We start from the raw sequence: 54,088 nt of genomic DNA, 5'->3' as shown, positions 1-54,088 counted from the left end.
GCTGCGCCTCATTCGCCTCGTAGAGGCCGGCATTCCGGTGGAAGTGGAAATGGAAACCAAAACCCGCTTCCAGTCCCAGGACGTGAAGGGCTACAACGTGGTGGCCGAAATCCCCGGCACTGACCGCAAGCTGAAAAGCGAAGTGGTGATGCTCGGCGGCCACATCGACTCCTGGCACGCCGCCACCGGTGCCACCGACAACGCCGCCGGCGTGGCCGTGATGATGGAGGCCGTGCGCATTCTCAAAGCCACTGGCATGAAGCCGCGTCGCACCATTCGCATTGCCCTGTGGGGCGAGGAGGAGCAGGGTCTGCACGGCTCGCGCAACTACGTGAAAAATAACTTTGGCGACCCTGCCACCATGAAGCTGCTGCCCGCCCACGAGAAGCTGAGCGCCTACTTCAACCTGGACAACGGCGGCGGCAAAATCCGCGGCATCTACGCCCAGGGCAACGAGGCCATCGCCCCCATCTTCGCCGAGTGGCTCAAGCCCCTGGTCGACCTGGGTGCCACCACCGTCACGCTGCGCAACACCGGCAGCACCGACCACATCGCCTTCGACGCCGTGGGCCTGCCCGGCTTCCAGTTCATTCAGGACGGCCTCGACTACTTCCCCCAGACCCACCACACCAACCAGGACACCTACGACCGCCTCATTGCCGACGACCTCAAGCAGGCCTCGGTAGTAGTAGCCTCGTTCGTGTACAACGCCGCCATGCGCGACCAGAAGTTGCCCCGCAAGCCACTGCCAACACCCGTTAAGCCGGCTCAATAAGCAAAAAGGACCAGCTCCAAAAAGGCCCGGCTGAGCATTGCTCGGCCGGGCCTTTTTGAGTTTTTCAGAACACAGAAATCATTGTGGATAGGGCCAGGAAAGTAATGGCCGAGGATTAACGTGTTATGAACGACCGTTCACAATACGTAAAGGAATACATGTTTCATAAGCTGTGGCCTGCGTACCTAGATGGGGGCTTACTCAACCATCAGGCGGGCCGTCCGTGCTGGCTGGCCGGGCACGGTGGCTTGCAGGAGGTACAGGCCGAGCGGCAGGCTTACCAGCGGCAAGCGAGCGCCAGCGCCGGTGCGCACCAGCCGGCCCTGGGCATCGAGCAGGCGCAGGAGGGTATTCGTACCCAGCCCGGGGAGGGTGACCATGTCGCGGGCCGGATTGGGCACCAGCACCAAAGGTCCGGCAGTTCCGCGGCCCCCGCGCACCGACAATGGGCCGGAACCACTCGTGACCAGCAGGGGCACGGAGCTACGGTAAGGCTGGCCATTGCCGAGTTGGCCCTCATCGTTCCTGCCCCAGACCCAGAGCGTGCCGTCGGTGCGTATTCCCACTGTGTGGGCCGAGCTGCCGGTGACCACCTGTTGCCAGTTCGTGGCCGTGCCGATTTGCACGGGGGCATAGCGGATGTTGGAGGTGCCGTCGCCGAGCTGATTCCCGGAGTTGGAACCCCAGCCCCAGAGTGTGCCGTCGGTGCGCAGGGCCAGGGTGTGGCGATCGGCGGCGGTCACGCTGCGCCACCCGGCAGCTGGACCTACCTGTATCGGCGTCGGGTGGGAGTTGGTGTTGCCATCGCCCACCTGGCCAAAAAAGCCGTCGCCCCAGCCCCAAAGCGTGCCGTCGGTGCGCACGGCAGAAGCGTGGCGCTCGCCAAAAACCGCTTCCCGCCAGGTCGTGGCCGTACCAATTTGCACCGGCGCAAGCTGGTCGATTTCAGTGCCGTCGCCGAGCCAACCTCGGAAGTGGAGCCCCAAACCCAGAGCGTGCCGTCGGTACGCACGGCCGCTGCGCGTCCGCCGTTTATGTCTATCCATTGCCAGTTCGTGTCCGTACCGATTTGAGTCGGTTCGGGGCGGTACGAGCCGAACAAGATACCTAAGCCTAAGCCACGAGAGCTCGAACCCCAAACCCAGAGTGTGCCATCGGTACGCACCGCGAGCGCCCAGGTGGCCGCCGTAACCACGCGCTGCCAGTTCGTGGCCGTGCCGATTTGCACCGGGGCCAGGCGGTTGGTGGTGGTGCCGTCGCCGAGCTGGCTGCTGGCGTTGTCGCCCCAGGCCCACAGGGTGCCGTCGGCACGCACCGCGAGGGTATGGTTGTGACCGGCAGCCGCGCTGCGCCAGTCCGTGGCCATGCCAATCTGGGTCGGCACGTTACGCGCGGTGGTGGTGCCGTCGCTGAGCTGACCGAACGCATTTTCGCCCCAGGCCCACAGCGTGCCGTTGGTGCGCACCGCCACCGTGTGGCGGTTGCCCACGGCTGCCTGCTGCCAGTTCGTGTCCGTACCGAGCTGTTCGGGCTGCCGCACCCGGGCCGTAGCCAGCGCCGGGCTGCCCATTTGGCCGCTGCCGTTGCTGCCCCAGGCCCACAGCGACTCGTCGGTGCGGGTGGCGACGGTGTGGGAATTCCCCCCGGCAATCTCCCGCCAGGTGGCTAGGGAGCCCACCTGCACTGGCGCCAACTGGTTGGTGGTGGTGCCGTCGCCGAGCTGGCCGTTTAAGTTGTCGCCCCAGGCCCACAGGGTACCATGGTGCGCACCGCGAGCGTGTGGTTGGCACCGGCGGCCACGCGTTGCCAGTTCATGGCCGTACCAATTTGCACAGGAGTGTTCCGGAAGGTGGTGGTACCGGTACCGAGCTGGCCCCGTAAATTATTTCCCCAGGCCCAGAGCGTGCCGTCGGTGCGCACGGCCACGGTATGAAAGGCTCCCACCGCGACGCTTTGCCAGTTCGTGGCCGTGCCAATTTGGACCGGGGTATTCCGGGGGGTCTGGGTGCCATCGCCGAGCTGGCCGTCAAAATTGTCACCCCAGGCCCACAGCGTGCCGTCGGTGCGCAGGCCCACCGAGAAAAAGGCACCTGCGGCCACGTTGCTCCACGTAGTGGCCGTTCCAATTTGCTGAGGCAACGCCCGGTCAGTGGTCGTGCCATCGCCAAGCTGGCCCCGGGAATTTTCTCCCCAGGCCCAGAGCGTACCGTCGGTGCGCACCGCCACGGTATGCCTGACACCAACGGCCACCCGCCGCCAGGTATCTGTGCCGACTTGGGTCGGCGTAAGGCGGTTGTTTCCGGGGCCATGGCCGAGCTGGCCGGCTGAGTTATTACCCCAGGTCCAGAGGGTGCCGTCCGTCCGGATGGCCGCCGTGTGGTTGGTGGGGCTGGCCGCCACGCGCTCCCAGGTGTTGGCCGTGCCGATTTGCACCGGAATCGGTTGGTCCACGCGGGTGCCATCACCGAGCTGGCCCACGAAGTTATTGCCAGAGGCCCACAGCGTGCCGTCGGGGCGAATGGAAACGGAGTAATCACCCCCGGCCGCCAAACGCTGGCCGTGGGCCGTGCCCAGGCTTGCCCCCAGCAGGCACAGCCACATCAGGAGTTGGGAAAAAGGGCCGGGGGTACCGGCTTGGCAGAAGGAGGAAACGTGTGTCATCGGCAGGATAGAAAAGAATGCAGGCGGAGTGCCAAAGGGCAATGTAATATTGAAACTGTTCAGGAAGTAGTCAGGGCGAGGCAGAAAGGAAAAGACTCCCACAAAAGCGGGAAATTTGAGGTGCGACCCATCTCCTTTCCCTCCCTCGTGGAAGTCCTGACCAAAGATATCATTACCCGCTGGATACTGCCCCACCTGCCGACCCGTTCCGGTGGCCGCCGCTGCGCCGCCGCCCCGGCCGAGGTGGTAGGCGCCAGCTGCTACAAGCTCAAAACCGGTTGCCAGTGGCGCTGGCTGCCCGTGCAGGCCCTGTTCACCGGCCCGCCCCTGAGCTGGCAGGGGGTGTACTATCATTTTCAGGCGTGGGGCAAGCAAGGCGCGTGGAAGCAGTTGTGGGTCATGTGTTTGCGTCTGCATCGGCGAACCCTCGACCTGTCCAGTGTCCAACTCGACGGCAGCCACACGCTGGCCAAGAACGGCGGGGCGGCCGTCGGCTACCAGGGCCGCAAAGCCGCCCGCACCACCAACGCCCTGTTCCTGGCCGACAACGCGGGCCTGCCGCTGGCCGTGGCCACGCCCCAGGCCGGCAACCAGCACGACACCTTTGACCTGGAACGGGTCTTTGCCGAGCTATGCGAACTGCTCGAGGCGGCTGACCTGCGGCTGGAAGGGCTGTTTCTCAATGCCGACAAAGCCTTTGATGTCACCAGCTTGCGGCAAGCCTGCGCCCGGCGCGACATCGAAGCCAACATCCCCCGCAACCGGCGTTCGGCCGACTGGCAGACCGACGACGACACGCCGCTGGACCCCGAACTCTACCGCCGGCGCCTCGTCATTGAGCGCCTCAATGCCTGGCTCGACGGGTTCAAGACCCTGCTCGTGCGCTACGAAACCAGCGTGCAAAATTGGCTGGCCTTCCACTGGCTGGCCTTTACCGTGCTCTTATTGCGTAAAATTGCCCCAATGCCCACTTCCTAAACAGCTTCTTTAGTTAGGCCCGTGCATTCACGTGGGCCCAGCTGGCCATAACGAGTTGCGTCACGAGATTTTTTTTTACGGAGCAGTAACAGTCCGGCAAAATACCACCATCCAAGGAGAGAGGCGTTAGGAGCAAAACCGTACTTATTCCAAGGTGTCGCTTATAACTCCTTTTATGTTAAGCGTATAGCATTCATGCTAATAAATACTTGAACAGCGTCCGAAACACAACATTTTACCCGTTGACTGCTATGCTGACGACTGAGCCTTTTAGTCAACCAGCCCCAGCGTGCGCGTGAAAGCGTTGCGGGGTATGGTGATGGTCAGGCTTTGCTCGCGTTTTTCGGAGCGGGCGCGCCGCTTATCTATCAGGGTCTGCACTTTGTCCTGCCTGTCATCGCGCGAGAGCATCACCTTGGCCACGTCCGTAATCAGCGTCACGGCCCGGGGCACGGGCACGCTCACTTCCTGGTAACCAGGGTCGGGACGGGGCGGAACGGCCGGCGGCGGACTTTGCTGGGCCAAGCTACTTGTGACTTTGAGCAACAACGCAGCAAGTAAAACGGGTAGTTTCTTACCTGACATGGATTCCGGGTGGATACTGCAAAGATGCCACTCCGCGCCGCTTCGTTGCCCGGCTACCCCAGTTTTTCCTTAAATAGGCGTAATGTGCGGTCCCAGGCTACTTTCGCTACCTCCGCATTGTAGCGGGCCGGCGAAGTGTCGTTGTTGAACGCGTGGTTGGCGCCCTCGTACACATACAGCTCGTACTTGGTACCGGCCGCTTTCAGGGCCGCTTCGTAGGCTGGGATGCTGGCGTTCACCCGCTCGTCGAGGCCGCCGTAGTGCATCATCATGGCCGCTTTGATGTTGGGCACGTCTTCGGCTTTGGGCTGCGAGCCGTAGTAGGCCACGGCGGCGTCCAGCTTGGGGTCGTGCACACCCAGCTGGTTGGCCATGGCGCCGCCCCAGCAGAAGCCCACGGCGCCGGTGCGGCCGTTGCAGTCGGGCCGGGAGCGCAGATATTCCAGCGCCTTGAGGTAGTTGTTCAGGTTTTTGGCCTTGTCGAGTTGGCCAATCAGCTCGCGGCCCTTGTCCTCGTCGGTGGGCGTGCCGCCGAAGGGCGACAGCGCATCCACGCCCAGGGCCAGGTAGCCGGCCTGGGCCACGCGCCGCGTCACGTCCTTAATGTGGGGCGTGAGGCCGCGGTTTTCATGAATAACTACCACAGCGCCGCGCTTCTTGCGGCCCTTGGGACGCACCAGGTAGCCGCGCATGGCCGCGCCATCGCCAATCCAATTTACTTCTTCGGCCACCAGGTCATCGGCTTCGGGCGTGATGGTGGCCGCCTGCGAATAGCCCGGTTCCAGCACCGCCAGGGCCGCAATGGCCAGGGCCGTGCCGCCGGCCAGCTTGCCCAGCCGGTCCAGAAACTCCTTGCGGGTGAGCGGAGCGTGGGTGTATTCGTCGAAGAGGTTGATGATGCGTTGGTCCATGCGGCTAAATGTACTGATTAGGCGGTGAATACAATTAATTCGACCAAGGCTATTCGGCCTCGCGGTGCACGGTGTCCGGGCTGAATGCGGGCACGCAAATTGACCAGTATTCGCATTCGGCATCAAACGGATTGGAGTAGCGCACCCGCGCCCCGCCCTTTATCAGAAGTGCCTGCCCGGCCTGCAGCTCCACCACGTCGCCATCAATCTCAAACTGCTTGCGGCCCCGCACCACAATGGTAAACTCGTCGAAGGTCGGCGTCTGGTGCGGCTCGCTCCAGTGCGGCGGCGCCACCATGTGCGCCAGACTATACGCCGAGGTGCCGGTGCTGGCTCCGCCCACGTGCTCTTCAATGAGCTTGCCGTCAGTGGTGGGCACGATGAAAGGGGAGGGGTTGAGAACGTAGCGTTTTTCGGACATGATGAATCAGGAAAAATGGGATTAACTGAACAAACTCCCCTCCTTACCAAGGAGGGGATGTTCGAGCCAACGGCTCGAACGGGGGTGGTTGTAGGCGTTGAACGAGGCTGTAACGACTGGCGCAGGGATTGTGCTGGCGCCGTTCAACGCCCCAACCACCCCAACTGCCGCTGCGCGCCAGCGTCCCATCCTTAGGTAAGGAGGGGATTTGGTCGTTCACGCATCACCTTCTACGGCTTCAACTTTTCCAACAACTCAAAAGCGCGCGAATTGTATTTCCACACAAAGAAATACGGCGTCTGCACCGCCCCAAACTGTACCCGGATGCGCTCCACGGCCGGCAGCATGCTGCCTTCAAAGTCAAAGCACGGCAGCCCCAGCACCTCGCTGGCGTAGCGAATGGCCTCCCAGATGAGCAGGATGCCGGCGCCACTCTCGCGAAGGGCCGGGTCGTCGCCCGACAGGTGGTAGTACGCAGCCTGCTGGTCCCAGATGAGGTACGCGGCCGAATGAATCCGGTCCTGCGCGTCCACGGCGAAAAACAGTTGGCGGGCTCCATTGGCGGCCAGCGCCGCGTCGTGCCGCGCAAACTGCGCCCACGAGTAGGGCATGGGCAGGCCCTGGCGGTCAAAGCTCATTTTATTGAGCCGATAAAAGTGCTCCGCAGAAAGGTCATGCACCACGCGCACTTGCTGCTGCGCCTTTTGAATATTGCGCCGGATGTTGCGGTTCAGCCCGGCCTCCACCTGAGCCAGCTGGTGCAGGCCATGGAGGCGGTAGGTGTAGTAGGTAGTCTGCTGGTAGTGGTGCCAGTAAAAGGGCAGCCAGTTGATGGCCGTGGGGTAGAAATTCTGCTTGAAAGCCGCAAACCGGGGCAGTTGCGCTATCAGCTCTTCCAGCAGCGCGTGCTCCTGCTTCAGCACCCCGCGGAACTCGGGCAGCAGGTAGGGGCCCAGCATTTTCACAAACGGCGGCATGGTTGCGTACCGAAACGGCCCCTTTTGCTTGTAGAAATAGGGCAGCGCGGCCACCACCCGGTCCTGCTGCTGGGCCAGCACCACGTCCCAGTCGCCGCCGGTGGCGCAGGCGTCCAGGTACCACGCCTGGGCAAACACGGGCACATCGGGCGCGGTGCGGCAGAACTCGCGGTAGCGGGCTTTGGCGGGCATGGGCGCGGGCCTTACTTGGCGGGGGCCTCCGCACAGGGGCCTTTGGTGGAGGTGCGCACGCCCGCGTTGCCGGCCACGCAGGCGTTGGCGTAGGTCTTGCCATCGCAGCCGCACACGGGGTCGTACTGCATGGTGCAAATGCCGTCCGGCTTTATTTTGCTGGGGTCAATGCAATCGGCGGCAGCCGTGGCGCGAGGGGACTGGGGCTGGCAGGCGGCTCCCAGCAGGAGCACGGCAAAAAGGAGGCGGGGCGTTTTCATAGGCGGCATGGGCATGGGCGAAGCTACGGAGCCCAATTGGAACGTGGGCGCAAGCGAAACACAGTAAATGCCTTATGCTGGCCCGCGCCCGAAAATTTACGGGTTAGCTCAACCCCCGGCGGCGCTCTCCGTATAGTTGGCCAGACACACGCCTTCAAATTCGCGCTCACTGCTGTAGAATTTGATGCTGCGCTTCCTCTAGCACATCTCTTACCCCTCATTCACCTTTCATTACCCATTCACCATGTCGTACCAAGAAGAAGACAACAACGCCGGTAAAATTCTGTTAGCCGCCCTCGCCGGTGCCGGCGCTGGCATCATCGCCGGTATGCTCCTGGCCCCCGATAAAGGCACTGCCACCCGCGAAAACTGGAAAGGTGTAGCCTCCAAGTACAGCGGCCAGCTGGGCGAGCAAGCCAACAAGCTCGGTGTTGACCTCGAAGCTAAATTCAAAGAATACGCAGGCAAGCTCGAAGACCTTGGCGTCACCCTGCCCGGCAGCAGCCTCAAAATGAAAGGCAACTGGGACGATGCCAAAGGCAAGCTCAAAGAGCAGTACGGCCAGCTCACCGACGACGACCTGACCTACGCCGAAGGCCAGGGCGACCAGCTAGTAGGCCGCCTCCAGGAAAAACTGGGCAAAGGCAAAGCCGAAATCACGAAAATGCTGAACGACTTGTAAGTCGGCGCAAGCCCCTTGCAGCTGAGCCCCGCTCCGAAAGGCGCGGGGCTTTTTTGTGCGCCTCCAGCCCGTTGCGGGGCGGCGCGGAAGCTTTTTTGGGGTGGTATCAACAACTCGCGGAGTTTTCCGTTAGCTACTTATTAGTCGCAAACAACCACATTTCTCTATTTTCATGAAAGACGACAAAGGCAAAGTCATTCTCTCGCTGCTGGCCGGTGCCACCGCGGGCATTGTAGCCGGCCTGCTGCTGGCCCCCGAAACCGGCGACGAAACCCGGTCCGGCCTGCGCCGCTCGGCTTCCAAGTGGGGCGGCGACCTCAGCAAGCTGCTCAAAGACACGCTAGCCAAGGCTCAGACTAGCCCCGCTGGCGACGCCACTCCCAGTGCTGCCGTAAACGAAAACAAAGCCGCTGCCGACCGCCTGCTCGAAGGCCTCGGAAGCACGGTGTCTACCGCCCACACGCACAACAGCGATAACCCCGACTACGACGGCTTCGGCGACGATGTTCGCCACCGCGGCCCCCAGTAAGGAAGCTGACGCGCGCGAAAATAAATTCTCAGTATTTCGCAACCCGCCCCGCCGATGCCACGTAAAACCAGGCATAATCGCCTTGAAAGAAGGCCGAAACGTGTTACGAGTAAAATTGCCGACCGTAGGAGTTTCTATTGAAATTGGTTAAACAACTCAGTAGTAAAATCAGACGTGTCCATCGCAAGCTTCTGGTAAAAACAGCGGTTTGAAGGGTAAGACGATTATAAAAAGAAAAGCCCCGCACGATATTTCGTGTGGGGCTTTTCGATTTTAGGGACTGCTGCTAGCTGTTATTCTGAGCGTGCGTCTGTCATCCTGAGTGCAGCGAAGGACCTTATCACTGTTGAACGACTTGTTCTTTCTTGATAAGGTCCTTTGCTGCGCTCAAGCTGACAGACAGCTTGCGTGTTGACAGAGAATTACGCTTTGTCCTGCTTTTCCTTCTGCACATTTTCCGGCTTCATTTGCGGGAAAAACAGCACGTCCTGAATGGAGTGGGAGTTGGTCATAATCATGCTCAGGCGGTCGATGCCGATGCCCAGGCCGGCCGTGGGCGGCATGCCATACTCCAGGGCGCGCAGGAAGTCCTCGTCGAGCACCATGGCTTCGGTGTCGCCGCGCTTGCCCAGCTCGAGCTGGTCCTCGAAGCGCTTGCGCTGGTCGATGGGGTCGTTGAGTTCCGAGAAAGCGTTGCAGATTTCCTTGCCGTTGCAAATGGCTTCGAACCGCTCCACCATGCCGGGACGGTCGCGGTGCTTCTTGGCCAGCGGCGACATCTCCACCGGGTAATCGGTGATGAACGTGGGCTGGATGAGCTTGGGCTCCACGTGCTCGCCAAATATTTCGTCGATGATTTTGGCCTTGCCCATGCTGGGGTCCAGATGCACGTGCAGCTCGTGGGCGGTTTCGCGCAGTTGCTCCTCGTCCATCTCGCCAATGGCCTTGCCCGTGTACTTCTCAATGGCCTCGAACATGGTGTAGCGCTGCCACGGCCGCTGGAAGTTGATGAGGTTGTCGCCCACCTGCACCTCGGTTTTGCCGTGCAGGGTTTGGGCCACGCGCTCTACCATTTCTTCCACCAGTTCCATCATCCAGGCGTAGTCCTTGTAGGCCACGTAGAGCTCCATCTGGGTGAATTCCGGATTGTGGAACCGCGACATTCCCTCGTTGCGGAAGTCCTTGCTGAACTCATACACGCCATCGAAGCCGCCCACGATGAGGCGCTTCAGGTACAGCTCGTTGGCAATGCGCAGGTAGAGCGTCATGTCCAGCGTGTTGTGGTGCGTGGTGAAGGGGCGGGCCGCCGCGCCGCCGTACAGCGGCTGCAGAATGGGCGTTTCCACCTCCAGGTAGCCCTTGTCGTTGAGGAAATTCCGCATCGACTGCACCAGCTGGGTGCGCTTGATGAAGGTGTCGCGCACGCTGGGGTTCACCACCAAGTCCACGTAGCGTTGGCGGTAGCGCTGCTCGGGGTCGGTGAAGGCGTCGTAGGTCACCACTTCGCCGGTGGCTTCGTCCTTCTGGGTTTTCACCACCGGCAACGGGCGCAGGGCCTTGGCCAGCAGCTTCAACTCCGTGACGTGAATGGAGGTTTCGCCCACCTGCGTCTTAAACACGCGGCCTTTCACGCCAATGAAGTCGCCCAGGTCGAGCAGCTTCTTGAACACCACATTATACAGCGTCTTGTCCTCGCCGGGGCAGATTTCGTCGCGGTTCACATACAGCTGAATGCGGCCCGAGGTGTCCATCAGCTCGGCAAACGAGGCCTTGCCCATCACCCGCGACGACATTAGCCGCCCAGCCAGGCACACCTCCTGGAAATTATTGAGCTCAACGTGGTAGTTGTCCTGAATTTCCTTGGCGTAAAACGTCACGTCGTACAATTCCGACGGATAGGCCTCAATGCCCAGCTTTTCCAGTTCTTCGAGCTTGTTGCGGCGGAGTATTTCCTGTTCGCTTAAATGGACCACGGATTTTTCGGATTTTTTTCGGATTTCACGGATTTTATAGACGGTGCTTTCCCCCTAGGGCCGCAAAGCGAAGTGAGTTAAACTAATGAATCAGCAAAAGTAACCAACGAAAAACGCCGCTCTAAATAAGAGCGCGTTTCGGGTCGAAGGCGGCGTTCACAAAATCCGTGAAATCCGCTAAAATCCGCGCTAATCCGTGGTCTAGGCGGCCATGCGGTACTGCGGGGCCTCGGTGGCAATGGCCGGGGCGCTGGGTGGCGTAGGGGCCAGCACCGGCTCCACGCGGGTACGCAGGCGGTCTTCCACAAAGCCGGCCTGCAGGTGCGCGGGCAGCTCGGCCACCAGCTGGCGGTAGCGCTCCAGGCCCAGGGCCTTGGCCACGTAGGTCTCGTGCACCCCGTTGAGGTAGCTCACAATGTTGAGCAGGGAGGTGTGGAACAGGCGGAAGTCGATGTCGGCCTCCACGTAGCGCTCAATCTCGCGGCTGGTCTGCGAGATGCGCAGGCGGCCCAGCAGGTCGAAGATGGTGGTGTAGCCCAGGCGCCAGGTAATCTGCTGCCAGTGCGAGGCCGTCCACTTATCCAGCGGGCGCCCCGTTTTCTGGCTGCGAATGGCCGTGTTGGGGTTGGCCTGCACCTGCGCGCGGGTCCACTGCGCCTTCATCTTGCGCGTGGTGCGCAGGAATTGCCCCACTTGGGCTTGGGCGTCTATCTCCTTGCTGGCAATGTGCAGCCCGGCCTTATAGCCCGCCAGCGGCAGGCGGTGAATGCTGAAGTCGCCGTAGGCACCGGCGGCGTAGAACGACACCGGGCGCGGGTAGGCATTCTTTACCACCAGCCGCCCCACCTCGCGGCGAATAAGCTGGTTGTTGTTGCTACGCACACCCGTGGTGTACAGGAACGCCTGCAGGCCCGAATGAATGGCGTGGTAGGCCTGCGGGAACGTCCAGTGCAGGGCGTTGCGGAGGAAGTTATCGTCGCCCAGCTCAGCCGTGGCCCGTAGTGCGTATTCCGTGCTCCAACTGGTGTGCAGCAGCTTGGTGAGCGCCGCCACGTCGGTGTCGTTCAACTCCGCGCTGTGGCTGCGGAAAAATGGCAGGTTCTGAAGCCCGCCGAGCACGTCGTCGTTCTCCTGAATGTGGTAATTGATAGCGAAGAAATAGTTGAGGAAAACCTGCGCCGGAATGGATTTGCGCCAGGTTTCGTCAGCTAGCTTTTGCTGTTGCTCCTCCCCGGTGGCTTCCACCAGCGGGATGAGCGGGATGATGCGGGTTTCGGCTGTAGTCGTCATACTAGTTAAACAGCTTTTGGCAGTGATTTAGTTGCCTGTTTACTAACTTTATTGTCAATTAATACTAATGATATTATGCTTGATAACCAGTTGGTTATGGTATTAACAGCGGGATTCGTCTTGTGTTGTTGACAAAAGCCGTTTGCTAACTAGATTGACATGCGAAAAAAGTGCCAAAAAAAGCCCCCACTCCACGGGAGCAGGGGCTTTCGACAAATGGTATTCGGCAGGCGATGAACAGGCTGACAAGGGCCCGTTTCGCGGTGTCTGGCTATTGCTTCAACTCATCCTGAATCACGGCCACGGCTTCGCCAATGGTGATATCCTTCTTCAGGCTCTTGGTCACGCGCGAGGCCCGGTTAATCTTCACCGTGTCGCCACCCAGGGCCCGCAGGTCCACGGGAAGCAGGGCGAAATCGAGGCCGGTGGCCGTTTTCTGAGCCGCTTCGTAGCGGTCCGAAATGGCCTTGGCCTGCTGCTGCTCGGCGCGGTAGGCACTCAGCTTGAGCGACACCACGGTTTCGTCCTTGCGCTTGCGCATGCTCTTTACCATTTCATCCATCACCTTGAAGCTGGGGTTGCTGGCAATGCGGGCCTTGCTGTTGGTGCGTAGCTTCTCCAGGGCAGGAGGGGAATCCCAGGGGCGGTAGCGCGCGGGCTGAATTTCGTCCCACTTCAGCGGGTAGTCCATCTCTTTTTCGCCCTGGTCGAGGTAGGAGTACAAGTCGGGCACCACAATATCAGACACCACGCCCTTAAACTGTGTGGAGCCACCATTCACCCGGTAAAATTTCTGGGTGGTGAGTTTCAGCGAGCCGATGGGCTTCACGCTGTTCAGTTCAGCGGGCAGGGCTTCGTCTAGGTCGAAGATGCGCTGCACCGTGCCCTTGCCGTAGGTGCTGGTAGAGCCCAGCACCACACCACGCTTGTAGTCCTGCACGGCGGCGGCCAGAATCTCCGACGCCGAGGCGCTGTATTTGTTCACCAGCACCACCAGCGGGCCACTGTACTGCACGCGGGGGTCATTGTCGGTCAGCACCTGCGTGCGGCCCCGGCTGTCGCGCACCTGCACCATGGGGCCACTTTCCATAAACAAGCCGGCCATGGACACAGCATCGCCCAGCGAGCCGCCGCCGTTGAAGCGCAGGTCCAGAATCATGCCCTTCACGCCCTCGGCGTTCAGCTTGGCAATCTCCTTCTTCACGTCGTCCGACGAGCTGCGGCCGCCGTTGTCGCTGAAGTCGGCGTAGAAGCCGGGCAGGCGCAGGTAGCCGATTTTCTGGCCGTTATCGTTGATAACCGACGACTGCGCGTACTTCTCGCTCACCTCCACCACGTCGCGGATAATGGGAATTACCTTGGTGCTGCCATCCGGCTTTTTCACGGTCAGGCGTACTTCCGAGCCTTTTTTGCCCCGGATGAGCGTTACCGCCTTCGCCGTGCGCCAGCCCTCAATGCTCACCGGCTCGGCCGCGCCCTGCGCCACCCGCAGCAGGGCATCGCCCTTTTTTAGGTCGCCCTGGCGGGCCGAAGCCGAGCCGGGCATGATTTCGTCCACGTAAATCAGGCCGTCCTTTTCCCGCAGCGTAGCGCCGATGCCCTCGAAGCGGCCCGTCATCTCGTAGTCGAAATCCTCTTTGGCTTTGGGCGCAAAGTACTCCGTGTGCGGGTCGTAGGTATTGGCAATGGTATTGGCGTAGGCCGCCAGCCGGTCGTTAGCGTCGTTCTCGTTGAAGTCTGCAAACTGGTTGTCGTAGTATTTCAGCACGCGCTTGCGGGCTTCGGCTTCCATTTGGGGTAGGGTGCGCACGGGCTCGGTGGCGGTGGGCGCTTCGGCATTGGCGGCGCTGGGGGCGGCAGTGGCGGCGCTGGGCTTGGCCTCTTTGGCCTTCTCCTGCGCCTCCATCATCTCCGATACCCGGCTGAGGGTTTCGTACTTCAGCAGCTTGCGCCACAGTTCCTTCTGGGCGCCCTTATCGGCCGGGAAGGCTGCTTTCTCAAAATCAGTCTCAAAGGTTTCGCTGGTCGTGAAGTCAAACGGCTTGGCCAGAATCTCGTGGTAGAGGTTCTGCATTTCCTTGGTTCGCTCGGACAGGAGCTTGGTGCTCAGGTCGAGGAATTCGCGCGAGCCCCGCTTCACCTGGTCGTCAATCTGGGTTTGGTAGCGGCGTAGTTCTTCCACGTCGGAAGCCAGCAGAAACTGCTTGCGGTAGTCCAGGTTTTTCAAATACAAGTCAAATACCCGCTTCGAAAAGGCATCGTCAATTTTCTCGGGCTGGTAATGCTGCGAGCTGAGCACCTGCAGCATGAGGCCATTGAGCACCTGGTCTTTGCTCGGCACGGTCGAGTCGGCCCGGCGAAACAGCCGGTAGGAGGCCAGAACAAACACGGCTGCTACCAAAAAGGCATAAAGGCCGACTTTCAAGCGGGGAAAAGACATTAGCAGGAAATAAAACTTAAGATGAAAATCAAATATACGGTGCGCGGTAAGCTAGGCAGCACCCATTATTCTACGGTGAAAACGCCCCGGTGGGTGAAATAAGTGCCCGATGGCGTATGTCGCTGCCACACCTATTATACAGACTAGTTGGGCCCGGCATAAGTTGTAATAAAAAAAGCCTTTCCCGAATGGGAAAGGCTTTTTGGAAGCTAGTGGCCGAAGCCAGATACCAGCTTAGTACTTGTAAATCTTGTCGCCGTTGTGGCGACGGAACTCTTCTTCGAAGTATTTAGCATCTTCTGCGTTACGGGGTTTGACGCCCATCACGATGCCGCCACCTTTGATGCCTTCTTCGTACTCAGCAGCGTGCTCCTCGGGAATGCCCGAACCCACCAGGGCACCTACAAGGCCACCCGTGAGGCCACCTGCACCGGCACCAGCCAGCGCTGCGGCCAGCGGACCGGCGATAATCAGGCCCAAGCCGGGCAGGGCTACCGAAGTACCAATGGCTGCGATAGCGCCAATGATAGCACCGGCGGTGCCGCCAATGGCCGAGCCTACGCCAGCGCCTTCCATAGCTTTGTCGCCGAGGTCGGTATCAGGAGTGTTGTCACCAAAGTGAGTTTTGCGCGTTTCGTCTGACATGAGCAGGTTCACATCGTCTTTGCCATAGCCACGCGACGAGAGCGACTGATAAGCCTTCTCTGCGCTGCTACGGTCGCGGAACATGCCGCTCATGTTTGTGCTGGGGGTCGAGTCGTACGACTCGCCGGTCACGGCGTGGGCTGCATGGTCGGCGGTGTTCTGCACGCCATCCACGGCGCGGCCTACTACAGCACCAGCGGTGCCTGCCATAGCGGCGCCTTTAGCGGTTGCGCTGAAATCATCGCCGTCGGTTGAAGTACCCGCGCTGTTGGTAACGCCGGTGCCAGCGTTGTAGCTGGTGCCTTCGTTGCTCATGCCGGTGCTGTTGCCCATGCCGGTACCCGTGCTCTGGGTGCCATAGTTAGAGCCTGCGCCGGTACCAGTGTTTTGCGGGTTGTTTGGATCGTTGGTATTCATGGTGGAAGGGGGGAAAGATGTGGAAAAGTAAGCCAACCTACCGGCTGGTTAATGTCCTTAACGGAGCCACCGCAGCAGAGGTTACACCGTGCTCATTTTCCGCCTGTCCCCAACGTCGACCTTCCAACGGAAGGAGAGCGGGCAATATCCGCGCCCTTTAGGCGAATTTCTGGAACGAAGGTTCGTCGCGCCAGAACTCGCGGCACTCCTGAATGAGCTTCTTTAGAAAGTCTTCGTCCTGCTTTAGGCTGCGCCATTCGCCCATGCCCATCTTTTCGCAGAGCTTATAGAAATTATCCCCTTGGCCCTTGGAGCCCTGCACTTTCACGAGGCAGCTTAGCGGCGGCCGGCCGGCTTCGTGCTCGGCCACGGAAATTTCAGCCAGCATATCGTTGAGGCGCGACTTTTCATGCGAAATTTCCAGATTCAGCCCAAGCTCCGCTTCCTGCACCAGCGTCAGGTAGCTCACGGTGCCCGATTGTTGCCGAGAGTAGCGAATCAAATACGTGCGAACGCGACCAATCATAGCAGAGTATTAAGTAAACAAAATCGATTTGAGGGCCTGAAAATTAGTGAAATTAAATGGGAAGCGCCTACTGCCGGCGAATCCCAGAATCCACTATTTTCGCCCCGTTGGGCTTTATCATTACCATAATCGTTCCTAAAATTGCAATAGTTGACCCTGGGATGAACCAAAAAGCCTCAAAAGCCGGCCCACGATGTCGCGAACCGGCCTTTGAAGCTTTACTATGCTGAAAAACTAACGGCCCTGGCGCCGGCGAATTTCTTTTTGAATGAGCAGGAATTCGCGGCTGCTCTGGCCGGCGATGGCCGTGTTTTCATCGGCCCGGCGTAGCAAGTAGGGCATCACGGCGGCAACGGGGCCGTAGGGCAGGTACTTGGCGGTGTTGTAGCCCGCGTTGGCCAGGTTGTAGGTGAGGTTGTCGCTCATGCCGTAGAGCTGCGCAAACCACACACGGGGGTCGCCGGGGGCCAGGCCGGCTTGCTGCATGAGCTGCGTGAGGTACAGGGAACTGGCTTCGTTGTGAGTGCCGGCGCAGGTGCTGATGCGGTCTACGTGCTCCAGGCAGTAGCGCAGCGACTCGTCGTAGAGGTCGTCGGTGGCCTGTTTGGTAGGGTTGATGGGGTTTTCGTAACCGCGCTGCTTGGCCACGCGGGCTTCTTTTTCCATGTAAGCACCGCGCACCAGCTTCACTCCAATGTAGTAGCCAGTTTCGGCGGCGGTGTCGTGGGCGGCTTTTAGGGCGTCCAGCCGGTCGTGGCGGTAGAGCTGGTAGGTGTTCCAGACAATGGCTTTTTCGCGGTTATACTTAGCCATCATGTCGTAGGCCAGCTGGTCGATGGTGTGTTGGAACCAGCTTTCCTCGGCATCCACAAACAGGCGCACGCCGTGCTGGTGGGCGCGGGCGCACAGGGCCTCCACACGGGCCACGGCGCGGGCGTGGGAGGCTTCCTCGGTGGGGGTGAGGAGCTTGCCGGCCTGAATTTTTTCGAGAATAGCCACGTTGGCCACGCCTGTTACTTTGAACACCGAAAACGGGATGTGCCTGGAACGGTGTGCTTCCTCAATAGTGGCCAGGATTTCGTCGCGGGTGTGGTCGTAGCTGCGGTCGCTGCCTTCGCCTTCCACCGAGTAGTCGAGGATGGTGCCGATGTTGTACTTGCCCAGCTCAGCGGTTACGAGGCGGCACTCGGCAATGGTTTCTCCGCCGCAAAACTGCTCGAAAATAGAGTGCTTGATGAGGAATTTGGTGCCGGGCAGGTTCCATTTCAGGGCGGCCTTCATCAGGCCGCTGCCGGTTTTCACGAGACTGCCGTTGTTCATGGCCGCAAACAGCGCATACACTTTGCGCAGTTGGGCGTCGGACTTAGAGGCGAAGGCCACGCGGGTATCCTCAAAGGAAATCGGCGGGGCTTGGGTAGCTGAAACGGGCGACATACGGGGCGGCTGAGAGGTGGGAATCGGGCCTGGAGCGGATAGGCGAGCGAAGATAATCGGTAAACAACGTTTCGGGGAAACGAGTTACGTTTGCCTAACTTTTCGGTGTGGCCGAGAAGGTATTTTCACCTGTCCGTTATCGTAATGGCCCCTGCTACTGATACGTTTTTCACTCAGCTATTGGCTAAGAAAGGCCAACCTCTGCTCATTGCCGGCCCGTGCTCGGCCGAAACCGAGGAGCAGGTAATGGCTACGGCGCACGGCCTGAAGGCGTTAGGCAAAATTGACTTGTTCCGGGCGGGCATCTGGAAGCCCCGCACCCGGCCGGGCTCTTTTGAGGGCATGGGCGCCATTGCGCTACCCTGGCTGCAGCGCGTGAAAGCCGAAACCGGACTGCCCACCGCCATTGAAGTGGCCACGCCGCGCCACGTAGAAGAAGCCCTGCGCCACGGCATCGACGTGCTGTGGGTGGGGGCCCGCACCACCGTAAACCCCTTTGCGGTGCAGGAGCTGGCCGATGCCCTGGCCGGCACCGGCGTGCCCGTGATGGTAAAAAACCCCGTGAACCCCGACGTGGCTCTGTGGGCCGGCGCGCTGGAGCGCATGGAGCGGGCCGGCATCACCGATTTGGCGGCCATTCACCGCGGGTTCAGCACGTTTGCGCCCAGCCGCTACCGCAACGCGCCCACGTGGATTTTGCCCATTGAGCTAAAAACCCGTTTCCCGTACATCCCGCTCATCTGCGACCCCAGCCACATTGGCGGCCGGCGCGACCTGCTGCTGCCCATTGCCCAGAAAGCCCTTGACCTGGACTATGACGGTCTGATTATTGAAGCCCACCCCGACCCGGACCGCGCCCTGAGCGATGCCGAGCAGCAAGTGACGCCCGCGCGCCTGGGCGAAATCCTCAACGAACTGCAGTACCGCTACCGCTCCTCCAGCAATGCCGAGTACCTCAACAAAGCTGAGGAGCTGCGCCAGAAAATGGACGAGGCCGACCGCGAGATTGTGGAAGCCCTGGCCCGCCGCATGTCCCTGGTAGAGGAGCTAGCCGAATACAAGAAGGAGAACAACGTGAAAATCCTGCAAATCGACCGCTGGCAGGAGATTTTCAATACCCGCACCGAGTGGGCGGCCAAGCTCAACGTGAACCAGAAATTCGTGGCCGAGCTCTACAAGCTCATTCACCTGGAAAGCATCCGCAAGCAGACCGAAGTGCTGAACGGCCGCCCGCAAGTGGACGGCGTGACGCACATGGGGCCGGGCCTATAGCCGCTCGTAGGTGTCGAGGGGAGAGTCCGAGATGCAACGGTTGCGGTAATCCAGCACCAGCGTTTGTCCGTCCAGTATGAAGGGGACCTTGTAGGTGGGTTGATTGCCGTCTTCGGTCAGGGCTAACACTGCCAGTAGCGCCGTGGTGCCGCACTTGGCGCCGGTGCCTTGCTTGTAGCTGCCTTCGCTAACAACTTGGCCGTCTCTGGTGAACGAAAAACGTGTGTTGGTGAGGGTGAGGGTTTCGTTCAGTACCTGGCCAGCCGGACAGTAGCAGTCCGTGCGACTGGTAAGTTTCCAAGCGCCGGCCAAGCCGGAGGGGTCAGAGTCTTTTTTGCAACCGGCCAACAAGCCGGCGGAAATGATAAATGGAAGCAGAAAAAGGCGGAATAAGTGTCTCATAAAAGTGGGTGTTGTAGAATGAACTTTCTGGCTGCGGGCGCTGGGCTGAAATAGAAAGTGCTGGTCAGAAGTACTACTTGCTGCGCCAGCGGTACCGCTCTGCCGCGCCAATATCGACGCATAGCCCCAAACCGGCAATGTACAGCGTGGTGTCGATGGCCGAAAGCGCAATGCCATACGTGCGCAAGTCGCTGTTCGGGAATTGGGTTTCGGCTGTGTACCGAACCATGGGCACTGCCACGGGCTGCGGCTGCGGCGGCTGGCAATTGCCGTGTACCCCCGTGCTTAGCTGGTACGCGGCCTGAAGCTCGGGCTGGCGGTTGTGGTAAATGTGCACCTTGCCGTCGCTCTTAAACACCAGTTGCCGGCTAAATCCCACGCTGGCGGGTGTGCGTTGCCACCGAAATCCTCCGCTGCTTTCCCATTCCCAGTAGCCGTTGGCTTGCATCAGCACATCGGCATCGGATATGGTGTCCGGCTTGGGGTCGTGGCTAGCGTTGCAGCCAGCCAGCGAACTTGCAATCATTGCTGCAACAAGTAGGTGGAGGCGCACGGAGTGAAGCATAGGGAGTAGCGCATAGGGGCTGCGTGGGCCGAATATAACGGCGGTTGCGCCTCTGGCTTCCCGGTCTGGGCAAGGGAAGAAGCCATTACTGCAGCCGTTTGTAGGTATCGCGGGGGGCATCGAAGGCAATGCCAAAATCCAGCACCAAGCTGTTGCTTGTCAGGGTGATAATGGCCGCTTTCCGGATGGTTGACGGTATGTTTGCGTAAGTAAGCTGCAGCACCGGCGGCGTATCTTGCCCCCCGGCCCCTACGCCGGCAGGGGCAACGCTGTAAGTACCGTAGGCGCTGGGTTGCCCGTCGGTAAGAAAGATGAAGCCGGTGTCGGTGAATTTCACCAGTTCATTGGGCACGGTTCTGGGGCACAGGCATTCGCGCTGCGTGAGCTGCCAGGTGCCTACCAGCCCGGCAGTGTCGCCGTTTTCGTCGAGAACGGCGCCCGTATCTTTTTTGCAGCTGGTGAAAACGCAGGTAAATGCTAGAAACAGAAAGACGCTGCTAAGTAAGTTGCTCATGCCGTGGTGGGGAGGAAAAAACGCTGTAGGAAAGCAGGCGCAGGGAAGCCAGCGGCTGGCGTAGCATTACCGAAAGAACGGTTTTTGCAGTCAGGTATTTTGTTGACCGCCTCCACCTCCGGAAGGTTGCACCGGCGCGGGGTGGGTAGCCGAAAAATTTATCCTGACTTTTGCGCCATGGATAGTTCTGTTCTGATTGGGCCCGAAGCCCTGCCGGCCCTGGCCGAATTGCTGTACCGCCCGGCCGTGACGCGGGTGTTTGTGCTGGTGGACAGCAACACGTCGCGCCTGTGTTTGCCGCTGCTCGAAAAGCACCTGCCCGCCGATTATTGCCTCATCGAAATTCCGGCCGGGGAAGAATACAAAACCCTGGAAAGTTGCACCACCGTGTGGACCACCCTCACCGAGCAGCGGGCCGACCGCCACGCCGTGCTGGTGAACCTGGGCGGCGGCGTGGTCACGGATTTGGGCGGGTTTGCGGCCGCGCTCTACAAGCGGGGCATTCGCTTTGTGCAGGTGCCCACCACGCTGCTCGCGCAGGTAGACGCCAGCGTAGGCGGCAAAACCGGCGTCGATTTCCAAGGCTACAAAAACCAACTGGGTGTTTTTCAGGCGCCGGCCGCCGTGTTCATCGAGCCGCAGTTCCTGCAAACTCTCGACTCGCGCCAGGTAAAATCGGGCTACGCCGAAGTGCTCAAGCACTGGCTCATTGCTGATGCCGCCGCCTTCGACGAGCACCGCCGCCTGGGCTGGCTCACCGACGACTGGACGGGCATCATCCGCGAATCGGTGGCGCTCAAACAGCGCATCGTGGCCCAGGACCCGCTGGAAAGTGGCCCGCGCAAGCTGCTCAACTTCGGCCACACCGTGGGCCATGCCCTGGAGAGCTTCCTGCTCATCCAGCCCGGCCGCGAGGTCCTGCACGGCGAAGCCATTGCGGCCGGGCTGGTGTGCGAGAGCTGGCTCTCCATGAAGCGCGGCCTGCTGAGCGAGGACGAGCTGGATAAAATTGAAACGTTCGTGTTCTCTGTATTCGATAAGATTGCCTTTGTGGGGCTCGAAACAGCGGCCATTGCTGAATTTGCCCTGCAGGACAAGAAGAACTCGGGCGCTACCATCAACTGCACGCTGCTGCAGGGCATCGGCAACGGGGTATTTGACCAGCCGGTGACGGTGGCCGAAATCGCCGACTCGCTAAGTTATTACCACCGGTTGTAGTTGTCGGTTGCTAATTGTCAGTTGTCAGGTAGTTCAACCATCCTAACCATTGACCACGAGTAGCTACCACCAAATAACCGACAACTAGCAACTGACAACTACCAACTGACAACTACTCATTGATGCACCTATCCTGGCCCGGCGGTCCGCTTCGCGGCACTGCCCAACTTCCGGCTTCCAAAAGCGAAGCCAATCGCGCCCTTATTCTGCAAGCCCTGGCCGGTGGTGGCACCTTGAGCAACCTCTCCGACGCCCACGATACCCAACTCATGCGCCGCCTGCTGGCCGCCGCGCCCAGCACCAGCGTGCTCGACGCCGAAGACGCCGGCACCGTCATGCGTTTCCTCACGGCCTACCTCACCGTCACCGACTGGCGCGGGCAGCTCACGGGCACCCCCCGCATGCAGGAGCGGCCCATTGCCGTGCTCGTGGATGCCCTGCGGCAGGCCGGCGCCCGCAGTAGCTACCTGAACAATGAAGGCTACCCGCCGCTGGAGCTGGCGGGCTTCACGGCCGCCCCCGCCACTACGGGTCCCACGGCACTGGCCGTGCGTGGCGACATCAGCAGCCAGTACATTTCGGCGCTGCTCATGGTGGGGCCGCGCCTGCCCGGCGGCCTGCGCCTGCAGCTCACAGGCCACGTTGGCTCGCGGCCCTACATCAACATGACCGTGGCCCTGATGCAGCTATTCGGCGCTGCCTGCGCGGCCCAGGGCGACACGCTGCTGGTGCAGCCCGGCGCATACCGCCCCACCGACTATACGGTGGAGTCGGACTGGTCGGCGGCCAGCTACTGGTACGCCATGGTGGCGCTGGCGCCCGCCGGCTCGGAAATTACCATGCTGGGGTTGCGCCAAACGTCGCTGCAGGGCGACCAGGCCATTGTGGCCATGATGGCGCATTTCGGAATAGAAACCACTTTTTTGCCGGATGGGGTGCACCTCCAGCAGCACGCCGCTGCTTCCGAATCGCAGGCCCTCGCGTTTGATTTTACCGACTGCCCGGACCTGGCGCAGACCGTAGCCGTAGTGGCCGCCGCGCGCGGCATTCTGGTAGAAATGACGGGCCTCGAAAGCCTGCGCATCAAGGAAACCGACCGTATTGACGCGCTGCAAACGGAGTTGGCCAAGTTTGGCGGAGGCTTGCGGGAGATTGCAGCGGGCCGTTTTCGGGCCGAATCGAATGGGTTTGCCGTCAACGGGCAGTCGGTGGCCACTTACCACGACCACCGCATGGCCATGGCTTTTGCGCCGCTTGCCATGCGCGGGCCGCTCACCATTGAGTCGCCCACGGTGGTGAAAAAATCCTACCCGCAATTCTGGAGTGAGCTCGCCAAAAGCGGCTTCACCATTACCGCAGCCGACTGAAGTAAGCCGCGGATTGGCGCAGCCGGCTGCCATACCAGCTGAACAGCTCGCCGTCGACAATTTCTATGCTCGCGCCAGGGCATATTTCCTGGAACTCGGCTACGTGCTTGTCGCCGAACGGATAGGGCTCAGAGGAAAGAAATATGCGCTGGGGAGCGGCGGCGGCCAGCTGCTCGGCAGTTACTTCCGGGTAGCGCTGCAAAGCGGCAAACGCGTTGCTGAACCCGGCCCAGTGCAGCATATCGTCGATGAAAGTGCCGCCGGCAGCTACCATGTACGGCTTTTTCCAGATGAAATACGCCACCGGCACGGCCTCGGCGGCCGGGGCGGCCAGTGCGGCAAACGAAGCGTCAATCTCCGCCGCCAGTGCTTCTCCTCGCTCTTTGTCACCGGTGATAAAGCCCACGCGACGCATCATGTCCAGCGCCTCGGGCAGGTTGCCGATGTCGCTCAGCCACACCGGATAGAAGGCTGCCAGCTGCTCGATGCCGCTCTGGTAGTTTTCCTCCTTGTTCCCGAGTATCAGGTCAGGTTTTAGCTCGGCTATTTTCTCAAAATCGAAGTTTTTGGTTCCGCCAATCACCACGGTTTTGGTGCGGGCCTCGGCCGGATGAATGCAGAATTTGGTAACTCCAACCACCCTGGCACCCAGGCCCAAATCAAACAGTAATTCCGTTTGGGAAGGCACCAGCGACACGATGCGCTGCGGTGGGAACGGCACCGCTACCCGCCGGCCCATTTGGTCGGTCACCGTGAGCGGGAGAGCGGGAAGCGGCGGTAGTTCCATGTGGAAAACCTGTCATCCTGAGCGTAGCACAGGATGACAGGTAGTTATTCAAAAAATCAGACAAAATACCGGAAATCGTGGCCATCCTCGATGCGCAGGAGCGTTTCGTAAATCAGGCGGGTCACGTTGTCCACATCGTCGCGGTGCACGGTTTCCACGGTGGTGTGCATGTACTTGAGCGGCAGCGAAATCAAGGCCGAGGCCACGCCGGAGCCGGAGTAGGCAAAGGCGTCCGTATCGGTGCCGGTGGCGCGGGTAGCGGAGGCGCGCTGGAAGGCGATGTCCGACTTCCTGGCCGTGTCGATGATGAGGTCGCGCAGGTTGTTCTGCACGGCCGGGCCGTAGGTAATTACCGGGCCTTTGCCGCAGCTGATGTCGCCGGCCGTTTTTTTCTCGTACATCGGCGACTGGCTGTCGTGCGTCACGTCCGTGACGATGGCCACGTCGGGGTTGATGCGGTGGGCTACCATCTCGGCACCGCGCAGGCCAATCTCCTCCTGCACTGCGTTCACGATGTAGAGGCCGAAAGGCAGCTTCTTCTTATTCTCTTTCAGCATGCGGGCCACCTCGGCAATCATGAAGCCGCCCACGCGGTTGTCGAGAGCGCGGCCCACGTAGAACTTCTCGTTCAGCACCGTGAACTCGTCCTCAAACGTGACCACGGAGCCCACGTGCACGCCCATTTCAGCCACCTCGTCGGCGCTGCTGGCGCCGCAGTCCAGAAACACGGTTTCGATGGTGGGCGCCTTGTCCTGCTCCACCTTGCGCACGTGAATGGCTGGCCAGCCAAATACGGCCTTCACAATGCCTTTTTCACCGAAAATATTCACCCGCTTGCTGGGCGCCACCAGCGGGTCGGAGCCGCCGTTGCGGCGCAGGTAGAGGTAGCCTTCCTTGGTGATGTAATTCACGAAATAGGAAATCTCATCGGCGTGCGCCTCAATGACCACCTTGTATTTCGCTTTGGGATTAATTACGCCCACCACCGTGCCGTAGGTATCCACGAAATACTCGTCGATGTACGGCTTGATGTACTCCAGCCACAGCTTCTGGCCTTCTTTTTCGAAGCCGGTAGGGGAGGGATTGTTGAGGTAAGTCTGGAGAAAGGCGAAGGATTCGGGACGCATTATTGTCGTTTGTCATGCTGAGCTTGCGAAGCATCTTATCACGTTCGCAACGCTCGGGTAGAAAGTAGTGCTAACGAAAGCAGCCGCGATAAGGTGCTTCCTTCGTCAGTATGACAGGAGGCTTTACAGCGGAATATTGCCGTGCTTCTTGCGCGGCATGGTTTCCACTTTGTTCTCCAGCATCTTAAAGGCCCGAATCAGCTTTTGCCGGGTTTGCGAGGGCAGAATCACCTCGTCCACAAAGCCGCGATGGGCGGCGCGGTACGGCGTGGCAAACTTCTCCTGGTACTCATCTACCTTTTCCTGAAGCTTGGCAGCGGGGTCTTCAGCGGCCGCGATTTCGCGCTTGAAAATGATTTCGGCCGCGCCTTTGGCGCCCATCACGGCGATTTCGGCCGTGGGCCAGGCGTAGTTCATGTCGGCCCCGATGTGCTTGGAATTCATTACATCATAAGCGCCACCGTAAGCCTTTCGGGTAATCACGGTGATGCGCGGCACGGTGGCTTCGCAGAAAGCGTAGAGCAGCTTGGCGCCGTTGGTGATGATGCCGCGCCACTCCTGGTCGGTGCCGGGCAGGAAGCCGGGCACGTCTTCCAGCACCAGCAGCGGGATATTGAACGCGTCGCAGAAGCGCACGAAGCGCGCCGCTTTGATGCTGGCGTTGATGTCGAGCACGCCGGCTAGCACGGCCGGCTGGTTGCCCACAATGCCAATGCTGCGCCCGGCCAGCCGGGCGAACCCGACCACGATGTTCTCCGCAAAATTCTGGTGAACTTCGAGGAAGGAATCCGTGTCGATGATGCCCTCAATCACCTCACGCATGTCGTAGGGTTGGTTGGCATTTTCGGGAATGAGCCGGTCCAGCGCCGGGCGGCTTTCGTCGCCGCTGGTTTCGTAGGGCTGAGTGGGGGCGGTTTCCTCGCAGTTCTGCGGCATGTAGCTCAGCAGCTGCTTCACGCGGGTGATGGCCACGACCTCATTGGCACACGAAAAATGAGTGACACCGCTTTTAGCCGAGTGGGTGCTGGCGCCGCCCAATTCTTCGCTGGTCACTTCCTCGTGGGTCACGGTTTTCACCACGTTGGGGCCGGTCACGAACATGTAGCTCGTGTCTTCCACCATCAGAATAAAGTCGGTGATGGCCGGTGAGTACACCGCGCCGCCCGCGCACGGCCCCATAATGGCTGAGAGCTGCGGTACCACGCCCGAGGCCAGGGTGTTCTTATAGAAGATGTCGGCGTAGCCGCCCAGGCTCACCACGCCTTCCTGAATGCGGGCGCCGCCCGAGTCGTTGAGGCCGATGACGGGCGCGCCGTTCTTCATGGCGAGGTCCATGATTTTCACGATTTTTTCGGCGTGCGTTTCGCTGAGCGAGCCGCCGAAAACCGTGAAATCCTGGGAGAAAACGTACACCAGCCGGCCGTTCACGGTGCCGTAGCCCGTCACCACGCCATCGCCGAGGTAGTGTTCTTTGTCGAGGCCAAAGTCCTTGGCCCGGTGCATCACAAACTTGCCGATTTCCTCGAACGAGCCTTCGTCCATCAGCAAATCAACCCGTTCGCGGGCGGTAAGCTTGCCTTTTTTGTGTTGGGAATCGATGCGGGCCTGGCCGCCGCCGAGGAGGGCTTCTTCGTTTTTGCGAGCGAGCAGTTCGGTTTTGGAAAGGTGGGCGTGGGCGTGCGGGTCGGGCATGGGTGGGCTTGGGAGGTGACGAAAGAAGCTGGGTAAATTCAGCAACCCAAAGGTAACGCGCCCGCTTAAAGAAGCCGCAACCAGATTTAGGGCGGCTGGCGGCTTTGAAGCCAGCACTTCGGGACAAAATAAACTACCCGGGTGAGGTACCGGGCCAGGTGAGTACTTTGTGAAAAAAAAGCCTACCATCTACCATAATAGACAATAAGAAAGCAATGAAGCACCTACTGTTGCTGCTGGCATCTGCCACTTCACTCGTGTTTACGAGCTGCGAAAAAAATGCCTCCGCACCCCAGGTCAAAGAGGCCCTGCTAACCAAAACCTGGAAACGGGGAATACAGGACAAAAATCCTCCTGCTAACCCTGCCAACGCCAGTTTTTACCCAGTGCAGAGCTGTGAGCAGGACGACACATTCACATTTGCTGCCGATGGCATGGTGCTCATCAATCAGGGAGCAACCAAATGCAGCCAAAATGAGCCCCAGACCATTACCCAGGCCTACAGCATCAACCGCGCAACCAAAGAGTTGAGAATTAACGGCCAAAAATTCAAGTTGCTGGAGGAGACCGAGCAGCAGATAAAATACTCCGCTGAACTGCCACCCACCACGGGGTTCAGCAGTTTGATTTTCCTGCTGCAGTAAAAGGCGAGTCAAGCCCGAAACGCTGCCACTTGCCTCCTTGCGAGGGTTGAATAGCACGTAGAAAAAAGGCCGCTCCCACTGTGGGAGCCGGCCTTTTTCAATTTCAGCTTGAGGAGTGACCAAGGTCAGAATTACAGATTCTTGCCCAGCAGCTGTAGCATAAACGCGTACTGCCGCGCCGTGTCGTCGATGGACTTGAAGCGGCCCGACGCGCCGCCGTGGCCGGCGCTCATGTCGGTGTGCATGATGAGTTGGTTTTTGTCGGTTTTCATGGCACGCAGCTTGGCTACCCATTTGGCGGGCTCAAAGTACTGCACCTGCGAGTCGTGCAGACCGGTGGTGACGAGCGTATTCGGGTACGCTTGCTTTTTTACGTTGTCGTAGGGCGAATACGAGAGCATGTACTTGAAGTACTCCTCGTCGGCGGGGTTGCCCCACTGGTCGTACTCGCTGGTGGTGAGCGGGATGCTGGGGTCCGACATGGTGGTGACCACGTCCACGAACGGCACGGCCGCAATCACGCCCTTGTAGAGGTCGGGCCGCATGTTCATCACGGCGCCCATAAGCAGGCCGCCGGCGCTGCCGCCCATGGCAAATAGCTTGTCGGTGGCGGTGTACTGCTGCTTGACTTTGGTGGTGCCCACGGTGGCCTCCTGTGGCTTGGTAAGGTACAGGGAGCAGTCGATGAAGTCGTTGAAGCTGTTGATTTTTTTCAGCATCCGGCCGTCTTCAAACCACTGCCGGCCCATTTCCTGGCCGCCGCGGATGTTGCACAGTGCGTACACAAAGCCCCGGTTCAACAAGCTCAGCCGCGCCGCGCTGAAGGTGGGGTCCTGCGAGAAACCGTAGGAGCCGTATGCGTACTGCAGGAGCGGCGCGGTGCCGTCCAGTTTCGTGCCTTTCTTGTACACGATGGACATCGGAATGAACTGGTTGTCCCGCGATTTTACAAACACCCGCTCCGTCACGTAGTCTTTTTTGCTGAAGCCGCCCAGCACGGCCTGCTCCTTGAGCAGGGTGCTGGTGCGCGTGCCCATGTCGTACTCGAAGGTCGACATCGGCGTGGTCAGCGAGGTATAGTTGTAGCGCAGCAGGGGCGTGTCCTGCTCGGCGTTGATGCCGATGGTGGCGGTGTAGGCCGGCTCGTCAAACTTCAGGTAATGCTCCTGCTTGTCTTTCCAGCTCACCACCCGCAGCTGGCGCAGGCCGCCCTTGCGCTCGTTCAGCACTAGGTAGTCGCGAAACAGGTCGAAATTGTCGAGAAATATTTCGGGGTGCCGGGTGAGGGCATCGGTCCAAGCGGTTTTGGCCGTGTTGGTTACCGGCGTCATCATCAGGCGGTAGTTGGGCGCCTGCCAGTTGGTGCGCACGTAGAATTTATCGCCCAGGTGCTCCACGTTGTAAAGGTGGTCTTTCTCGCGGCGAATAAAGGTTTTAAACGGGGCCGTGGGCGTAGCCGCATCCAGGTAGCGGTACTCCGAAGACAACGAGCTGACCAACTCTATACCAATAAATTTTTTGGACTTGGAGCGCGTGACGTGCAGGTTGAAGGTGTTGTCGCGCTCCTCGTATATCAGGGCATCGCCCTTGGGGTCGGTGCCCAGCGTGTGCCGGTATACCTGGTAGGGCAGCAGGGTGGTCACGTCTTTTTTGGTGTAGAAAACCGTCTTGTTGTCGGCGGCCCACACCACTTCGCCGCCCGTGTTGGCAATGCGCTCTGGGTAGAGCTTGCCCGTGGCCAGGTTCTTAAACCGTAGCGTGTAGAGGCGGCGGCTCACGGTGTCGGCGGTGTAGGCCAGCAGCTGGTTATTGTCGCTCACGGCCCAGTCACCGATTTGGAAATAGGAGCGGCCCGCCCCCATCTCATTGGCGTCGAGCAGCACTTCTTCGCTTTCAACGGTGCTGCCTTTTTTGCGGCAGTACACCGGGTATTCGCCGCCCAGGTCAAACCGCGAGTAGTACAGGTACCCGTTGTCGCGGTACGGCACCGACGCGTCTTCCTGCTTAATGCGCCCTTTAATTTCCGCCACCAGCTTCTTCTGCGAGTTCTGCGCCGCCGCCATTTGCTTGTCGTAGTAAGCGTTTTCGGCATTGAGGTACTTGAGGACCTCGGGGCTGGTGGGCTGGTTCAGCCAGTAGTAATTATCGGTGCGCACCACGCCGAAGTCGGTAAATACTTTGGGCTTGATGGGAGCCACCGGGGCCGACTGGGCCAGCGCGCTGCTGGTGATGGCCGCACCAGCTCCGGCCAGAGCTGCTCTTTGCAGGAAATTCATGCTGAATGATTTAATGTACTACTAATCTTTTGGTATCAGTCAAAACCAGGGCTCAAGATAACAGATTGACAACAAAAAAGCCGGCCCCATTACTGGAACCGGCTTTCTCAATGATGTGCACAAGCTACCGCATGTGTTACACGCTATTTTTTGGCATCCGTATCGGGCGCTTCCGGCGTTTCGGCCGGCCGCTCGTCGCTGGCCAGGTTCTGCACCTCGCCGCTTTTGCTCACCGCAAAAGTCAGCTCCTCGGCACCCTCGGTGTAATCGGCCGTTATCGTGTCGCCGTGTACTACCTGTGCTTTGAGGATTTCCTCCGCAATCGGGTCTTCAATGTACTTCTGAATGGCACGGTTCAGGGGCCGGGCACCGTACTTGGGGTCATAGCCTTTCTCCGACACAAAATCCTTAGCGGCTTCCGTCAGTTCAATACGGTAGCCCAAGGCCTGCACCCGCGAAAGAAGCTTGGCCAGACTGATATCGATGATTTTGTGAATATCCTTTTTGTCCAGCGAGTTGAAGACGATAACGTCATCCAAACGGTTGAGGAATTCGGGCGAGAACGTCTTCTTCAGGGCGTTGGTGATGGTCCCCTTGGTCAGCTCGTCCATGTTGGCTTCGCGGGCCTTGGTACCAAAGCCGATGCCAGCGCCGAAGTCCTGCAGGTCACGCGCCCCAATGTTGGAGGTCATGATGATGATGGTGTTCCGGAAGTCCACCTTGCGGCCGAGGCCGTCGGTCAGAATACCGTCGTCCAGCACCTGTAGGAGCAGGTTGTACACGTCCGGGTGCGCCTTTTCAATTTCGTCGAGCAGGATAACCGAGTAAGGCTTGCGGCGGATTTTCTCCGTCAACTGTCCGCCTTCTTCGTAGCCCACGTAGCCGGGAGGCGCGCCCACCAGGCGCGATACGCTGAATTTCTCCATGTACTCTGACATGTCCACGCGCACCAGCGCATCTTCCTTGTCGAACAGGTAGGAGGCCAGCACCTTGGCCAACTCCGTCTTACCCACGCCCGTCGGGCCCAGGAATACGAACGAGCCGATGGGCTTCTTTGGGTCTTTCAGGCCCACGCGGGTGCGCTGAATGGCCTTCACCAGCTGCTTGATGGCTTTGTCCTGGCCGATTACTTTGCCCTGCAGTTCCTCGTTCATGTTGAGGAGTTTCTGGCTTTCGTTCTGGGCTACGCGCGAAACGGGGATGCCGGTCATCATGGCGATTACCTCGGCCACGTTCTCCTCTTTCACCGTGTAGCGTTTCTTCTTGGTTTCCTCTTCCCAGCTCTTTTTGGCCGTTTCGAGTTGGTCCAATAGCTTCTTCTCGGTGTCGCGGAGCTTAGCGGCTTCCTCGTATTTCTGCGATTTCACCACGCGGTTTTTCTCGCCTTTGATGTTCTCAATCTGCTCTTCGAGCGTGAGAATGTCCTCGGGTACCACGATGTTGTTGATGTGCACGCGGGCACCGGCTTCATCGAGAATGTCGATGGCCTTGTCCGGCAGGAACCGGTCGCTCATGTACCGGTCACTCAGCATTACGCACTGCTCAATGGCCTTATCGGTGTACACCACGTGGTGGTGGTCCTGGTACTTGTCCTTGATGTTGTGCAGGATTTCGATGGTCTCCTCGGGCGTGGTGGGGTCCACCATTACCATCTGGAAACGACGGGCCAAGGCCCCATCCTTCTCAATGTACTGGCGGTACTCATCCAGCGTGGTGGCGCCGATGCATTGAATCTCGCCCCGGGCCAAAGCCGGCTTGAACATGTTCGACGCATCGAGCGAGCCCGAAGCACCGCCGGCGCCCACGATGGTGTGCAGCTCGTCGATAAACAGAATCACATCGGGCGACTTCTCCAGCTCGTTCATCACGGCCTTCATGCGCTCTTCAAACTGGCCGCGGTACTTGGTACCAGCCACCAGCGAAGCCAAATCTAGGGTCACGACGCGCTTGTTGAAGAGCACGCGGCTTACTTTCTTCTGGATGATGCGCAGGGCCAGGCCTTCGGCGATGGCCGTTTTGCCCACACCGGGTTCACCAATGAGAATGGGGTTGTTCTTTTTGCGGCGGCTCAGGATTTGGGCCACGCGCTCAATCTCCTTTTCGCGGCCCACAATGGGGTCGAGCTTGTCGTCCTCAGCCATTTTGGTGAGGTCGCGGCCGAAGTTGTCGAGCACCGGGGTGCGCGATTTTTCACCGGGCTTTTTTGCGGCACCGGCACTGCCGGCACCGCCACGTCCGGCGGGGCCGGAGGAGCCAAAGAGCTTGTCGTTGTCGTCGTCGTCGGTATCGGGGCCGGCTTTGGGGCTCGGCGAAGCGTTACCATGGTAGTCCAGTGAGTCGCGCACAGTTTCGTAGTTCACGTTAAACTTGGAGAGAATTTGAGAGGAGATGTTATCCTCATCCCGAAGAATGGACAACAGCAGGTGTTCGGTGCCGATAATTTCGGACTTGAAAATTTTAGCCTCCAAATAGGTTATTTTCAACACCTTCTCGGTCTGCTTGGTGAGCGGAATCGAGCCGGTGATGCTGGTACCCTGGGTCGCGGTGTTGCGCGTGGCCTGCTCCAACGAGAACTTTAGCTCGTCGATGCTCACGCCCAGCTTGCGCAGCAGGCCGAGGGCCGTGCCCTCCGCCTCGCGAATCATGCCGAGCAGCAGGTGCTCGGTACCGATGTAGTCGTGGCCGAGACGAATGGCCTCTTCCCGACTGAGGGAAATAACCTCTTTGACGCGGTTTGAGAATTTAGCTTCCATGCCAATAAACGTAGTGAAAAATCAAATAGCCCCGCGTCGGGAGAATACACGAAGTACGGGTTGGGCTGATGTGGTTTGAAAACAAGCAGTCTCGGGCGAAGGTTCGGGCAATGTAGCGCACGCTTCAGCTTGCGCCTTAATTTAAAACAGCAGAGAACAAGCTGAAGCATGTTCTACAGAAAAAACTGCCCGGCGGCCGGGCCCTGCGAGAACAGCAGGTCCAGCACGCTCAGCCCCGGCTCAAAACCTGGGCCAAACACCTGCGGGTACGGCCGCACCAGTGGATGAACTGCCGGACTGTCAGTTTCCACTGCTTTGGCGTTGGCCTTGGGTGTCAACCAGTCGCGCCGGTCGGTGATGATGGATTGACTGCTGGTAAGACCAAATTCTTCTGAATAAGGTTGCGTGGAGTAGGTGGGGAGATATTCGTGAGTGAAGTGGAGGGGCAGGGTGAGGCGGAAACAGCGCAGCATGAGCTGTAAAAACTGCAGATTCAGCTCGAAAAGTAGGTTCGGTTTACTTACGTAAATATCGTGCAGGTAGTCGGCGTAATATTCGAAATACGGACTATTTCCGTACGCCGTCTGCAAGGTGCGCCAGTGCCGGTGAATCCAGTTCTGACGGTAGTCAATTTCAATGGCTGCAATGCTGACTTTTTCGGCCCGGTTGCCGTCGATTACCGGGACGGTGAGGGGCTGCACGCCCTGCGCCGTGCGAATGAGGCAGCGGTTGCGGTAGGTTTGCTTGCGGTAGTGCTCGTGGGCTTCCAGCAGGATGCCATCGGCCCGCAGCAGCTCGGCGAAGAGGGCAGCGGGCGGGTGGTACTGAATTTCGGTGAGTAGAATCACGGAAGGCGTCGGGGGTTAGCGGGTGGCACGGATTTTAGGTAAAGAACGGGTTCGGGTAAGGCCCGGCCTCCCATCGTTACTTTTGTGCCATGCGTTTTTTCCTGCTAGTTACTGCTTCACTGCTCTCATTGGCCTGGTGCCCGGCCGCCCAGGCCGGCCCGCCCCAGATTTTGCTGGACGTGGCCCGCTTCCGCAACCTGAACAAGGTGGAGAAGGGCGCGGAGGTCGAAATCTACGTCACCATCCCCACCCAGTCGCTCACCTACCGGCAGCGCGCGCCGCGGGCGTTTCAGTCGGCGGCCACCGTCACGCTGGAAGTGCTCAAAGCCGACGGCAAGCCCGCCTACCGCGAGGTGATTACCCTGAAGCCGCCGGTGCTCAATGACACCACCATTGCCATCAAAAACCCCCAGAGCTTTGTGAAAAGAATACTGCTGCCCGATGGCAAGTACACCCTGCGCGGCACCGTGAAAGACCAGTACCGCAGCGCCGGAGGCGAAACCACCGTGGAGAAGCCGCTGGTCCTGGAGGGTCCCACGGGGCCGTTCTTCTCCGATATCGTGCTCTTGGCCATGCCCGCGGCCAAGAATGGGGGCACCGATAATTTTTCCCGGGGCGGCTACCGCCTCACCCGCACGCCCGGCAACATCTACTCCCGGGGCACCGAAAACCTATTCTTCTACACCGAGCTGCACAACGCGCCCACCACGCAGGCCCTACGGGTGCATTACCACCTCACCACGCCCGATGGCTCAGCCGCCGACGCCGACGGCGAGCTCACGCCCCAAAGTGGCCGCCCAACCACGGTGGTGGGCCAGCTGCCCATGGGGCCCTTGCCGGAGGGGCCGTTCACGTTGTTTATAGAAGTATACGGCGGCCCCGGCAATAAAAAGCTGCTGGCCGGGCACCGCGTGGTGGGCGAGCGGGCCACCGCAGAGTACGCACCAGCCGGTGCCGCCGTCCCCCGATGAGAAGCCGCACGATTTCGCCCAACCCTGCCCAGCGCGCGGCCCCGCGGCTGCCCTACCCGTGGTACTACCAACCCCTGCGGTGGCTGCTGCTGGGGCTGGCGTGGCTGCCCTTCGGGGTGCTATACGTCATTGCCGAGGGGCTGTACTTGCTGCTGGCCTACGTGGTTCGCTACCGCTGGCCCGTGGTGCTGCAAAACCTGCGCAATTCTTTTCCCGAAAAATCGGAGGCCGAAATCGAGCGCATCGGCAAGGGGTTTTATCGGCACTTTGCGCAGGTGATGGTCGAGACCATCAAGCTGGCGCACATGTCGGACGCAGAGCTGAAAAAGCGGGTGCTCTTTCGCAACCCGGACGTGCTGGAGCGCTATTTCAGGGCCGGGCGCATGGCATTGGGGCTGTCGTCGCACGCCGGCAACTGGGAATGGGTGCTGACCTCCGGGGCGGTGTGGCTGTCGGCCGAGGCAGACGGAGTGTACAAGCCGCTGAGCAATCCGTTTTTTGAAAGCTTTATGAATGAGCTGCGCACCCGCACTGGCGCCGGCCTCATTCCCATGCGCGACACCCTGCGCGACATGGTGCAGCGGCGCGGCGAGCCGCGCGTGGTAAGCCTGCTGTCGGACCAGGCGGCGGGGCCCGAAGACCGGCCCTACTGGACCACCTTCATGAACCAGGACTCCGGCTTTTATACCAGTGCCGACCGTCTGGCGGCCCGGTTTAAGGCGCCGGTGGTGTACGTGAGCATCAAGCGGGTGCGCCGCGGCTACTACGAAATTGTGCTGACCGAGCTCTACGATGGCGAAGCGCCGCTGCCCGCTGATGAATTCCCCATTACCGACGCCTTCGTGCGGCACCTGGAGCGCGACATCAGGGCTGCGCCCGAGCAGTATCTGTGGACGCACCGCCGCTGGAAACACAAAAGAAGTGTTGAGGTTTAAGGGTTGAGTGCTGATTAGTAGACTGGATTTAATCTGGTCGCCTTCTAAATATAAAAAAAGCCGACCTGTGCAGGTCGGCTTTTTCTGTTTAGCAGGCGTTACCATCAACTCAACAGTCAACACTCAAACCTCAACACTTCTACAGGTATTGTTCGATGTCGCCCGCGCCCTGGCGTATCAGTTCGAAGTCGTCGTCGGTGCAGTCGATGATGGTGCTGGGGACGTTGCCGCCGAAGCCGCCATCGATGACGAGGTCTACCAGCATGCGGTATTTCTCGAAAATCAGGTCCGGGTCGGTCACATACTCGTCGATGGTGTTCTCGTCTTCCCGCACCGAGGTGCTCACGATGGGGTTGCCGAGCTCCTTCACCAACTGCAGGATAATCTGGTTGTCGGGCACCCGGATGCCGACCGTTTTGCGCTTGGTGCCACCGAAGCGGGGGGCGTTGGAGCTGGCTTCAAAAATAAAGGTGAAAGGGCCGGGCAGCGCTTTCTTGATGACTTTGTAGGTGGATGTGGTGATGCCGTGGGCGTAGTCGGAAATGTGCGACAGGTCGTGGCAGATAAAGCTCAGGTTGGCCTTTTCGGGAATGAGCTTTTTGATGCGGCACACTTTTTCCACCGCCTTGGCATTGGTCACGTCGCAGCCGATGCCATACACGGTATCGGTGGGATAAATGATGACTCCCCCTTTGCGCAACACCTCTACGGCTTGCTGAATACGGCTGTGAGGCGGATTTTCGGGGTGGATGCGGAGCAGGGTGGCGGGCATAGAACGAGGGGGGTAATAAAACATGAAGGCAGGCAACTGCCAGCCAAAGGGCGGCCCTGGGCGGCACCGGAGTGCCAGCTGAGCCAAAGGTGCGGGCAAGGTACTACGGCTGACTGAAACGAAACAACTCTGATACGGCTTAGGCGCTTGGGTAGCCGGCTTTCGTACTTTTGGTGTCGCTCCCTTGATTTTCTAATTCCAGCCCATGTCCCAGCCTGCCAAAAAGTCGGCCATTGAACTCCGCGACCAATCCCTGAAACGCCGCCGGCGCTGGGCCACGGTGAGCGTCATCTTCACGCTCGCTCTGGTGTGTTTCTCCTACTATTTCTACCAGGTGTTTTTCACCGCTAACATCGAAACCAAGGGCAAGCCCACCTACGTGGTGGTACACCGCGGCGATGATTGGAAGGCCGCCCTCCGCGCCATTGATGCCAGCGGGGTGGTGGTAGACAAGCTCTCGCTGCACTTCGTGGCCAAGCTGATGAAGTACCCCGAGCACGTGAAGCCCGGCCGCTACGAGCTCAAGGAAGGCTACACCAACCGCCAGCTCATCAACGTGCTCAAGGCCGGCCTGCAGTCGCCGCTCAAGCTCACCTTTACCAACGTGCGGCTGCGGCGCGAGCTGGCCGATAAGCTCGCCAGCCAGATTGACGCCCAGCCCCGCCAGATTGATTCGCTCCTCAGCAGCCCCGCCTACACCCGCAGCCTGGGCTTCGATACCACCACCGTGCTCAGCATGTTCATTCCGAACACCTACGAGCTGTACTGGAACACCTCGGCCGACAACCTCATGAAGCGGATGAAGAAGGAGTACGAGAAATTCTGGACCCCGGCCCGCGACGCCCAGCGCGAAAAGCTCAACCTGAGCCGGGCCGAAGTGAGCACCCTGGCCAGCATTGTGGAAGCCGAGCAGCAGCAGCACGCCAGCGAGCGGCCCCGCATTGCGGGCGTGTACCTCAACCGCCTCCGCCGCGGCATGAAGCTGCAGGCCGACCCCACCGTGGTGTACGCCAACCGCGACTTCACCATCAAGCGCGTCCTCAACGTGCACCTGGCCAAAGACTCGCCCTACAATACCTACAAATACGCCGGCCTGCCACCCGGCCCCATCAACCTGCCCAGCATTGCCAGCATCGATGCCGTGCTGCAGCCGGAAAGCAACAACTACCTGTATTTCTGCGCCAAGGAAGATTTCAGCGGCTACCACGCCTTCGCCACCAACGAAACCGGCCATCTGCTTAACGCCCGCCGCTACCAGGCCGCGCTAAACCGGGCGGGAATCCGGTAATTTGTATACAGAGCGTCATGCTCATCTGGCGTCCGTCTCACCCAACCAAAGCCTCTATATGTACCAGTCAGATATTCAAATCCGCGTGCGCTACGCCGAAACCGACCAGATGGGCTACGTCTATCACGGCAACTACGCGGCGTATTTCGAGGTGGCGCGCACCGAGTCGTTCCGGCAGCTGGGTATTCGCTACAAAGACCTGGAAACCGAGGGCGTGGGCATGCCGGTAGGGGAGCTGCGCACCCGCTTCCGCCGCCCCGCCCGCTACGACGACCTGCTCACGGTGCGGCTCCTGCTGAAGCAGCAAGCGGAGGGGTCGCGGGTGCTGTTTGAATACGAAATCTACAACGAGGCCCAGGAGCTGCTCACCGAAGGCCACACCCTCATGGTGTTCGTGAACACCAGCACCGGCCGGCCCGTACCCGTGCCCAATAGCATTCTGGAGCGCCTGGCGCCCTACTTCACCGAAGACGAGGTGGATAGCCCGGTGCTGCCCACCCCCGGCGCCATCTCGCCCAACGCCCCGGCCCCGGCCGCGTTCCGCAAGTAGCGCCCCGGCTGCCGGGTGGGGGTGAGCAGTACACTTTTACCGCCATTCTCGTTGTTTGCTGGTAACTTCCCCCACTGCTCACTGCCTACCCTCCCTCATTGAAAGCTCCCGCCGCCATTAGCCGAGCCCGCTTCCCCGATGTGCGCCAGCAACGGCCGTACCGACGGCTGATTGTGGGCCTTAAGCGGCTGCGGCTGCCCGGCGGCCAGGCCTCCCTCTACGACGTGCTCGACCGCATCCTGCACGAGCTGCGCCTCGACAGCCTGGAGAAGCGCGCCGCTTACATGGCCTTCAACCTCACGGTGGCCCTGTTCCCCACCATCATCTTCCTGTTTACGCTCATTCCGTACATTCCCGTGCCGAATCTGAATGTGGACATTCTGCTGTTCCTTAGCGATTTTATGCCCCGCGAGCTGTACGCGGCCACCGCGTCCACCATCGAGGACATTGTGAACATCCCGCACGGCGGCCTGCTCTCCTTTGGTTTCGGTACGGCCCTGGTGCTCAGCTCCAACGGCATCATGGCCCTGCTCGATGCCTTTGAGAAGAAATACCCGTGGTTTAAGCACCGCAGCTACCTGCGCAAGCGTCTGATTGCCACGGCCCTCACCTTCGTGCTCTCGCTGATTCTGGTGTTGGCCATCGCCGGCATCTTTTTCGGTACTTATCTCATCGACTGGCTGGTGTTCTATGAGATTGTGCCCGAGCGGTTCACCGAACTGGTCCTGACGCTCGTTCGCTACGGCTCACTGGTTGGCCTGTTTTTGAGCACGACTTGTGTCATTTATTACTTCGTGCCGCCCGTGCAGGACAAGTGGCCGCTGGTATCGGTGGGGGCGATAGTGGCCACGCTGCTCATCTTTCTGGTATCGTTTCTGTTCACCCTCTACGTCCGGATTTTCGACTCCTACAATACCTTCTACGGCTCTATTGGGGCGCTGGTGGGCTTTATGGTGTGGCTCGAATTCGTCTGCATGACACTGATTATCGGCTTCGAAGTCAACGTGAGCATGGACGCCGTGACGGGGCGCCGGCGGGAGATGCTACGGGAGCAGCTGCGCCTGAAGGAAGAAGAATGAGGGATTGATACTGAAGCGCCTACGGATTTTTTTCAGTAAAATTCGACGTTCCGCCTTTGCCATTCCTTATTCCTTTCTACTTTTGCACTCCCCAATCACTCGGGGAGCCTGTTAGAGAGGTGGCAGAGTGGTCGAATGCGACGGTTTCGAAAACCGTTATACCGGCAACGGTATCGGGGGTTCGAATCCCCCCTTCTCTACGAGTACGTTAAGAGTTAAGAGTGAGGAGTTAAGAGTTGTCGTTCAACAGCCAACCCTTAACTCCTCACTCTTAACTCTCCCAGAGAGCTGGCAGAGTGGTCGATTGCGGCGGTCTTGAAAACCGCTGACTGTAACAGGTCCGGGGGTTCGAATCCCTCGCTCTCTACGAACGTGCTTAGCACGCGTGCCCGCCGGAACCCCCGGCGGGCTTTTTCGTGCCCCAGCGGCCCGCCAGCGGCCATTGCCCGCCGCTCACCGGCCGAAACGCCGCTTTCGTCCGGGTCACGCCGGTGGTCGCCCGGCACTATTTCAGGTTACACGCCCCGTTTTGCTGCAACCATTGCTACTGACTTTAGTATCATTGCAACCCGTTGCCAATGCTACTCCCATTAGCAAGCGGGCCGCCGGTGCTCCTTTCCCACTACATGACCGTTCTGTTCTGGTTCCGCAAGAACACCCGCGCCCGCGAACGGCCCGGCACGCTCTACTGCCGGGTGACGGTGGACGGGGTGCCGTGCAACTTCGCGGCCGGCGTCTACGCCCACAAGGACGACTGGGACGCCCACGGCCAAAAGGTGCGGGGGCGCTCGGACGAAACGAAGGTGGCCAACCAGCGCCTGCAGCAACTGGCCGATGGCCTGCGCGAAGCCTTCAACCTGCTCGAGCGCGAAGGAGCCTACGTGACGCCCGAAAAGGTGGTGCTGCGCTTTCAGGCCCCGCAGCGCCGGACCTGCTCCCTGCTCGAAGCTGCCGGCCGCTACCTCGCCCACCGCACGGCCCTGGTCGAGAGCGGGCAGCTCAGCCCCGCCACCCGCGAAGCCGACGGCGTGCGCCTGGCCCGGCTGGAAGAATGGCTGACCGACACCAAGAAGCTGGCGCTGCGCCCGGCTGAGCTGACCCAGCGGGCGGCCGAACGCTTCGTGGAGCACCTGCGGGGCCGGGGCCTGTCGAACAACTACGCCCTCAAGGTCGTGGACGCGCTCAGCGGGCTGCTGCGCTGGTGCGTGCGCCAGGAAATCATGGACCGCTACCCGTTGGACGGCCTGCGGCTGAAAAAGGAGCCGCCCCGGCCCGCCGTGTTCCTGGCCCCGGCGGATTTGGTCAAGCTCTGGTACTACGACTTCGCGGCCCCGACCCTGCGCAAGGCCGCCGATATGTTCCTGTTTCAGTGCTTCACCGGCCTCTCCTGGCAGGACGCCTGCAACTTCCGCGCCTCCGAGCACGTCGTGCCGCAGCCGGGCGGGGGGCTGCTGATTCGGATTCACCGCCAGAAGACCGGCACGCTGACCATGATACCCTTCTTTCAGCCCGCCGTGGAACTCCTGGCCCGCTACGGCGGGGAGCGCCTGCCGATGCCCACCAACGAGTACCTAAACCGGGCGCTCAAGCAAATCGGCTACCTGTGCGGCTTTGCGCAGCACCTGACCACCCACGTCGGGCGCAAGACGGCGGGCATGGTGCTGCTGCAGGACGGGGTGCCGATGACGATTGTAAGCGCCGTGCTCGGGCACCGCTCCGTGGCCATCACCCAAGCCGTGTACTCGCGCGTTTTGCCGGACACGATAAATTCGGAATTAGCCAAAGTTTACGGGGTAGAAGTGCTGGGCATGAGCACCGCGCGCAAGCCGTTCCTGCGGGAGTTCACGGAGCGGCTGTTGGCGGCGTGAAGCGGGTGTTTAGTTGGGGCAAATAGTTGGCGGCTAGGTTTTTGTGTTGTATATTCGTGCATGGCTTTTGATAGAAAACACTACAACCAAATGAAGAAATTCGCGGCCCATTCGCTGCGTCACGTTTCCTGCCTTGTGCCCGACCCGTGCCCGGTGGAACACGCTAAGACCCAACTGGAGCTGATTGCGTTCTGCGTGGCGCAGGAAGACTACGAAGGCGCGAAGGCCATTAAGGACGCGGTGCGAGAGTTCTTCAACGAATACTGGCCCGCGCTGGCTATTACTACCGATGCCCTGCTACTACTGCCTGAATACAAAGAAGAGCCCATTTTTTGCCACCTAAGTTTTGGCAATACCGCCGCTAAATCCCAATGAATCACCCTACTTGGTCTAACCCGCCCTTTCCTACGCCGATTGATAGCCCACTTTCGGATGGTTTGGCCTACTTGCACGCCGTGGAAGAGAGCGAAGTATTTCGCGGCGAAGTCTACCGATACACGCGGCTCTATTACGTCTGCGACGAAACCGGCGAATCCTTCACGAACACGGCACTAGAGAATAGCAATGTCGAGCAAGTATACGGGCCGTACCGCAAACGCTACGGCTTGCCCGCGCCTGCCGAGCTAGCGGCGTTCCGCGCGCGGTACGAGTTATCGGCCGCGCTACTGGGTAAGCTCTTGGGGTTTGGCGCTAACCAGTGGGCACGCTACGAAGCGGGCGAAGTTCCCAACCGTTCGTGCGGCCTGCTGCTGCGCTTGGCGGTGCGGGACAAAAACGCTTGGTATTCGTTGCTGGAAGCTGGCGAAACTATGTTTCATGCCCAGCCCCGGTTGTATGCCAAGCTGCTCGCCAAAGCCGCCTAGCCTGCCCACCACGCCGCCAGCCAGTGCCACGCCTGCACGGCCGCCCATCCCAGGCCCGCCAGGACGGCCAGCACGAGGCCGAACAGGGCCTGGGAGGAACGGGGCGGGGAGTCGGAGTGGCGCACGGGGCGCAAGTAAGGCAAAAAGCCCGCACCAGCCGGCGCGGGCTTCGCTATTTCACTGGTGTTTACAAGCAGCTTCGCCAGCAGCTGGGCATCGTGACCTACTTGCGTAAATACGCGTACAGCGGCTCGAACAAGAGCTTGCCCAGCACCAGCCCGGCCACCAGCCACCACAGTGCCGGCCGACCCAGCCAGCAGGCCAGCAGGGCGGTGCCGGCCCAGCAGAGCCAGGCAGCAAAGTTGGCTGCGTGCCACAAATCACTTAGGAATACAAAGACCGTGGTGCTGCCGGCAAAGCGCGGGCCGCTGGCCGCCGTCTGGTCCTTGTACTTATACAGCCAGGAGTGCGGGCCGGACCAGCGCGGGAACCAGGCCAGCAGGCGCGGGCTGCCGTGCTGGTCGGCATCCGCAATTGCTTTGGCCAGGGAGGCCAGCAGGGGCAACAGGGAGAGCAGCGGGAGCAGCGCGGCCATTAGCGTTTGCCGTCTTTAAAGATGCTGCCGAAGCGCACGTAGTTGTACGCGCCTACGCCTACCGCCAGCACGGCGCAGATGATGGCGAAGATGCCAGCACCCGAACCGGGGCCGTCGATGACGTAGAAGGCCGCGCCCAGGGCGGTCATAATCAGAAAGGAGATGAAGAAGAAACGCATGGTGGTAATGGGAAAAGGTGAATGATGAATGAGTAAGGTTAGCGGGTGGCCACGGCCGTCATCACGCCCGTGCCGTCGAGCCACACGCGCCGCACGTTTGCCGGTTGAGCGACCTTCCAAGAAGTTCTTCTCGCTGCCTTTAAAGCTGATTTCGGGAAGCGGGCGATGTTGTGGGCGTTGGCCTGGTTGGGCATCGATGGAAATGCTGGTTTATTTGATTTCCATATACCATTTTCTTTCGTTATCTTCGTATTGTGAGACAGATAACAAATAGAGCGCTCCGTAGCCATTGCAAGAATGGGCACGAATACACCCCCGAAAACACCATCGTTCACGAGAAGAAATCGTATGGCGGGGCGAGGCGCATCTGCCGCACCTGCATGGCCGAAAGCAATGCAAGAGCCAGGCTTAAGCGCTTCGGGCCTGTTAAGCTTCGGCTCAGCTTGGAGGAAAGGTTCTGGACTATGGTGGACAAGACCGAAGGGTGCTGGAACTGGACTGGTGCGCTGAATAATGCGGGCTATGGCATGATAAGCGACAGGGCGGGCGCAGCGCCTGGCAGTAGTACCGCCAAGCGGGCACATCGGCTGAGTTATAAAATGCTCAAAGGGCCTATACCCGAAGGCGGGCACGTACTGCATTCGTGCGACAATCGAAAGTGTGTAAATCCGGCCCATCTCTCGATTGGTACCAACGAGGACAATATTGCTGACCGGGTGGGCAAAGGCCGCAGCTACTCGAAGCAGCAGACACACTGTAAAAACGGCCACGAATGGGCGACGAATGCAGTTCCGACCGCTGACGGGTACCGATTCTGCCGCTCGTGTTCTAATAAAAGGTCGAATGAGTACTTTCATGCAAAAAAAGGCTAAGGCGACTATCGTGTAGTCGCAACGGTTGGGGCTATCCCTTTGCTGTCAATCCAAATCTGTCGAACATTCGCCGGCTGCGCTACCTTCCAAGGGGTTCTTCTGGCTGCCTTTAGGGCCGATTTTGGAAAGAGGGCAATGCTGAATGTGTTGTTCTGATTGCCTCCAGCCACATGGTAGTGCGTCAAATCCTCACCCACGTAAATCCCGACGTGGCTAAAGGCAAAGACCAGCACGTCACCGAGCATCGGCGTGCCCACGGGCGTACCCCAGCCGGCCCACCAAAAGGCGCGGGGCATCTCCGGATGGGGCAAGGCCACCCCGGCGCGGGTAGCGGCCACGGCCAGGGCGGTCCCGCACCAGGGGATTTCGTCGTCCTTAATCCATGAGAAGCCCAGCTCTTTCAGCCAGGTCAGGATGGCGGGGCTGTGTTGCCGGCCGATGATTTCGCGGGTGCCGTACAATTTCAGCGCTTCTCTTAAAAGCCTTGGGGCGGGCTCGTGTTCCAGCCAGGCGTAACGCAGGGGGAGTTTGACCATTTCGGGAAAGGGGGATAGAGGCGGCGGGCCTCGGTTTCAAACGTGATGCCCAGGCCCTTGCTGCTCACCGTTACCCACCCGTCACGCGGGGCGTGCAGCACCCGCACTTCCGGGCCGTTGGGGTGGTCCAGGCGGCGGTAAGTGCGGGCGGGTGGGCGAGCCGTACACATGGCTAAGCGAAGGGAATGGTTTTGCGGTACAGCCAGTAGGCCAGCCCGGCGGCGGGCAGGAGCAGCCACCAAAGGGAGATGCCCTTGCTCGTGGTGCTCGTGGCCGTGGCCCCGGCACCGATTGCCACCGGGGCCTTTACCTTATCGATGGCCGTCACCACGGCCCCGCTGTCGGCCCGTATCACCGCTTGGCGCGGCTTGTAGGCATTCACCACATCGGTGGCCAGCGGCGCGTACACGGCCCCTTTGCCCAGCTTTTTCGGCGTGGCCGCTCGCAGGGTCTTGCGCTGCTGCCGGCGGGCACTACCGGCGGGCGTGCTCAGGAAGCCCAGCAGGCCAGCGGGCTTAGACACGTGTCCGGGTGGTGTCCGGGTCGTGTCCGGCACCGTGGCCACCGGCACATCCGGCGCGGGCGCGGCCGTTTCGGTGGCGCGGGCGCTGCGGCAGCCGCTGGTGTGGGCGGCGCAAAGCAGGCATAGCAGGCAAAGCAGCAGGAGGCGGTGGCGGGTTTTCATTCGGATTCGGGGTTAGGGGTGGCAGGCTTGCCGTTCAGGTTCACCGTGTCGGCACTCACTTCGGCGTTCAGGGTTTTGGTGGTCACGTTGGTCGTTTCGCTCTTTAGGCTGGCGGCGGCCTTGACCACGCCGCCCACGGCCAGCATGCCCGTCACCCAGCCCAGCAGCTGGCTCAGACCGCCGTCGTCCATCCGGCCCGCCGCGTACATGGCCATGCCGAAGCCGCTCAGCACGGTGGCCAGCAGCAGGCGGGTGCTCAGTACGCCGTCGCTCTCCCATATCGAGAGGAAGCGTTTGGGGGTCAGCTCGCGCCGCAGCCACAGCCAGAGCAGGAACGCCAGCCCGGCCCACAGCAGGGCGGTGAGCAGGGCGAAGGAGAGGGAGGGCAGGGCGATGGTCACGGGCCGGGGATTGAAGGCGGGGATTATTTCACTTCGCACGGGTCGGGGGAGAGGGGCGGCCGGCAGGAGGCGGGCACGAAGGGCAGCAGGTTGAGCACCGCGCCCTCGCAGCGCCAGCGGTGCGGCTGGCCGGGGGGCAGGTACTTGTACTGGCCCGCCCGGTAGGGCTGCAGGGGCTGCTCGTCCGTGCCGAGCCAGAACACGCCGGCCTCAACCAGCACGTACACCGCTTCGGGCACGACGATGGTGCCGGGGCTTTCGGTGCCGGGCGCGTAGCGGGCTTCCAGCAGAAAAGCGTCCTTGAGCATGCGCGTCTCCACGCCCGGCACGGCGGCCAGCGGCGCCCAGTCGTTGCCCACCACCAGCTCGACTTCGGCGCCGGCCAGGGTGAGGTGCACGGCCTGCAGCCGCTCAATCGTTTCGGCCAGGCGGGCCGTGGCGTTGCGGATGATGGCCCGGTATTCAGGTTCTTGCTCGCTCACGGCCCAAGTCTTTAATGTCGCGTTTCACTTCCTTTAATTCTTCGTGCACCGCCCGAAACTCGTCGCGGTGCGTTTCGTGTAGTTTGCCGTGCCAGCTCACGCGCTCGGTCATCGTGGTCAGGCTCTCGGCCGTGTCGGCCAACTTGTTAATGGCGCAGGCGACGGCCGCCAAATCAGCTTCTATCTTGAGCTTGTCCTGCATCCGCGCGCTGTTCATCGACTTCTTGCGCTCCTCAAAGGCCGCCCGCAGCTCGGTCAGGGCCGTGCGCAGCACGTCTACTTCGCTGGCCGTGGCGGGCTTGTCCTTCCAGATTAGCTTGTAGATGAGCAGGGCCGACACGCCGCCAAAGACCACGACCAGCAGCCAAAGCAGGGCCGTGAAGGCCGCCGTTTCCGCGTGCGAACTCACGGCGCTGGCCGCCTGCGTGGCGGCCGTGGTCAGCTCAGCGGTTTGGAGCAGGGTCAGGAGCATGGTGGGGGCGGGGTAGCGCGGGGGGGGGGGGGAAGGGTTAGCCTGGCAAAGGCACCACCTGGTCGGCCAGCAGGCCGTTGGTGGTGGGCGTAGTCAGCGCCATGTAGAACTCGTAATTACCGAGCGGCAATCCACTGGCGCTGAAGATGGTGGCAGCCTGCACCGCCGAGGCATATTGTGTGCCAGTGCCCAGCGGCTGCCAGGCTGCCCCGCTGCCGGCTACCCGGTAGAAGAAGCTCACGCCACTGCCACTGGGGGCCTGGATGCAGTTGTAATCAAAGCCTATTATGCCGTTAAGCGTAAAGGCCACCTTTGCCGCTAGGTCAGTGCTGTAGTAGCCGGTGCCCGAATAGTAGGGTGCGCCGGTATCCGCAAACCAGGTGCCGGCAGGCGTCAGTTCGCATTGCAAAGGCGTGAGCGGGTCCGCGCTAACCGGCGGGGCGGGTGCGTCGTGGTAGATAACCACTTGGTCGGCCAGCAGCCCATTAAAGGTGCCCTGCCCATCCCATGTCATATACACTTCATAATCGCCGCGTGGCAGCCCCCGGCTTCGGAAAATGGTGGCGGTCCCTTTTTGTCCGGCGATTTGGGTGCCTGTTCCCAGCAACTGGAAAGCCGCAGTGCTGCCTGCTGTGCGGTATAGGAATTGGACGCCAGAGGCATTCGGCACTACCACGCTGTTATAGTCGAAGCCGACCGCATTGAGCATCGTCCAGTTGTCCCGCGCCGAGCTGTTTTGCGAAGCGAAGCCGTTGCTCGACACGTAGCCCGTCCCCTCGTCTGCCACCCAGGCCCCGGCAGGCGTTAGTTGATTCGCATTGTTGCGGTCGCGTGCCGAAAGGATGGTGGTCGCGGGCGTCGTGGCGGCGGCGGGGTTAAGAATAGCCACTTTCATGGCATCGGCCACCTTGCGGTGTCCGGCCGTGGTCAGGTGCAGGTTGTCGGAAATGGTGTCGGCTTGTACCACGTTTGTGTCGAACACCTGGAGCCAGCTCCGAATCTCCGCCAGTTGCTGCACGGCCTGTTGCAGGGCCGCGCTATCGCCGCCGCCGTCGTAGCGCGTGGTGGGCAGTTGGTAGAGTACCCGGTCAGCGGGGTAGGCGCTATGGTAGGCATCGATTAAAGCGCCGGCCCGCTGCTGGAACGCACTGATATTGGCAATATCATTGGTGCCCATTTCCAGCAGCAGCAAGTTGCCCGCCGTGCCGTCACGAGCCGCGCCGAGCTTGGCAATGAAGCCCGGCCGGTCGGCCGTTTCGGCGTAGTCATCGGCCACGGAACGCGCCGAATAGCTTTCCATTGTTACATCATACCCTTGCCCCAGAAGCTCGGCCCGCACCAATTGGGCCGCCGCGTTCCGGGCCGGGGGCGAAGCAGTGGCGCCGGTCAGAATGCTGTCGCCGTACATTAGTATTCTCTTGGCCGGGGCCACTGGATTTACAAACGAGAGCGTACCGGAGGCCAGGCGCACGTCCAGCACAAAAACCCCCTGGTAATCATTGCCCGGCGCTTTCTCCAGAAAGCCATTAAGCACGTCCACTGTTGCGCCAGCCGGCACGGTAACCGGGTACCAGGCCGTGGCATTGGGGGCTACCTCAATCGTTTGGGCATAGGCGCCGTTTACGCGCACGCCGAAGTTTTGCAATAGACTAAAATTGGCGGCCGCGGGCAGGTTGTTGAACACCTGCACCTCGAAGCTGGCGACTTCCGACGGTAGCTTCAGGCGGAAAAAGGAGTACGGACTGCGCACCGTGTAGCCGGTGCGGCCGATGTTCTGGCTGTTGTTCCAGTACTGCGCGTTGCCCAATGTCGTGCTGGTTCCTGATGTCCCGCCGTCCGGCAGGGACGTGGTGAGGGTGAAGTTGCCCAGGCTGGTGATGCTGCCTTCCGTGGTGGCCACGCTGATTTTGCCCGTGGTCGCCCCCGCTGGCACGGTGGCGTTGATGGTCGTGGCACTGAGCACGGTGAAGTTGGCCGGCGTGCCGTTGAAGTACACGTCGTTGGTGTTGAGGAAGCCGCTGCCGGCAATGGTGACGCCCGCGCCCACGGCCCCGCTGGTAGGCGAGAAGCTGCTCAGGGTCGGGCCGGTGGGCGCGGGGGCGGCAGCCGGGCCGGTGAAGGCCACGGCATTGGTCAGGGCGGCCCCTTGCGGGCGGTTGCCGCTGGCCTTCACGCCGAAGCCCACGCTACCGGGCAGGCGCTCGCCGGTGATGTTGCGCAGGTAGAGGCGGCCGTTGGCCACGTCGCCCACGCCGGCCGCGTCCACGATGCCCGTGGTGCCGGGCACCCCAAAGGCAAAGTAGTCGGAAATCGTCGGGAAGCCGGGGACGAGCAGGCCGGAGAAGATGTTACCCTGGTCGTCGGTCTGCGGGTTGGTGGGCGCGGCGGGGGCCGTAGCCACTTCATTGAGCAGCTTAAGCAGGGCGGCCCGCACCGTCAGGTTCACGTACGACTGGCGGCCCGCGTTCAGCTCATTGGCTGCTAGGGGGGCCATTGCGGCGGGCAGGTCGTCGTCGGCGCGGTTGTAGCTCGCCTCAAAGACGGCCCGGATGATGGCTCGCACCCTATCGGCCGTGTTTTGATTGTTGAGCGGGTCGGTGATTAGCGCACGCAGCAGGCTTTCAAGTTCGGCGCGGGTCTGGGGGGCTGGTAGCAGCATGGCACAAAATTCCCTGCACGGCCCTACGGGCGACAAACGCAAACAGCCCCGACCTTAGAGGGGCCGGGGCTGCAAGGCAGGCGCTTACGGGCGCTTACACCACGGGCACCGGGCTGGGCACCCGCTTGGGGTCAAAGAAGCCCTTGCCCGTGATGGTGCCGGTGATGGTCTGGAGCGCCGTCTCATCCGCCGGCCAGTTGAAGCGGGAGGAGAGGATGGCCTTTTCGCCGGTCAGCCCGGACTGCCCACCCACCCAGTACGGGGTGCCGTCCACGCCGTAGAAATAGCCCTGCGTGCCGCCCTTCTGGGTGCTGCGCATGAACGCGTACTGCGCTTGGTTGGTGTCGAAGATGGTCACGGCGAAGGAGAGGTCCGTCGGCTTGGGGTAGTCCACCCCGTTGATGCGGTCCACCTGGGCGGTGGCGGGCGTCAGGCTCACCTGGGCCACGATGGGGCCAACCATTGCTTCGGGGTCCGTGGGCGCCGTGCCGAACAAGGCCAGCCGGCGGGCGATTTCCAAGGCCGTGGGCGGGGCCGCGAACGGGGCGCGGGTGTAGTAGAGGTTGCGAATCGGGCCGTAGTTGCGCTCGGGCACGTAGCAATCGGCGGCCGATACGCCGGCCGGCAGGGTCTGGTCCTGGCAATTCAGGGCAATGGTGGGGTCGTCTGGGTTTGCGGCCATGAGTAAAAAAGGGTGAGGGATTGGGGTGAGGGAAAAACGGGGGAATTAGTTGGCACAGGGCGCGCAGGCGGTCCCGTTGTTGTTGTAGGCGCGGGTGTACTGGTTTATCTCCGGGGCCGTGGCATCGCGCACGTCCGAGAGGTCGGCTTCGTTGGCCATCTGGCAGGCAAAGCACCCGTCGGGCGTATACACGGGCACGTAGGTGGCAGCCCCGCCGCCCGGCCCGGCGGTGAGGCAGGTGCCGGTGGCGTTGGCGTGGGCCTGCGCCTGGGTGGCATAGAGGGCCTGCGCGGCTTCGTTGGCCTGGGCCTGGCTCACGCGGCTGGTTTGCGCGCCGGCCGCCAAGCGGTAATACACGGGCTCGCCGCTGGCCTGGCCTTCGGCGCAGTCCGAACGGGAGGTGTAGCCGGCCACTTCGGCGGAGTAGTAGAGCGGCGGCACCGGGCACTGGGCCTCGTTGGGCTGCTCGCCGCGCACGGGGGCGCCCACTTGGTTGAAGCTGGCGCTGTTCGGGTTCACGTCGCGGGTCGTGTAGAGCACGTAGCCCGTGTTTAAGTCGTCGTTGTCGCTTTCACAGATACCCTCGCCGTCGGGCTGAAAGTCCGGGGCCGTGTCGCTCGTGTCGCCGCAGCGCCACGGCCGCACCATGTCGGGCGCGTACGGCAGGGAGACCGGGGCGGGCACGGGGCAGGAGCGGCGCACCAGCACGTCGGTTTGCTCAAAGGTGAGCGTGAAGGCATCGCGCCCGCCGTCGGTGCCGGCCTTGGTTTCCTTGGCTTCGGCCAGCTTCCATTCCTCCCCGTCCACGGCAAAGCGCTGGTGGGCGTTGGCCGCGCTCAAGGCTTCGGCCAGGTAGGCGGGCAGCGGCTCCGTGCTCACGGTGGCGGCGCGGATTTTGGCCATGAACACCACCGTGTCCTCGCCCGTGGCCGGGTTCACGATGACTTCGCTCTTTTCCCTGGTCGGGGCGTACTGCAGTCCTGCGTTCTCCACGTAGAGGCGTTGGTGCAGGCCCGTGCCGTAGGGCACGCGGTAGAGGGGCGAATCGTGCCACCAGTCGAGCTGCAGGCAGGCCGTGGCACTATCGGCGCGGCCCGTGAAGCGCGGGCTCTGGTAGGCGTTGTCGAGCACCAGGCGCACGGGCACGCCACAAGGCAAAGCCAGGCCGGGAATGATGCCGCCGTAGTAGGCGAAGGATTCCACGCCCGTGCCCGCGTCCTGGAACTTGTGCAGCAGCAGGCCCAGCGCGGGCAAGGGGGCGCCGGGGCCGGTGGGCGTCAGCTCGTGGAGCAGGGCGCCGGTATCGGCGTGCTCCAGCCGGGCGCACGCCACCCACGCGGCGCCCCGACCAGCAGGGGGCGTTGCAGCACGAAGGGCAGCAGCCGGTCCGTGGGTGCCCACAGCGCGTAGGCATCCCAGCCGCCCATGCCGGCGCGGGCGGCCGTTTCGGGGGCGGGGCCGGGGTAGGCCAGCAGCGGGAAGGTGTGAACGTTGAGGGCCACTAGCGAAAGGAATCGGAAAAGGATTCGTCAAATTGCCGGCTCCGAATGGTCGGAAGCGGGGTGTAGGAGTCGGGCACGGTCAGCCAGGCGGTAATGGTAACCACGCCGGTTTTCAGGTTCAGCTCGGCTTTGGCCGCTTCGCCCTCACGGCCCAGCAGGGTCGTGAGGCGGGCCGTGGCCGGCAAGGCCCGCAAGGTGCCCAGCGGGGCCGTTTGGGCGGGCTGTTCGCGCTGCGGGCGCACGCTTTGGGCCGTTACCGGCACGCCGCCGGGCAGCACGGCCCCGGGGCCGACCATGCCGCGCCGGTGGTAGCGGGCCAGCAGGGAGGACACGGCCACGAGGCGGTTGGCGTCGCTCAGGGTGCCGGCGGCATCGGGGGCTAAGAGGAAGAGGGCGTTATCGGGAATGGCATCGCCAAAGAGCACGCCCGCCGTCACGTCGCCCGTCAGGCGGGCGCTGGCGCTGCTGCGGCGGTTCTGCCCTTCGCGGCCGATGCTGCAGCCGTCGGGGCCGTAGTCAAGGGCGGCTTTGGCAAAATAGGTGTGGCCCGGCAGGTCCTCCGTCTGGGCATTGGCCACGGTTAGTTCTTCGTAACGGGGCAAGTCCGGGGTGCGGTACGAGTAGGCGCGGGGCAGCACGGCCCCGGAAAGGGCGGTCAGGTCGAGCACCGCGCCGGCTTCGCGCTGGGCTTCCACGTAGCTCAAATCCTCGATGCGGAACCAGCCGGTGAGCGGGTCAATGAACCAGTCGATTTTGTAGAGGGCCTTCAGGTCAGCCAGTAGCTGCTTGAGGCTGATGAGCACCCGCGTGGCCGCCTCGCTGCTGCCGTAGCGCTTCACGTCGGAGCCGGCCGAAAGCAGCAGGCGCGGCACCTCGTTCGCGTTGCCGGTTTGGCCGGTGGCCGGGTTGGTCGGGGCGGAAAGGAACACGCTCAGGGCGTCGGCATTCGGGGGCAGCAGGGCCAGCAGGGCCGGGGCGGGGGGCGCAAAGGTGCCGTCGGCGCGGGCCGGGCCGTAGATGGTGGCCCGCAGCAGTTCGTAGACGGCATCGCGCAGGCGGAAGGCGCGGGCAAACTTGAACTGCCCGAATCGCCACCACAGGCTGCGGCTGTTGGCGGGCTCCCCATCGCCCTGCTTGACGTGGCGGCGCACGTTGAGGCACTGCCCGCCGTCGGCTTCGGCATTGAAGGCCCCGCCCAGGCTCTGGCCGGAACCCGTGCCGGTTATCTTCAGGTAGTCGGCATTGCTGAAGCCGTAGTCGGCCGGCGAGTTGAAGCAGGGCAGCAGCAGCAGCTGGTCCCCGTAGCGCTTGTTGCTGCGGGGCTGGCCGCCGCTGGTCACGTTCGTCGGGTCCAGCCAGTCGTTGTAGGTGCCGATTTTGTAGGGCTTAAAGCCCGCGATTTCGGCGCCTTTCACGTAGTCGATGGTGGGCGGATTCCGGGCATCGTTGCGCGAATCAAGGAGCGGCACCCAGCCGGCATCGGACTTGTCCACGGGCACGAAGTCGCCCACGGTGGTCGTGTCGGGCACCATCGCCACGGCGGGCAAGCGGTAGCGAAAGAGCAGCACCATGCGGCTATAGGTGCCCTTTTGCAGGCCCCGGCCGCTTATCCAGCTCGTGTCCCGCAAGAAGCCCGTCCAGCCGTCCGTGCCCAGGAAGTCGGCTTCTTCGGCCGAATCAATGCGCAGGGACTCCAGCCGCAGTTGCCCGGCCAATTGAGCCAGCTCGGCCGTAACCGGCGTGCGGGTGCCGGGCGTGCGCAGGATGTTGTACTCGGCATCGTAGCTGTCCAGCAGGCGCCGGTAGGCATCGTTCGGGGCGGCTGTCACCGTGGCCGTGCAGTTGTCCGGGTCCCAGCTCACGTCCGTGCAGATGAACACGCCTTCCCATTCCAGCAGCCACGGCGCCCCGGCGTGGGCGCGGGTTTCCACGAGCAGGCCTATGCGCTGGCAGCGGGCGTTGCTGTTTTCAATGCCCAGCAGGTAGGCGTAGGCCTCGCCGCTGAACTGGACCTGGCTGAGCTTGTCGCGGAAGTAAAAGGCGCGGGTGCTCCCGTCGCCGCCGGGTTCGCGGCTGATGCGACCCTCCCCGCCCACCTGCGCCTCCACGCGCTGCCCGGCAATCACCAGGAAGAAGCGGGCAAGGGCGTTGTCTACGGCGGGCAAGGGCAGCGGCATGGCACAAAGGTGCCGGGCTGCCCCTACGGGGGGAAAGGGGGGGGGGGTTACGTGCTCAGCATATCCGCAAAGTCTTCTTCACTTACAATAATAGCGGTTGCGTCTCCTGAATAGGTGCGAGAGAATAGCAGCATGGCCTTACCTGTTTGCGCTTTGTAGCGGTTGTCTTCGCCCTTTTCTAGGGGGCCGAACAATTGCTCCAGACACCCTTGCAACTTGTTACTGTTGGAAAGGCCCGACGAATTGAAGCTGACTTGTGAAAAGCCTCCGTTGCGGAACGTATAAATAACATCGTGCACAGGTACCAAGCCATACGCCACGGCTTCGCCTTTGCGCGTAAAGGACACGCCTTCGGGGCTACTGGTAACCGTATCCAAGCCGGGGTATTCGCTGGCAGGTTGCCCAAACTTGAAATCTTGAAAGCCTTCGCCCGGCGCTTGTGCGGCTGCAACGGCTTTAATGGTTTCTTCATCTGAGAGCGTAGCTGAGTGGCAGCCTACGCAAAGCAATAAGGCAAGAGGCAGAGGTTTCATCCGGCTAATATACCGACGCCAACGCCCCAGCGATTAAACCCACCGCACAAAAGGTGGCCTATCTCGCTTCGCGCAGATTTACGGCCGATTAGCTTTTAATGCAAAAACGCAAAGGCCCGGCTAAGAGATTGGCCGGGCCTTTTCTTGTCATAGCGGGAATATTGCTAGGATTTCTTCGCAGCTTGAGAAGCATTCTGTTGCGCCTCCAAAAGGCCGCTTAGGGACATAGGCCAAATGCGAAAACGTTTCCAGTATACTTTGTTCCCATTCCCAAACGGCGGCGGCATTCGTGGATTTATGCAAGGCTAAGACTTCGTAAGAATAATTGTTAAGGGCCTGCGGGCCTACAAAACGCCTTTTTACAGAATCAGATGTAACCCCTGCTTTATAAAAAACTTCGTCCTTGTCAAATATGCGTAATAAATACAGGTAACAGATGCGATTTTTTGCCCGCGCAATCCAGCTAAGACGGTTAATTTCGGTGCGCCGCGCCTCTCCACACATGGGGCAGCCAGACCCCTCCAAATGGTTGCGCGCCTTTCTTTCAAACGCGCCGTGCTTTGGGCACATAATAGCAACTTTGCAGCCTCTACCCGTGTACACCGTTTTTGAATAATCGTAGCGGTTTTCGTGCGCTGCTTGAGCACGGGCGATAAATGAGGCCGTACTATGCGAGTTGGCTATGATGGCGCATGATGGGCACCCATTTCCATTCATGTGAGATTTTGAAAGCTGCTCAAACTCGCCATGTTCTGGGCAAACAATGGTGAGTTTTCGCCCCCTCCCCGCATATACCGTTATTGAGTAATCGTAGCGGTCGCCGTGG

At 61.0% G+C, this 54,088-nt stretch carries 57 protein-coding genes, 2 tRNA genes and 2 pseudogenes (2 of these 61 only partly in view); 19 read left to right on the top strand and 42 right to left on the bottom strand.

What is annotated here, in order from left to right; translation table 11 throughout:
* A protein-coding gene (locus BEN47_RS22580) for a M28 family metallopeptidase (protein WP_070731212.1) crosses the window boundary here: on the top strand, positions 1 to 775 show its 3' end. The gene continues 791 nt to the left of window position 1, outside the view; only the last 775 of its 1,566 coding nucleotides appear in the window; its start codon lies beyond the left edge, outside the window; it ends in the stop codon at positions 773 to 775.
* A 197-nt stretch (positions 776 to 972) separates the two neighbouring features.
* Here BEN47_RS22580 and BEN47_RS20560 read toward each other — a convergent pair whose 3' ends face one another.
* From BEN47_RS20560 to BEN47_RS19870, 4 genes and pseudogenes are all read right to left on the bottom strand, one after another.
* On the bottom strand, positions 973 to 1,518 hold the full coding sequence (locus BEN47_RS20560) for a T9SS type A sorting domain-containing protein (protein ID WP_070731156.1): 546 nt from the start codon (positions 1,516 to 1,518) through the stop codon (positions 973 to 975).
* 27 nt (positions 1,519 to 1,545) lie between these two features.
* A pseudogene (locus tag BEN47_RS22955) lies at positions 1,546 to 1,821 on the bottom strand (hypothetical protein); the annotation flags it as partial.
* Positions 1,803 to 2,528: pseudogene (locus BEN47_RS22950) on the bottom strand (RCC1 domain-containing protein); the annotation flags it as partial. The pseudogenes BEN47_RS22955 and BEN47_RS22950, both read right to left, overlap by 19 nt.
* Positions 2,504 to 3,436, bottom strand: coding sequence for an RCC1 domain-containing protein (locus BEN47_RS19870; protein WP_083322624.1), 933 nt, complete (start codon positions 3,434 to 3,436; stop codon positions 2,504 to 2,506). The pseudogene BEN47_RS22950 and the gene BEN47_RS19870, both read right to left, overlap by 25 nt.
* Positions 3,437 to 3,583: 147 nt before the next feature.
* Here BEN47_RS19870 and BEN47_RS19865 point away from each other — a divergent pair, with 147 nt between their 5' ends.
* Positions 3,584 to 4,414: an IS5 family transposase gene (locus BEN47_RS19865; RefSeq protein WP_239691461.1), complete on the top strand. Its 831-nt coding sequence runs from the start codon at positions 3,584 to 3,586 to the stop codon at positions 4,412 to 4,414.
* A gap of 270 nt (positions 4,415 to 4,684) precedes the next feature.
* On the opposite strand, the gene BEN47_RS19860 is transcribed toward BEN47_RS19865, so the two are convergent.
* The 5 genes from BEN47_RS19860 to BEN47_RS19840 form a co-directional block, all read right to left on the bottom strand.
* Positions 4,685 to 4,963 carry a hypothetical protein gene (locus BEN47_RS19860; RefSeq protein WP_125921837.1) on the bottom strand — a complete coding sequence of 93 codons (279 nt, stop codon included), beginning with the start codon at positions 4,961 to 4,963 and terminating at the stop codon, positions 4,685 to 4,687.
* Positions 4,964 to 5,052: 89 nt separating this feature from the next.
* Positions 5,053 to 5,910 (bottom strand): dienelactone hydrolase family protein, encoded by an 858-nt coding sequence (locus BEN47_RS19855; protein ID WP_070731144.1) that lies wholly within the window; start codon positions 5,908 to 5,910, stop codon positions 5,053 to 5,055.
* A gap of 49 nt (positions 5,911 to 5,959) precedes the next feature.
* Complete coding sequence (locus BEN47_RS19850; RefSeq protein WP_070731142.1) at positions 5,960 to 6,331, bottom strand: cupin domain-containing protein; 372 nt, start codon at positions 6,329 to 6,331, stop codon at positions 5,960 to 5,962.
* Positions 6,332 to 6,561: 230 nt separating this feature from the next.
* Positions 6,562 to 7,500, bottom strand: coding sequence for a GNAT family N-acetyltransferase (locus BEN47_RS19845; RefSeq protein ID WP_070731139.1), 939 nt, complete (start codon positions 7,498 to 7,500; stop codon positions 6,562 to 6,564).
* An 11-nt stretch (positions 7,501 to 7,511) separates the two neighbouring features.
* Positions 7,512 to 7,775 (bottom strand): Kazal-type serine protease inhibitor domain-containing protein, encoded by a 264-nt coding sequence (locus tag BEN47_RS19840; protein ID WP_239691679.1) that lies wholly within the window; start codon positions 7,773 to 7,775, stop codon positions 7,512 to 7,514.
* A gap of 229 nt (positions 7,776 to 8,004) precedes the next feature.
* Between BEN47_RS19840 and BEN47_RS22750 the strand changes: the two genes are divergently transcribed.
* Positions 8,005 to 8,442, top strand: a complete 438-nt coding sequence (locus BEN47_RS22750; RefSeq protein ID WP_070731135.1) for a CsbD family protein — start codon at positions 8,005 to 8,007, stop codon at positions 8,440 to 8,442.
* A 172-nt stretch (positions 8,443 to 8,614) separates the two neighbouring features.
* Positions 8,615 to 8,971, top strand: coding sequence for a YtxH domain-containing protein (locus BEN47_RS19830; protein WP_070731132.1), 357 nt, complete (start codon positions 8,615 to 8,617; stop codon positions 8,969 to 8,971).
* A gap of 422 nt (positions 8,972 to 9,393) precedes the next feature.
* On the opposite strand, the gene lysS is transcribed toward BEN47_RS19830, so the two are convergent.
* The 6 genes from lysS to BEN47_RS19800 form a co-directional block, all read right to left on the bottom strand.
* Positions 9,394 to 10,944, bottom strand: a complete 1,551-nt coding sequence (lysS, locus tag BEN47_RS19825) for a lysine--tRNA ligase (protein WP_070731128.1) — start codon at positions 10,942 to 10,944, stop codon at positions 9,394 to 9,396.
* Between the two features lie 201 nt (positions 10,945 to 11,145).
* Positions 11,146 to 12,234, bottom strand: coding sequence for a hypothetical protein (locus tag BEN47_RS19820; RefSeq protein ID WP_193427158.1), 1,089 nt, complete (start codon positions 12,232 to 12,234; stop codon positions 11,146 to 11,148).
* 271 nt (positions 12,235 to 12,505) lie between these two features.
* Entirely contained in the window at positions 12,506 to 14,674 is a 2,169-nt protein-coding gene (locus BEN47_RS19815; RefSeq protein ID WP_070731125.1) for a carboxy terminal-processing peptidase, read from the bottom strand.
* Positions 14,675 to 14,908: 234 nt separating this feature from the next.
* Positions 14,909 to 15,736 carry a hypothetical protein gene (locus BEN47_RS22745; RefSeq protein ID WP_317039540.1) on the bottom strand — a complete coding sequence of 276 codons (828 nt, stop codon included), beginning with the start codon at positions 15,734 to 15,736 and terminating at the stop codon, positions 14,909 to 14,911.
* 157 nt (positions 15,737 to 15,893) lie between these two features.
* Entirely contained in the window at positions 15,894 to 16,262 is a 369-nt protein-coding gene (locus BEN47_RS19805; RefSeq protein ID WP_070731122.1) for a hypothetical protein, read from the bottom strand.
* A gap of 234 nt (positions 16,263 to 16,496) precedes the next feature.
* The gene (locus BEN47_RS19800; RefSeq protein ID WP_070731120.1) at positions 16,497 to 17,696 is read right to left on the bottom strand and encodes a proline dehydrogenase family protein; all 1,200 of its coding nucleotides are present in this window, start codon (positions 17,694 to 17,696) and stop codon (positions 16,497 to 16,499) included.
* A 144-nt stretch (positions 17,697 to 17,840) separates the two neighbouring features.
* Here BEN47_RS19800 and BEN47_RS19795 point away from each other — a divergent pair, with 144 nt between their 5' ends.
* Complete coding sequence (locus BEN47_RS19795; protein ID WP_070731117.1) at positions 17,841 to 18,968, top strand: chorismate mutase; 1,128 nt, start codon at positions 17,841 to 17,843, stop codon at positions 18,966 to 18,968.
* Here BEN47_RS19795 and BEN47_RS19790 read toward each other — a convergent pair.
* The 3 genes from BEN47_RS19790 to BEN47_RS19780 all read right to left on the bottom strand — a co-directional run bounded on the left by BEN47_RS19790 (position 18,963) and on the right by BEN47_RS19780 (position 20,449).
* Positions 18,963 to 19,370: a hypothetical protein gene (locus BEN47_RS19790; RefSeq protein WP_125921836.1), complete on the bottom strand. Its 408-nt coding sequence runs from the start codon at positions 19,368 to 19,370 to the stop codon at positions 18,963 to 18,965. The genes BEN47_RS19795 and BEN47_RS19790 overlap by 6 nt on opposite strands.
* A 73-nt stretch (positions 19,371 to 19,443) precedes the next feature.
* Entirely contained in the window at positions 19,444 to 19,896 is a 453-nt protein-coding gene (locus BEN47_RS19785) for a hypothetical protein (RefSeq protein ID WP_070731111.1), read from the bottom strand.
* Between the two features lie 124 nt (positions 19,897 to 20,020).
* Positions 20,021 to 20,449: a hypothetical protein gene (locus BEN47_RS19780; protein ID WP_070731109.1), complete on the bottom strand. Its 429-nt coding sequence runs from the start codon at positions 20,447 to 20,449 to the stop codon at positions 20,021 to 20,023.
* A gap of 177 nt (positions 20,450 to 20,626) precedes the next feature.
* Here BEN47_RS19780 and aroB point away from each other — a divergent pair, with 177 nt between their 5' ends.
* Positions 20,627 to 21,667, top strand: a complete 1,041-nt coding sequence (gene aroB / locus BEN47_RS19775) for a 3-dehydroquinate synthase (protein ID WP_070731106.1) — start codon at positions 20,627 to 20,629, stop codon at positions 21,665 to 21,667.
* Between the two features lie 122 nt (positions 21,668 to 21,789).
* Positions 21,790 to 23,034: a 3-phosphoshikimate 1-carboxyvinyltransferase gene (locus BEN47_RS19770; RefSeq protein WP_070731103.1), complete on the top strand. Its 1,245-nt coding sequence runs from the start codon at positions 21,790 to 21,792 to the stop codon at positions 23,032 to 23,034.
* Here BEN47_RS19770 and BEN47_RS19765 read toward each other — a convergent pair.
* From BEN47_RS19765 to BEN47_RS19755, 3 genes are all read right to left on the bottom strand, one after another.
* Complete coding sequence (locus BEN47_RS19765; RefSeq protein ID WP_070731099.1) at positions 23,018 to 23,821, bottom strand: ABC transporter substrate-binding protein; 804 nt, start codon at positions 23,819 to 23,821, stop codon at positions 23,018 to 23,020. The genes BEN47_RS19770 and BEN47_RS19765 overlap by 17 nt on opposite strands.
* Before the next feature lie 56 nt (positions 23,822 to 23,877).
* Positions 23,878 to 24,948 carry a M42 family metallopeptidase gene (locus tag BEN47_RS19760; protein ID WP_070731096.1) on the bottom strand — a complete coding sequence of 357 codons (1,071 nt, stop codon included), beginning with the start codon at positions 24,946 to 24,948 and terminating at the stop codon, positions 23,878 to 23,880.
* 123 nt (positions 24,949 to 25,071) lie between these two features.
* On the bottom strand, positions 25,072 to 26,640 hold the full coding sequence (locus BEN47_RS19755; protein WP_070731094.1) for an acyl-CoA carboxylase subunit beta: 1,569 nt from the start codon (positions 26,638 to 26,640) through the stop codon (positions 25,072 to 25,074).
* A gap of 215 nt (positions 26,641 to 26,855) precedes the next feature.
* Here BEN47_RS19755 and BEN47_RS19750 point away from each other — a divergent pair, with 215 nt between their 5' ends.
* The gene (locus tag BEN47_RS19750; protein WP_070731092.1) at positions 26,856 to 27,284 is read left to right on the top strand and encodes a hypothetical protein; all 429 of its coding nucleotides are present in this window, start codon (positions 26,856 to 26,858) and stop codon (positions 27,282 to 27,284) included.
* A gap of 131 nt (positions 27,285 to 27,415) precedes the next feature.
* Here BEN47_RS19750 and BEN47_RS19745 read toward each other — a convergent pair whose 3' ends face one another.
* The 3 genes from BEN47_RS19745 to BEN47_RS19735 form a co-directional block, all read right to left on the bottom strand.
* On the bottom strand, positions 27,416 to 29,560 hold the full coding sequence (locus BEN47_RS19745) for a S9 family peptidase (RefSeq protein WP_083322623.1): 2,145 nt from the start codon (positions 29,558 to 29,560) through the stop codon (positions 27,416 to 27,418).
* Positions 29,561 to 29,703: 143 nt separating this feature from the next.
* Entirely contained in the window at positions 29,704 to 32,313 is a 2,610-nt protein-coding gene (locus tag BEN47_RS19740) for an ATP-dependent Clp protease ATP-binding subunit (RefSeq protein ID WP_070731090.1), read from the bottom strand.
* A gap of 173 nt (positions 32,314 to 32,486) precedes the next feature.
* On the bottom strand, positions 32,487 to 33,161 hold the full coding sequence (locus BEN47_RS19735; RefSeq protein ID WP_239691678.1) for a WbqC family protein: 675 nt from the start codon (positions 33,159 to 33,161) through the stop codon (positions 32,487 to 32,489).
* 89 nt (positions 33,162 to 33,250) lie between these two features.
* Here BEN47_RS19735 and BEN47_RS19730 point away from each other — a divergent pair, with 89 nt between their 5' ends.
* Both BEN47_RS19730 and BEN47_RS19725 read left to right on the top strand, forming a co-directional pair.
* Complete coding sequence (locus tag BEN47_RS19730; protein ID WP_070731086.1) at positions 33,251 to 34,132, top strand: hypothetical protein; 882 nt, start codon at positions 33,251 to 33,253, stop codon at positions 34,130 to 34,132.
* Positions 34,129 to 35,067 carry a lysophospholipid acyltransferase family protein gene (locus BEN47_RS19725; protein WP_239691677.1) on the top strand — a complete coding sequence of 313 codons (939 nt, stop codon included), beginning with the start codon at positions 34,129 to 34,131 and terminating at the stop codon, positions 35,065 to 35,067. Before BEN47_RS19730 ends, BEN47_RS19725 begins: the two co-directional genes overlap by 4 nt.
* 139 nt (positions 35,068 to 35,206) lie before the next feature.
* Here the strand turns inward: BEN47_RS19725 and BEN47_RS19720 are convergent, their stop codons facing one another.
* Positions 35,207 to 35,839 (bottom strand): L-threonylcarbamoyladenylate synthase, encoded by a 633-nt coding sequence (locus BEN47_RS19720; RefSeq protein ID WP_070731083.1) that lies wholly within the window; start codon positions 35,837 to 35,839, stop codon positions 35,207 to 35,209.
* A 205-nt stretch (positions 35,840 to 36,044) separates the two neighbouring features.
* Between BEN47_RS19720 and mltG the strand changes: the two genes are divergently transcribed.
* From mltG to BEN47_RS19680, 8 genes are all read left to right on the top strand, one after another.
* Positions 36,045 to 37,127 (top strand): endolytic transglycosylase MltG, encoded by a 1,083-nt coding sequence (gene mltG, locus BEN47_RS19715; RefSeq protein ID WP_070731080.1) that lies wholly within the window; start codon positions 36,045 to 36,047, stop codon positions 37,125 to 37,127.
* A 58-nt stretch (positions 37,128 to 37,185) separates the two neighbouring features.
* Positions 37,186 to 37,677, top strand: coding sequence for an acyl-CoA thioesterase (locus BEN47_RS19710; RefSeq protein WP_070731077.1), 492 nt, complete (start codon positions 37,186 to 37,188; stop codon positions 37,675 to 37,677).
* A gap of 98 nt (positions 37,678 to 37,775) precedes the next feature.
* A complete protein-coding gene (locus tag BEN47_RS19705; protein ID WP_070731074.1) occupies positions 37,776 to 38,756 on the top strand; it encodes a YihY/virulence factor BrkB family protein in 981 nt (326 codons plus the stop codon).
* A 113-nt stretch (positions 38,757 to 38,869) separates the two neighbouring features.
* Positions 38,870 to 38,956 (top strand) — tRNA-Ser (locus BEN47_RS19700).
* A gap of 82 nt (positions 38,957 to 39,038) precedes the next feature.
* Positions 39,039 to 39,123: transfer RNA gene (locus BEN47_RS19695), tRNA-Ser, on the top strand.
* A 259-nt stretch (positions 39,124 to 39,382) separates the two neighbouring features.
* Entirely contained in the window at positions 39,383 to 40,624 is a 1,242-nt protein-coding gene (locus tag BEN47_RS19690) for a site-specific integrase (protein ID WP_070731069.1), read from the top strand.
* 135 nt (positions 40,625 to 40,759) lie between these two features.
* Positions 40,760 to 40,999, top strand: coding sequence for a hypothetical protein (locus tag BEN47_RS19685; protein ID WP_125921835.1), 240 nt, complete (start codon positions 40,760 to 40,762; stop codon positions 40,997 to 40,999).
* Positions 40,996 to 41,487 carry a hypothetical protein gene (locus tag BEN47_RS19680; protein WP_125921834.1) on the top strand — a complete coding sequence of 164 codons (492 nt, stop codon included), beginning with the start codon at positions 40,996 to 40,998 and terminating at the stop codon, positions 41,485 to 41,487. Before BEN47_RS19685 ends, BEN47_RS19680 begins: the two co-directional genes overlap by 4 nt.
* Here the strand turns inward: BEN47_RS19680 and BEN47_RS22575 are convergent.
* From BEN47_RS22575 to BEN47_RS22945, 4 genes are all read right to left on the bottom strand, one after another.
* Positions 41,484 to 41,612, bottom strand: coding sequence for a hypothetical protein (locus BEN47_RS22575; RefSeq protein WP_262490421.1), 129 nt, complete (start codon positions 41,610 to 41,612; stop codon positions 41,484 to 41,486). The genes BEN47_RS19680 and BEN47_RS22575 overlap by 4 nt on opposite strands.
* Positions 41,613 to 41,710: 98 nt before the next feature.
* Positions 41,711 to 42,082, bottom strand: coding sequence for a hypothetical protein (locus tag BEN47_RS19675; protein ID WP_070731062.1), 372 nt, complete (start codon positions 42,080 to 42,082; stop codon positions 41,711 to 41,713).
* Complete coding sequence (locus BEN47_RS19670; RefSeq protein ID WP_070731059.1) at positions 42,082 to 42,261, bottom strand: hypothetical protein; 180 nt, start codon at positions 42,259 to 42,261, stop codon at positions 42,082 to 42,084. Before BEN47_RS19670 ends, BEN47_RS19675 begins: the two co-directional genes overlap by 1 nt.
* Before the next feature lie 38 nt (positions 42,262 to 42,299).
* A complete protein-coding gene (locus tag BEN47_RS22945) occupies positions 42,300 to 42,455 on the bottom strand; it encodes a hypothetical protein (RefSeq protein WP_158011129.1) in 156 nt (51 codons plus the stop codon).
* 186 nt (positions 42,456 to 42,641) lie between these two features.
* Between BEN47_RS22945 and BEN47_RS22940 the strand changes: the two genes are divergently transcribed.
* Positions 42,642 to 43,133 (top strand): HNH endonuclease signature motif containing protein, encoded by a 492-nt coding sequence (locus BEN47_RS22940; RefSeq protein WP_125921833.1) that lies wholly within the window; start codon positions 42,642 to 42,644, stop codon positions 43,131 to 43,133.
* A gap of 5 nt (positions 43,134 to 43,138) precedes the next feature.
* Here the strand turns inward: BEN47_RS22940 and BEN47_RS19665 are convergent, their stop codons facing one another.
* The 13 genes from BEN47_RS19665 to BEN47_RS21190 form a co-directional block, all read right to left on the bottom strand.
* A complete protein-coding gene (locus BEN47_RS19665) occupies positions 43,139 to 43,669 on the bottom strand; it encodes a TIGR02594 family protein (protein WP_070731056.1) in 531 nt (176 codons plus the stop codon).
* Positions 43,609 to 43,839, bottom strand: coding sequence for a hypothetical protein (locus BEN47_RS21195; RefSeq protein WP_125921832.1), 231 nt, complete (start codon positions 43,837 to 43,839; stop codon positions 43,609 to 43,611). Before BEN47_RS21195 ends, BEN47_RS19665 begins: the two co-directional genes overlap by 61 nt.
* Positions 43,840 to 43,841: 2 nt before the next feature.
* A complete protein-coding gene (locus tag BEN47_RS19660) occupies positions 43,842 to 44,354 on the bottom strand; it encodes a hypothetical protein (protein ID WP_070731053.1) in 513 nt (170 codons plus the stop codon).
* Positions 44,351 to 44,755, bottom strand: a complete 405-nt coding sequence (locus BEN47_RS19655; protein ID WP_070731050.1) for a hypothetical protein — start codon at positions 44,753 to 44,755, stop codon at positions 44,351 to 44,353. Before BEN47_RS19655 ends, BEN47_RS19660 begins: the two co-directional genes overlap by 4 nt.
* A 23-nt stretch (positions 44,756 to 44,778) precedes the next feature.
* The gene (locus tag BEN47_RS19650; RefSeq protein WP_070731048.1) at positions 44,779 to 45,237 is read right to left on the bottom strand and encodes a cupin domain-containing protein; all 459 of its coding nucleotides are present in this window, start codon (positions 45,235 to 45,237) and stop codon (positions 44,779 to 44,781) included.
* A complete protein-coding gene (locus BEN47_RS19645) occupies positions 45,218 to 45,709 on the bottom strand; it encodes a hypothetical protein (protein ID WP_070731046.1) in 492 nt (163 codons plus the stop codon). Before BEN47_RS19645 ends, BEN47_RS19650 begins: the two co-directional genes overlap by 20 nt.
* 37 nt (positions 45,710 to 45,746) lie before the next feature.
* Positions 45,747 to 48,368 (bottom strand): choice-of-anchor Z repeating domain-containing protein, encoded by a 2,622-nt coding sequence (locus tag BEN47_RS19640; protein ID WP_070731043.1) that lies wholly within the window; start codon positions 48,366 to 48,368, stop codon positions 45,747 to 45,749.
* A gap of 94 nt (positions 48,369 to 48,462) precedes the next feature.
* A complete protein-coding gene (locus BEN47_RS19635) occupies positions 48,463 to 49,050 on the bottom strand; it encodes a hypothetical protein (RefSeq protein WP_070731040.1) in 588 nt (195 codons plus the stop codon).
* Positions 49,051 to 49,095: 45 nt separating this feature from the next.
* Positions 49,096 to 50,382: a DUF5977 domain-containing protein gene (locus BEN47_RS19630; RefSeq protein WP_070731038.1), complete on the bottom strand. Its 1,287-nt coding sequence runs from the start codon at positions 50,380 to 50,382 to the stop codon at positions 49,096 to 49,098.
* Positions 50,328 to 50,552, bottom strand: coding sequence for a hypothetical protein (locus tag BEN47_RS19625; protein WP_070731035.1), 225 nt, complete (start codon positions 50,550 to 50,552; stop codon positions 50,328 to 50,330). Before BEN47_RS19625 ends, BEN47_RS19630 begins: the two co-directional genes overlap by 55 nt.
* Positions 50,552 to 52,729, bottom strand: coding sequence for an FHA domain-containing protein (locus tag BEN47_RS19620; protein ID WP_070731031.1), 2,178 nt, complete (start codon positions 52,727 to 52,729; stop codon positions 50,552 to 50,554). The genes BEN47_RS19625 and BEN47_RS19620 overlap by 1 nt, the downstream gene beginning before the upstream one ends.
* 47 nt (positions 52,730 to 52,776) lie before the next feature.
* Positions 52,777 to 53,262, bottom strand: a complete 486-nt coding sequence (locus BEN47_RS19615) for a hypothetical protein (RefSeq protein ID WP_125921830.1) — start codon at positions 53,260 to 53,262, stop codon at positions 52,777 to 52,779.
* A gap of 147 nt (positions 53,263 to 53,409) precedes the next feature.
* Positions 53,410 to 54,088 carry the 3' portion of a DUF723 domain-containing protein gene (locus tag BEN47_RS21190; protein ID WP_125921829.1) on the bottom strand. The gene runs 446 nt beyond the window's last position, so the window shows 679 of its 1,125 coding nt (coding positions 447–1,125); the start codon falls outside the window, past its right edge — the gene reads right to left on this strand; the stop codon is at positions 53,410 to 53,412.

It is taken from the genome of Hymenobacter lapidarius (assembly GCF_001816145.1).
In the GTDB taxonomy this organism is placed as follows: Bacteria; Bacteroidota; Bacteroidia; order Cytophagales; family Hymenobacteraceae; genus Hymenobacter; species Hymenobacter lapidarius.
Note: the sequence above shows the minus strand (reverse complement) of the source record. Positions and strands in the feature narration are given on the sequence as shown.

Excerpts from the sequence above, each read along its gene's own strand:
- BEN47_RS19870 (WP_083322624.1), bottom strand. The coding sequence starts at position 3,436 with ATGACACACGTTTCCTCCTTCTGCCAAGCCGGTACCCCCGGCCCTTTT.
- BEN47_RS19855 (WP_070731144.1), bottom strand. The coding sequence starts at position 5,910 with ATGGACCAACGCATCATCAACCTCTTCGACGAATACACCCACGCTCCG.
- BEN47_RS19850 (WP_070731142.1), bottom strand. The coding sequence starts at position 6,331 with ATGTCCGAAAAACGCTACGTTCTCAACCCCTCCCCTTTCATCGTGCCC.
- BEN47_RS19845 (WP_070731139.1), bottom strand. The coding sequence starts at position 7,500 with ATGCCCGCCAAAGCCCGCTACCGCGAGTTCTGCCGCACCGCGCCCGAT.
- BEN47_RS19840 (WP_239691679.1), bottom strand. The coding sequence starts at position 7,775 with ATGCCCATGCCGCCTATGAAAACGCCCCGCCTCCTTTTTGCCGTGCTC.
- BEN47_RS22750 (WP_070731135.1), top strand. The coding sequence starts at position 8,005 with ATGTCGTACCAAGAAGAAGACAACAACGCCGGTAAAATTCTGTTAGCC.
- BEN47_RS19830 (WP_070731132.1), top strand. The coding sequence starts at position 8,615 with ATGAAAGACGACAAAGGCAAAGTCATTCTCTCGCTGCTGGCCGGTGCC.
- BEN47_RS19820 (WP_193427158.1), bottom strand. The coding sequence starts at position 12,234 with ATGACGACTACAGCCGAAACCCGCATCATCCCGCTCATCCCGCTGGTG.
- BEN47_RS19815 (WP_070731125.1), bottom strand. The coding sequence starts at position 14,674 with ATGTCTTTTCCCCGCTTGAAAGTCGGCCTTTATGCCTTTTTGGTAGCA.
- BEN47_RS22745 (WP_317039540.1), bottom strand. The coding sequence starts at position 15,736 with ATGAATACCAACGATCCAAACAACCCGCAAAACACTGGTACCGGCGCA.
- BEN47_RS19805 (WP_070731122.1), bottom strand. The coding sequence starts at position 16,262 with ATGATTGGTCGCGTTCGCACGTATTTGATTCGCTACTCTCGGCAACAA.
- BEN47_RS19800 (WP_070731120.1), bottom strand. The coding sequence starts at position 17,696 with ATGTCGCCCGTTTCAGCTACCCAAGCCCCGCCGATTTCCTTTGAGGAT.
- BEN47_RS19795 (WP_070731117.1), top strand. The coding sequence starts at position 17,841 with ATGGCCCCTGCTACTGATACGTTTTTCACTCAGCTATTGGCTAAGAAA.
- BEN47_RS19790 (WP_125921836.1), bottom strand. The coding sequence starts at position 19,370 with ATGAGACACTTATTCCGCCTTTTTCTGCTTCCATTTATCATTTCCGCC.
- BEN47_RS19785 (WP_070731111.1), bottom strand. The coding sequence starts at position 19,896 with ATGATTGCAAGTTCGCTGGCTGGCTGCAACGCTAGCCACGACCCCAAG.
- BEN47_RS19780 (WP_070731109.1), bottom strand. The coding sequence starts at position 20,449 with ATGAGCAACTTACTTAGCAGCGTCTTTCTGTTTCTAGCATTTACCTGC.
- aroB (WP_070731106.1), top strand. The coding sequence starts at position 20,627 with ATGGATAGTTCTGTTCTGATTGGGCCCGAAGCCCTGCCGGCCCTGGCC.
- BEN47_RS19770 (WP_070731103.1), top strand. The coding sequence starts at position 21,790 with ATGCACCTATCCTGGCCCGGCGGTCCGCTTCGCGGCACTGCCCAACTT.
- BEN47_RS19765 (WP_070731099.1), bottom strand. The coding sequence starts at position 23,821 with ATGGAACTACCGCCGCTTCCCGCTCTCCCGCTCACGGTGACCGACCAA.
- BEN47_RS19760 (WP_070731096.1), bottom strand. The coding sequence starts at position 24,948 with ATGCGTCCCGAATCCTTCGCCTTTCTCCAGACTTACCTCAACAATCCC.
- BEN47_RS19755 (WP_070731094.1), bottom strand. The coding sequence starts at position 26,640 with ATGCCCGACCCGCACGCCCACGCCCACCTTTCCAAAACCGAACTGCTC.
- BEN47_RS19750 (WP_070731092.1), top strand. The coding sequence starts at position 26,856 with ATGAAGCACCTACTGTTGCTGCTGGCATCTGCCACTTCACTCGTGTTT.
- BEN47_RS19745 (WP_083322623.1), bottom strand. The coding sequence starts at position 29,560 with ATGAATTTCCTGCAAAGAGCAGCTCTGGCCGGAGCTGGTGCGGCCATC.
- BEN47_RS19740 (WP_070731090.1), bottom strand. The coding sequence starts at position 32,313 with ATGGAAGCTAAATTCTCAAACCGCGTCAAAGAGGTTATTTCCCTCAGT.
- BEN47_RS19730 (WP_070731086.1), top strand. The coding sequence starts at position 33,251 with ATGCGTTTTTTCCTGCTAGTTACTGCTTCACTGCTCTCATTGGCCTGG.
- BEN47_RS19725 (WP_239691677.1), top strand. The coding sequence starts at position 34,129 with ATGAGAAGCCGCACGATTTCGCCCAACCCTGCCCAGCGCGCGGCCCCG.
- BEN47_RS19720 (WP_070731083.1), bottom strand. The coding sequence starts at position 35,839 with ATGCCCGCCACCCTGCTCCGCATCCACCCCGAAAATCCGCCTCACAGC.
- mltG (WP_070731080.1), top strand. The coding sequence starts at position 36,045 with ATGTCCCAGCCTGCCAAAAAGTCGGCCATTGAACTCCGCGACCAATCC.
- BEN47_RS19710 (WP_070731077.1), top strand. The coding sequence starts at position 37,186 with ATGTACCAGTCAGATATTCAAATCCGCGTGCGCTACGCCGAAACCGAC.
- BEN47_RS19690 (WP_070731069.1), top strand. The coding sequence starts at position 39,383 with ATGACCGTTCTGTTCTGGTTCCGCAAGAACACCCGCGCCCGCGAACGG.
- BEN47_RS19680 (WP_125921834.1), top strand. The coding sequence starts at position 40,996 with ATGAATCACCCTACTTGGTCTAACCCGCCCTTTCCTACGCCGATTGAT.
- BEN47_RS19675 (WP_070731062.1), bottom strand. The coding sequence starts at position 42,082 with ATGGCCGCGCTGCTCCCGCTGCTCTCCCTGTTGCCCCTGCTGGCCTCC.
- BEN47_RS19670 (WP_070731059.1), bottom strand. The coding sequence starts at position 42,261 with ATGCGTTTCTTCTTCATCTCCTTTCTGATTATGACCGCCCTGGGCGCG.
- BEN47_RS22945 (WP_158011129.1), bottom strand. The coding sequence starts at position 42,455 with ATGCCCAACCAGGCCAACGCCCACAACATCGCCCGCTTCCCGAAATCA.
- BEN47_RS22940 (WP_125921833.1), top strand. The coding sequence starts at position 42,642 with ATGGCCGAAAGCAATGCAAGAGCCAGGCTTAAGCGCTTCGGGCCTGTT.
- BEN47_RS19665 (WP_070731056.1), bottom strand. The coding sequence starts at position 43,669 with ATGGTCAAACTCCCCCTGCGTTACGCCTGGCTGGAACACGAGCCCGCC.
- BEN47_RS21195 (WP_125921832.1), bottom strand. The coding sequence starts at position 43,839 with ATGTGTACGGCTCGCCCACCCGCCCGCACTTACCGCCGCCTGGACCAC.
- BEN47_RS19660 (WP_070731053.1), bottom strand. The coding sequence starts at position 44,354 with ATGAAAACCCGCCACCGCCTCCTGCTGCTTTGCCTGCTATGCCTGCTT.
- BEN47_RS19645 (WP_070731046.1), bottom strand. The coding sequence starts at position 45,709 with ATGCTCCTGACCCTGCTCCAAACCGCTGAGCTGACCACGGCCGCCACG.
- BEN47_RS19640 (WP_070731043.1), bottom strand. The coding sequence starts at position 48,368 with ATGCTGCTACCAGCCCCCCAGACCCGCGCCGAACTTGAAAGCCTGCTG.
- BEN47_RS19635 (WP_070731040.1), bottom strand. The coding sequence starts at position 49,050 with ATGGCCGCAAACCCAGACGACCCCACCATTGCCCTGAATTGCCAGGAC.
- BEN47_RS19620 (WP_070731031.1), bottom strand. The coding sequence starts at position 52,729 with ATGCCGCTGCCCTTGCCCGCCGTAGACAACGCCCTTGCCCGCTTCTTC.
- BEN47_RS19615 (WP_125921830.1), bottom strand. The coding sequence starts at position 53,262 with ATGAAACCTCTGCCTCTTGCCTTATTGCTTTGCGTAGGCTGCCACTCA.